The organism is Pseudomonas syringae group sp. 26L6 (assembly GCF_032587815.1).
Classification (GTDB): Bacteria; Pseudomonadota; Gammaproteobacteria; order Pseudomonadales; family Pseudomonadaceae; genus Aquipseudomonas; species Aquipseudomonas amygdali.
This window is the reverse complement of the sequence record NZ_JAWHPJ010000038.1, coordinates 1-57,671: the sequence shown is the minus strand read 5'-3', so window position 1 is coordinate 57,671 and position 57,671 is coordinate 1. Positions and strand designations below refer to the sequence as shown.

50 protein-coding genes and 2 pseudogenes (1 of these 52 running past the window's edge) are annotated in these 57,671 nt (G+C 58.4%); 21 read left to right on the top strand and 31 right to left on the bottom strand.

The genetic code is table 11. The features are described 5' to 3' along the window. Window positions 1-1,889: the 3' portion of a TonB-dependent receptor plug domain-containing protein gene (locus RYA97_RS17540; protein ID WP_016980405.1), read on the top strand. It extends 514 nt beyond the left edge of the window; only the last 1,889 of its 2,403 coding nucleotides appear in the window; its start codon lies beyond the left edge, outside the window; its stop codon occupies window positions 1,887-1,889. A 180-nt stretch (window positions 1,890-2,069) separates the two neighbouring features. Here the strand turns inward: RYA97_RS17540 and RYA97_RS17535 are convergent, their stop codons facing one another. Beyond that, complete coding sequence (locus tag RYA97_RS17535; RefSeq protein WP_316892787.1) at window positions 2,070-3,107, bottom strand: ABC transporter substrate-binding protein; 1,038 nt, start codon at window positions 3,105-3,107, stop codon at window positions 2,070-2,072. Window positions 3,108-3,340: 233 nt separating this feature from the next. Between RYA97_RS17535 and RYA97_RS17530 the strand changes: the two genes are divergently transcribed. The 7 genes from RYA97_RS17530 (at window position 3,341) to RYA97_RS17500 (ending at window position 12,216) form a co-directional block, all read left to right on the top strand. Beyond that, entirely contained in the window at window positions 3,341-4,156 is an 816-nt protein-coding gene (locus RYA97_RS17530) for a class II aldolase/adducin family protein (protein ID WP_002553828.1), read from the top strand. 70 nt (window positions 4,157-4,226) lie between these two features. Continuing rightward, window positions 4,227-5,135 carry a glutaminase B gene (glsB, locus tag RYA97_RS17525; RefSeq protein ID WP_002553827.1) on the top strand — a complete coding sequence of 303 codons (909 nt, stop codon included), beginning with the start codon at window positions 4,227-4,229 and terminating at the stop codon, window positions 5,133-5,135. An 80-nt stretch (window positions 5,136-5,215) separates the two neighbouring features. After that, a complete protein-coding gene (locus tag RYA97_RS17520) occupies window positions 5,216-6,286 on the top strand; it encodes a DUF1615 domain-containing protein (protein ID WP_016980408.1) in 1,071 nt (356 codons plus the stop codon). A gap of 306 nt (window positions 6,287-6,592) precedes the next feature. After that, window positions 6,593-8,404 carry an ABC transporter ATP-binding protein gene (locus RYA97_RS17515; protein WP_004665547.1) on the top strand — a complete coding sequence of 604 codons (1,812 nt, stop codon included), beginning with the start codon at window positions 6,593-6,595 and terminating at the stop codon, window positions 8,402-8,404. An 87-nt stretch (window positions 8,405-8,491) separates the two neighbouring features. Continuing rightward, a complete protein-coding gene (locus RYA97_RS17510; protein ID WP_005783099.1) occupies window positions 8,492-9,529 on the top strand; it encodes an NADP(H)-dependent aldo-keto reductase in 1,038 nt (345 codons plus the stop codon). Between the two features lie 67 nt (window positions 9,530-9,596). Next, window positions 9,597-10,397 carry an SDR family oxidoreductase gene (locus tag RYA97_RS17505; RefSeq protein WP_005733527.1) on the top strand — a complete coding sequence of 267 codons (801 nt, stop codon included), beginning with the start codon at window positions 9,597-9,599 and terminating at the stop codon, window positions 10,395-10,397. Beyond that, window positions 10,390-12,216, top strand: a complete 1,827-nt coding sequence (locus RYA97_RS17500) for a glycoside hydrolase family 15 protein (protein WP_316892786.1) — start codon at window positions 10,390-10,392, stop codon at window positions 12,214-12,216. The genes RYA97_RS17505 and RYA97_RS17500 overlap by 8 nt, the downstream gene beginning before the upstream one ends. 48 nt (window positions 12,217-12,264) lie before the next feature. Here RYA97_RS17500 and RYA97_RS17495 read toward each other — a convergent pair whose 3' ends face one another. The 5 genes from RYA97_RS17495 to RYA97_RS17475 are packed head-to-tail and all read right to left on the bottom strand — an operon-like array spanning window position 12,265 to window position 18,215. Further along, window positions 12,265-13,692, bottom strand: a complete 1,428-nt coding sequence (locus tag RYA97_RS17495) for a DUF2723 domain-containing protein (protein WP_010192038.1) — start codon at window positions 13,690-13,692, stop codon at window positions 12,265-12,267. 53 nt (window positions 13,693-13,745) lie between these two features. Next, entirely contained in the window at window positions 13,746-14,711 is a 966-nt protein-coding gene (locus RYA97_RS17490; protein WP_316892785.1) for a lysylphosphatidylglycerol synthase transmembrane domain-containing protein, read from the bottom strand. Continuing rightward, the gene (locus tag RYA97_RS17485) at window positions 14,708-15,448 is read right to left on the bottom strand and encodes an SDR family oxidoreductase (protein ID WP_005744202.1); all 741 of its coding nucleotides are present in this window, start codon (window positions 15,446-15,448) and stop codon (window positions 14,708-14,710) included. Before RYA97_RS17485 ends, RYA97_RS17490 begins: the two co-directional genes overlap by 4 nt. After that, entirely contained in the window at window positions 15,445-16,761 is a 1,317-nt protein-coding gene (locus tag RYA97_RS17480) for an FAD-binding oxidoreductase (RefSeq protein WP_316892782.1), read from the bottom strand. Before RYA97_RS17480 ends, RYA97_RS17485 begins: the two co-directional genes overlap by 4 nt. After that, window positions 16,758-18,215 (bottom strand): UbiA family prenyltransferase, encoded by a 1,458-nt coding sequence (locus RYA97_RS17475; protein WP_316892780.1) that lies wholly within the window; start codon window positions 18,213-18,215, stop codon window positions 16,758-16,760. The genes RYA97_RS17480 and RYA97_RS17475 overlap by 4 nt, the downstream gene beginning before the upstream one ends. A 371-nt stretch (window positions 18,216-18,586) precedes the next feature. Between RYA97_RS17475 and norR the strand changes: the two genes are divergently transcribed. Both norR and RYA97_RS17465 read left to right on the top strand, forming a co-directional pair. After that, entirely contained in the window at window positions 18,587-20,137 is a 1,551-nt protein-coding gene (norR, locus tag RYA97_RS17470) for a nitric oxide reductase transcriptional regulator NorR (protein ID WP_316892778.1), read from the top strand. A 116-nt stretch (window positions 20,138-20,253) separates the two neighbouring features. Next, window positions 20,254-20,478 (top strand): DUF6555 family protein, encoded by a 225-nt coding sequence (locus RYA97_RS17465; protein ID WP_004658504.1) that lies wholly within the window; start codon window positions 20,254-20,256, stop codon window positions 20,476-20,478. A 22-nt stretch (window positions 20,479-20,500) separates the two neighbouring features. On the opposite strand, the gene RYA97_RS17460 is transcribed toward RYA97_RS17465, so the two are convergent. Continuing rightward, a complete protein-coding gene (locus RYA97_RS17460; RefSeq protein ID WP_316892776.1) occupies window positions 20,501-21,919 on the bottom strand; it encodes an MFS transporter in 1,419 nt (472 codons plus the stop codon). A 316-nt stretch (window positions 21,920-22,235) separates the two neighbouring features. Here RYA97_RS17460 and RYA97_RS17455 point away from each other — a divergent pair, with 316 nt between their 5' ends. Together RYA97_RS17455 and RYA97_RS17450 are read left to right on the top strand one after the other, a co-directional pair. Continuing rightward, window positions 22,236-23,543 carry an Nramp family divalent metal transporter gene (locus RYA97_RS17455; RefSeq protein ID WP_161938286.1) on the top strand — a complete coding sequence of 436 codons (1,308 nt, stop codon included), beginning with the start codon at window positions 22,236-22,238 and terminating at the stop codon, window positions 23,541-23,543. A gap of 61 nt (window positions 23,544-23,604) precedes the next feature. Then, complete coding sequence (locus tag RYA97_RS17450) at window positions 23,605-25,056, top strand: MFS transporter (RefSeq protein ID WP_016980410.1); 1,452 nt, start codon at window positions 23,605-23,607, stop codon at window positions 25,054-25,056. 8 nt (window positions 25,057-25,064) lie between these two features. Here the strand turns inward: RYA97_RS17450 and RYA97_RS17445 are convergent, their stop codons facing one another. From RYA97_RS17445 to RYA97_RS17425, 5 genes are all read right to left on the bottom strand, one after another. Further along, window positions 25,065-25,262: a hypothetical protein gene (locus tag RYA97_RS17445; protein WP_002553811.1), complete on the bottom strand. Its 198-nt coding sequence runs from the start codon at window positions 25,260-25,262 to the stop codon at window positions 25,065-25,067. A 158-nt stretch (window positions 25,263-25,420) separates the two neighbouring features. Beyond that, complete coding sequence (locus RYA97_RS17440; RefSeq protein WP_002553810.1) at window positions 25,421-25,624, bottom strand: hypothetical protein; 204 nt, start codon at window positions 25,622-25,624, stop codon at window positions 25,421-25,423. Window positions 25,625-25,687: 63 nt separating this feature from the next. Then, window positions 25,688-26,176, bottom strand: coding sequence for a DUF3828 domain-containing protein (locus tag RYA97_RS17435; RefSeq protein WP_005733540.1), 489 nt, complete (start codon window positions 26,174-26,176; stop codon window positions 25,688-25,690). 238 nt (window positions 26,177-26,414) lie between these two features. Then, complete coding sequence (locus tag RYA97_RS17430) at window positions 26,415-26,720, bottom strand: RcnB family protein (RefSeq protein ID WP_005744196.1); 306 nt, start codon at window positions 26,718-26,720, stop codon at window positions 26,415-26,417. Between the two features lie 97 nt (window positions 26,721-26,817). Continuing rightward, complete coding sequence (locus RYA97_RS17425; protein WP_005744194.1) at window positions 26,818-27,675, bottom strand: SDR family oxidoreductase; 858 nt, start codon at window positions 27,673-27,675, stop codon at window positions 26,818-26,820. An 88-nt stretch (window positions 27,676-27,763) separates the two neighbouring features. On the opposite strand from RYA97_RS17425, the gene RYA97_RS17420 reads away from it, so the two are divergent. The 7 genes from RYA97_RS17420 (at window position 27,764) to RYA97_RS17390 (ending at window position 36,641) form a co-directional block, all read left to right on the top strand. Next, window positions 27,764-28,192 carry a winged helix-turn-helix transcriptional regulator gene (locus tag RYA97_RS17420; protein WP_005744192.1) on the top strand — a complete coding sequence of 143 codons (429 nt, stop codon included), beginning with the start codon at window positions 27,764-27,766 and terminating at the stop codon, window positions 28,190-28,192. Between the two features lie 138 nt (window positions 28,193-28,330). Further along, complete coding sequence (gene mrdA / locus RYA97_RS17415; RefSeq protein ID WP_002553803.1) at window positions 28,331-30,220, top strand: penicillin-binding protein 2; 1,890 nt, start codon at window positions 28,331-28,333, stop codon at window positions 30,218-30,220. A gap of 151 nt (window positions 30,221-30,371) precedes the next feature. Further along, entirely contained in the window at window positions 30,372-32,090 is a 1,719-nt protein-coding gene (poxB, locus tag RYA97_RS17410; RefSeq protein WP_316892774.1) for a ubiquinone-dependent pyruvate dehydrogenase, read from the top strand. A gap of 372 nt (window positions 32,091-32,462) precedes the next feature. Then, entirely contained in the window at window positions 32,463-34,424 is a 1,962-nt protein-coding gene (locus RYA97_RS17405) for a methyl-accepting chemotaxis protein (protein WP_046832711.1), read from the top strand. A gap of 605 nt (window positions 34,425-35,029) precedes the next feature. Continuing rightward, window positions 35,030-35,347 carry a hypothetical protein gene (locus tag RYA97_RS17400; RefSeq protein WP_005755789.1) on the top strand — a complete coding sequence of 106 codons (318 nt, stop codon included), beginning with the start codon at window positions 35,030-35,032 and terminating at the stop codon, window positions 35,345-35,347. A 224-nt stretch (window positions 35,348-35,571) separates the two neighbouring features. Next, window positions 35,572-36,090, top strand: a complete 519-nt coding sequence (locus RYA97_RS17395; RefSeq protein ID WP_057404686.1) for a chalcone isomerase family protein — start codon at window positions 35,572-35,574, stop codon at window positions 36,088-36,090. A gap of 17 nt (window positions 36,091-36,107) precedes the next feature. Next, window positions 36,108-36,641: a DUF3833 domain-containing protein gene (locus tag RYA97_RS17390; protein WP_005783065.1), complete on the top strand. Its 534-nt coding sequence runs from the start codon at window positions 36,108-36,110 to the stop codon at window positions 36,639-36,641. Between the two features lie 42 nt (window positions 36,642-36,683). Here RYA97_RS17390 and moaA read toward each other — a convergent pair whose 3' ends face one another. The 9 genes from moaA to RYA97_RS17345 all read right to left on the bottom strand — a co-directional run bounded on the left by moaA (window position 36,684) and on the right by RYA97_RS17345 (window position 46,078). Next, the gene (moaA, locus tag RYA97_RS17385) at window positions 36,684-37,682 is read right to left on the bottom strand and encodes a GTP 3',8-cyclase MoaA (RefSeq protein ID WP_005783063.1); all 999 of its coding nucleotides are present in this window, start codon (window positions 37,680-37,682) and stop codon (window positions 36,684-36,686) included. A gap of 278 nt (window positions 37,683-37,960) precedes the next feature. Further along, a complete protein-coding gene (locus tag RYA97_RS17380; protein ID WP_005783061.1) occupies window positions 37,961-39,307 on the bottom strand; it encodes a cation:proton antiporter in 1,347 nt (448 codons plus the stop codon). A 149-nt stretch (window positions 39,308-39,456) separates the two neighbouring features. Beyond that, a complete protein-coding gene (locus RYA97_RS17375) occupies window positions 39,457-40,509 on the bottom strand; it encodes an ABC transporter substrate-binding protein (protein WP_316892772.1) in 1,053 nt (350 codons plus the stop codon). Continuing rightward, window positions 40,506-41,690: an NAD(P)/FAD-dependent oxidoreductase gene (locus RYA97_RS17370; RefSeq protein WP_117139785.1), complete on the bottom strand. Its 1,185-nt coding sequence runs from the start codon at window positions 41,688-41,690 to the stop codon at window positions 40,506-40,508. Before RYA97_RS17370 ends, RYA97_RS17375 begins: the two co-directional genes overlap by 4 nt. Continuing rightward, window positions 41,687-43,078, bottom strand: coding sequence for an FAD/NAD(P)-binding oxidoreductase (locus RYA97_RS17365; RefSeq protein WP_316892770.1), 1,392 nt, complete (start codon window positions 43,076-43,078; stop codon window positions 41,687-41,689). Before RYA97_RS17365 ends, RYA97_RS17370 begins: the two co-directional genes overlap by 4 nt. Further along, complete coding sequence (locus RYA97_RS17360) at window positions 43,075-43,365, bottom strand: (2Fe-2S)-binding protein (protein ID WP_002553787.1); 291 nt, start codon at window positions 43,363-43,365, stop codon at window positions 43,075-43,077. The genes RYA97_RS17365 and RYA97_RS17360 overlap by 4 nt, the downstream gene beginning before the upstream one ends. A gap of 17 nt (window positions 43,366-43,382) precedes the next feature. Continuing rightward, window positions 43,383-44,177, bottom strand: coding sequence for an ABC transporter permease (locus RYA97_RS17355; protein ID WP_005783051.1), 795 nt, complete (start codon window positions 44,175-44,177; stop codon window positions 43,383-43,385). Window positions 44,178-44,180: 3 nt separating this feature from the next. Beyond that, entirely contained in the window at window positions 44,181-45,053 is an 873-nt protein-coding gene (locus RYA97_RS17350; protein ID WP_016980417.1) for an ABC transporter permease, read from the bottom strand. Beyond that, complete coding sequence (locus RYA97_RS17345; protein WP_005783047.1) at window positions 45,050-46,078, bottom strand: ABC transporter ATP-binding protein; 1,029 nt, start codon at window positions 46,076-46,078, stop codon at window positions 45,050-45,052. The genes RYA97_RS17350 and RYA97_RS17345 overlap by 4 nt, the downstream gene beginning before the upstream one ends. A 241-nt stretch (window positions 46,079-46,319) precedes the next feature. Between RYA97_RS17345 and RYA97_RS17340 the strand changes: the two genes are divergently transcribed. Next, window positions 46,320-47,159: an IclR family transcriptional regulator gene (locus RYA97_RS17340; RefSeq protein WP_016980418.1), complete on the top strand. Its 840-nt coding sequence runs from the start codon at window positions 46,320-46,322 to the stop codon at window positions 47,157-47,159. 14 nt (window positions 47,160-47,173) lie between these two features. Here the strand turns inward: RYA97_RS17340 and RYA97_RS26580 are convergent, their stop codons facing one another. The 7 genes and pseudogenes from RYA97_RS26580 to RYA97_RS17310 all read right to left on the bottom strand — a co-directional run bounded on the left by RYA97_RS26580 (window position 47,174) and on the right by RYA97_RS17310 (window position 52,002). Further along, window positions 47,174-47,929: a methyl-accepting chemotaxis protein gene (locus tag RYA97_RS26580; protein ID WP_394342752.1), complete on the bottom strand. Its 756-nt coding sequence runs from the start codon at window positions 47,927-47,929 to the stop codon at window positions 47,174-47,176. A 129-nt stretch (window positions 47,930-48,058) separates the two neighbouring features. After that, a pseudogene (locus RYA97_RS26575) lies at window positions 48,059-48,796 on the bottom strand (MCP four helix bundle domain-containing protein); the annotation flags it as partial. 290 nt (window positions 48,797-49,086) lie between these two features. Beyond that, complete coding sequence (locus RYA97_RS17330) at window positions 49,087-50,049, bottom strand: class I SAM-dependent methyltransferase (protein ID WP_005783041.1); 963 nt, start codon at window positions 50,047-50,049, stop codon at window positions 49,087-49,089. 65 nt (window positions 50,050-50,114) lie between these two features. Further along, the gene (locus RYA97_RS17325; RefSeq protein ID WP_002553779.1) at window positions 50,115-50,819 is read right to left on the bottom strand and encodes a YoaK family protein; all 705 of its coding nucleotides are present in this window, start codon (window positions 50,817-50,819) and stop codon (window positions 50,115-50,117) included. 51 nt (window positions 50,820-50,870) lie between these two features. Then, window positions 50,871-51,098 carry a hypothetical protein gene (locus RYA97_RS17320; RefSeq protein ID WP_002553778.1) on the bottom strand — a complete coding sequence of 76 codons (228 nt, stop codon included), beginning with the start codon at window positions 51,096-51,098 and terminating at the stop codon, window positions 50,871-50,873. 130 nt (window positions 51,099-51,228) lie between these two features. Continuing rightward, entirely contained in the window at window positions 51,229-51,570 is a 342-nt protein-coding gene (locus RYA97_RS17315; RefSeq protein ID WP_002553777.1) for an FKBP-type peptidyl-prolyl cis-trans isomerase, read from the bottom strand. A gap of 150 nt (window positions 51,571-51,720) precedes the next feature. Then, window positions 51,721-52,002, bottom strand: coding sequence for a hypothetical protein (locus RYA97_RS17310; RefSeq protein WP_002553776.1), 282 nt, complete (start codon window positions 52,000-52,002; stop codon window positions 51,721-51,723). Between the two features lie 652 nt (window positions 52,003-52,654). Between RYA97_RS17310 and RYA97_RS17305 the strand changes: the two genes are divergently transcribed. After that, window positions 52,655-54,223 carry a TerC family protein gene (locus tag RYA97_RS17305; protein WP_005744172.1) on the top strand — a complete coding sequence of 523 codons (1,569 nt, stop codon included), beginning with the start codon at window positions 52,655-52,657 and terminating at the stop codon, window positions 54,221-54,223. A gap of 69 nt (window positions 54,224-54,292) precedes the next feature. Here RYA97_RS17305 and RYA97_RS17300 read toward each other — a convergent pair whose 3' ends face one another. The 3 genes and pseudogenes from RYA97_RS17300 to RYA97_RS17290 form a co-directional block, all read right to left on the bottom strand. Then, on the bottom strand, window positions 54,293-54,868 hold the full coding sequence (locus RYA97_RS17300; protein WP_046835084.1) for a GNAT family N-acetyltransferase: 576 nt from the start codon (window positions 54,866-54,868) through the stop codon (window positions 54,293-54,295). Window positions 54,869-54,924: 56 nt separating this feature from the next. Further along, window positions 54,925-55,608, bottom strand: a complete 684-nt coding sequence (locus RYA97_RS17295) for a permease (protein WP_316892767.1) — start codon at window positions 55,606-55,608, stop codon at window positions 54,925-54,927. Then, window positions 55,605-57,671, bottom strand: a pseudogene (locus RYA97_RS17290) (hypothetical protein); the annotation flags it as partial. The pseudogene RYA97_RS17290 and the gene RYA97_RS17295, both read right to left, overlap by 4 nt.

Genomic DNA, 57,671 nt, shown 5'->3' with positions numbered 1-57,671 from the left:
GTTACGGTTCCGATGCGATTGCCGGGGTGATCAACATCATCCTCAAAAGCGCCGATCATGGCGGCTCGATTTCCAGCAAATACGGCCAATACAAGAAGGGCGACGGGATTCAGCGTCAGGTGTCCGGCAACACCGGTTTCGCGCTGGGCGACAACGGCACGTTGAACCTGTCGGGTGAAGGCTCCAACAACGACTACACCAACCGTGCCGGTGATGATTTTCGTACTTCCAGCATAGGTTCCACTACTTACGGTCAGCAGGTGTTCCGTCAGGGTGAGCCGCAAACCCACGAGGGCAAGCTGCAATACAACGCCGAGTACAGTTTCAACGATGCGGCGGAGTTCTACAGCTTCGGTGGCTACAGCAAGCGCCGTGGTGAAACGGCCGCGTTTTATCGGCCGAGCAACGCCTCCAACAACATCGCTGCGATTTACCCCAACGGTTATCTGCCACTGATTAACGGCACGCTGGAAGACACCTCGCTGGTAGCGGGATTACGCGGCGAGCTGGCGGATGACTGGCACTACGACGTGTCTGCCAACTACGGGAAAAATACCTATGAACTGCGCACCAAAACCATCAATACGTCACTTGGCCTGAACACGCCGCGCTCGTTCGATAACGGCACGCTGACCAACGATCAGAAGCAACTTGGCTTCGATCTGTCGCGGGAGTTCAGCGCGGCATGGCTGCCTTACCCGGTGTCGGTCGCGTTCGGCGCCGAATACCTGCACCAGGGTTATCAGATCGAGGCGGGGCAGGCCGAGTCGTATTTTCAGACCGGCAGTTCCGGGCTGGGCGGCTTCCGCGCCGCCGATGCAGGCAGCTACTCGCGACACAACTTCGCCCAGTATCTGGATGTGGAAACCAACCTGACCGAGAAGCTCGGTGTGTCGGCTGCCGTTCGCCACGAGGACTACAGCGATTTTGGCTCCAACGTCAGCGGCTCGCTCTCGGCGCGTTATGACTTCACCCCGCAGGTGGCTTTGCGAGGCAGCGTATCGACAGGCTTCCGCGCCCCTTCACTGGCGCAGCAGAATTTCACCTTTACCTCGTCACAACTGATTGGCAACACTATCCAGGAAGCGGGCACGTTTCCGGCCGGCAGTAACGTTGCGCAACTGTTAGGCGCCGAAGACCTCAAGCCCGAAAAGTCGCGCAACTACAGCCTGGGCCTGGTGCTCCAGCCACTGGACAGCCTGACTGTGACCGCCGACGTCTATCGCATCGATATTCAGGATCGTATCTCGCTGTCCTCTAACCTGGTGCTCAACAACACGGCCATCAACTACCTGCGCAGCAATGGCGTGGGTGATATCAACTACACCAGCGCGCGCTATTTCACCAACGCCACAGACACCAGCACCGATGGTGTCGATCTGGTCGCCAATTACCGCTACCAGTTCGATAACGGCGTCCGTTGGAACAGCACAGTGGGCTACAACTACAACCACACTAAAGTCACCGACGTGAAAGCCAACCCGGCGATTCTCGATCAGTTAGGGGTGAATCTGGTTCGGGTGGATCGCAGGGAGCGCATCGGTCTGCTGGGTGACACCACTCCGCAGCACAAACTGACGCTGGGCAATGATCTGACGTTCGGTAACTGGGCACTGCATTCCAACCTGGTTCGCTACGGCGAGTTCACCAGCTACCAGGCCGACAAGGTCAACGATCAGACCTTCAGCGCTGCGTGGCTGCTGGACCTCGCAGTAGACTACACACTCAAGAACTGGGTCTTCACCCTGGGCGGCGATAACGTCACCGACAAGTACCCCGAAAAGCTCAACGACTTCTCGTCCAGCGGCGGCAACCTGGCTTACAGCACGTTCTCGCCTTACGGGTATAGCGGGGCGTTTTACTACGGCAAGGTGACGTACAACTGGTAATTTGATTTGTCGCTGATTGTCGTCCCAATGCTTCGCGTGATACACAAGTCCGCTCTTGATTCTGGCCGAAGGCCGTGGGAGCGGACCGGGCGACGCTCCCACGCCCTCCGGGCAGAAGCCCGTCATCCGGACTTGTCTATACGCCGAGCGACTGTTGCGTATAAGGATCAGTGCGAGAACTCAACTGCCCTGCAACGGGGTGGCATCCTGAAAAAAGTAATCCTTCCACGACGCTGGCTTGTTCTTGATCGCGCCGACACGGTACAAAAACTCGGCCAGCGGGTAGGTGTTCTTCGGCGTGATGGTGAATTGAAACTCCGGCTGATGAATGATCTTCAACAGTTCGGCACGGTCGATCTTCGCCTTGGTGACGCGCAGGTAGATGTCGGCGGCAGCCCCGATGTCTTTACTGACGAAAGCTTCTGCCTCGGCCAGCGCTTCAATGAAGGCCTTGTAGGTTTTCGGGTTTTCGTTGCGAAATTTCTCGGTGGCGAACAGTACGGTGGGAGAGTTAGGCCCCAGCAGGTCATAAGTGTTGAGCACGACATGCACGTTGGGGTTTTTCAGTTCCTGATCCTGATAGGGCGGGTTGGAAAAGTGCCCGGTCAATTCGGTGCCACCCGCGATCAGGCTGGCGGCGGCGTCCGGGTGCGGCAGGCTCAAGGTGTACTTGTCCAGGCGTGCGTATTCCTTATCACCCCAAAGTTTTGCGGCGGCGAATTGCAGGTAGCGTGACTGCACTGAAACACTGACTGCCGGCACCGCGATGCGGTCCTTTTCGGTGAAGTCGGCGATGGTTTTGACGTTGGGGTTATTGCTCACCAGGTAATAGGGGAAGTTGCCCAGCGATGCGACCGCCTTGACGTTCTGCCTGTCCTTGGTGCGGTCCCAGATGGTCAGCAACGGGCCAACCCCTGCACCGGCAACATCGATGGAGCCCGACAGCAGCGCATCGTTGACCGCCGAACCTCCGGACAGTTGGGTCCAGTCCACCTTGATCTCCAGGCCGTCTTGCTTGCCGTGTTTCTCGATCAATTGTTGATCGCGCACCACGTTGAGCAGCAGGTAGACGATGCCGAATTGCTCGGCGATGCGAATTTCGCCTTCAGCCTGTGCGCTGGCGGGCGCAATCAGCGTTCCGGTCAATAGCGCGGCACCAAGCCCGATGGCCGCTGCCAGACGGCTGAAACGGGGTAGAAAGGGGGCAGGTTTTGACATGCATGGCTCCAAAACGGAAACGGACTTTTCTGGAGCATATCGCTATATAAAAATTTATTTAAATAACCTTAACGAATATGAATAGACCGCCTGATGCGCTTGGGAAGCCTATACACCAGTCATTCTTAATATTCTTATTTTTTATAATTAGCTTAGAAGTAAATGTGATTTTTAATTGATTTGTAATGCGCCTAGTCTGGCTGGCCAGTCAGCAGTCACCAAGGAGCAACATTATGAGCAACGTCAGCGCTTTGCCACTCCAGCCAGGTACTACGCCGTCGGGTGGCGGCAGTGTGCGTGACAGGGTTTCGCCGCAGGAATGGGAAGTCCGGGTCAAGTTGGCGGCGGCCTATCGGCTGGCCGCGCTCAAGCGCTGGACCGACCATATCTATACACACTTCTCGGCGCGGGTACCGGGGCCGGACGAGCACTTTCTGATCAACGCGTTTGGCCTGTTGTTCGATGAAATCACCGCATCCAATCTGGTCAAGGTCGACATCGACGGCACGATTGTCGATGACCCGACAGGGCTGGGTATCAACTACGCCGGTTACGTGATTCACAGTGCCATTCACGCTGCGCGCCATGACCTGCAAGCGGTGCTGCACACCCACACCCGTGACGGTATCGCAGTGTCGGCGCAAAAGGACGGATTGCTGCCGATCTCCCAGCACTCCATTGCCTTCTCCGGGCGCGTGGCCTATCACGGTTACGAAGGCATTGCGCTGGACCTGAGCGAGCGTGAACGACTGGTCGCGGACCTGGGTGACAAGAGCGTGATGATCCTGCGCAATCACGGCTTGCTCACCGGCGGGGTGAGTGTAGAGCACGCATTCCAGCAGCTGCATGCCCTCGAGTACGCCTGCAACATCCAGATTGCAGCGCAGTCTGCCGGCAACGCAGAGCTGGTGTTTCCGCCCCGGGAGGTCATCGCCAAAGTGGAAGAGCAGGCCAAGGCCATCAAGGACGGTAATGGTCCGGGTGTCGCCCGACACTGGAATGCGCTGATCCGCGAGCTGGAGCGTAGCGGCACCGATTACCGGGACTGAGCCTGCAACACAGTGATGCGAGGCGCCTGGGGTTGGTGTAGTGTGCGCAGCCAAAACATGGGGCGCACACATGCAAGACCTGCTGAACGAAATCCTCGATGAAGTAAGACCCTTGCTTGGTCAGGGCAAGGTGGCCGATTACATTCCGGCGCTGGGCGGGGTGCGGCCTGATCAACTGGGCATTGCGGTGTACGGCAACGACGGCCAGGTGTTCAGCGCCGGTGATGCCGAAACGCAGTTTTCGATACAGAGTATTTCCAAGGTGTTCAGCCTGGTGCAGGCCATCGGGCACTCCGGTGAGGACATCTGGCAGCGCCTGGGGCACGAGCCCTCCGGCCAGCCGTTCAACTCGCTGGTGCAGCTGGAATTCGAACGGGGCAGGCCGCGCAACCCCTTCATCAACGCCGGCGCGCTGGTGATCTGCGACATCAATCAGGCACGGTTTGCGGCGCCGTCGCTGTCAATGCGTGACTTCGTTCGACGCCTGTGCGGCAACCGGGCGATCACCTCCGATTCCAAAGTTGCGGAATCCGAATACCAGCACCGTTCGCGCAACGCCGCAGCGGCCTATCTGATGAAGTCCTTCGACAATTTTCATGGCGATGTGGAAGACGTGCTACGCAGCTATTTCCACCATTGCGCGCTGAGCATGAATTGCATTGATCTGGCCAAGGCCTTCGGTTTTCTGGCCAATCAGGGCTTCTGCACTCACAGTGGCGAGCAGATACTCACCGCACGCCAGGCCACTCAGGTCAATTCGATCATGGCCACCAGCGGTCTTTACGACGAAGCCGGTAACTTTGCCTATCGTGTCGGCCTGCCAGGCAAGAGCGGAGTAGGGGGTGGTATCGTTGCGATTGTGCCGGAGCGCGCTTCGGTCTGTGTGTGGTCTCCGGAGTTGAACGCGGCGGGCAATTCCCTTGTCGGTATGGCTGCGCTGGAAAAACTCAGCGCGAGGATCGACTGGTCGGTGTTTTAAAGCCTTCTGAAGTGAACGGTGCGGTAAAGCGCGAACCTGGCAGGAGTCATGGATTGAATCGAAGGCTAAGCAAATCGCTCATGCTGAGCGTCGGGCTGCTGGTGCTGGCAGGTTGTGGCACCCAGCGTGTGCAGGAACCGGAACTGAGCCCGGAACAGGCGCGTGCGCAGATCGTGCGCCTGATGCCTGCCACTGTTACGGATCGGCAGGCTTGGGCAACGGATATCCATGCCGCATTTGCCGCGCAGAAAATTCCGATGACCACCGAAAACCTGTGCTCGGTATTGGCTGTGACCGAACAGGAGTCAACCTTTCAGGTCGATCCTGCGGTGCCGGACATGGGCCGCATTGCCCGTGCCGAAATAAACCGCCGCGCGGCGCGCTTGCATATCCCCAATGCGTTGATAGCCACTGCATTGCGCGTACGTTCACCAGACGGCAAGACCTATGGCAAACGCCTCGATTCAGCCCGCACAGAGAAAGACCTCAGCGCGATCTTTGATGATTTCATCGGCATGGTACCGCTGGGCCAGGCACTGTTCGGCAATTTCAACCCGGTCAAGACCGGCGGCCCGATGCAGGTAAGCATCGCCTTTGCCGAGAAGCATGCGGAAGATTATCCCTACACGGTGGATGGCTCGATCCGACGCGAAGTCTTTACTCGCCGTGGCGGCATGTATTTCGGCATCGCTCATCTACTGGGTTACCCGGTGAACTACACCCAGTCCCTGTACCGCTTTGCCGATTTCAATGCCGGTTGGTACGCCAGTCGCAATGCCGCGTTTCAGAACGCGGTGAGTCGTGCGACCGGCATCGAGCTGGCGCTTGATGGCGATCTGATTCGTTTCGACTCCACCTCGCCAGGCTCCACCGAGCTGGCAGTGCGAACCCTGGCTGACCGGCTGGGCATGAACAAGTCACAGATATGGAACCAGCTCAAGCAGGGCGATACCCTGGAGTTCGAAGAGACCGATCTGTACAGCAAGATGTTTGCACTGGCGGACAAGGCAGCAGGCAAGCCCTTGCCAAGAGCCATCCTGCCCGGCATCACCCTGAAAAGCCCGAAAATCACCCGCAACCTGACCACCGCCTGGTTCGCCGAGCGCGTCGACGACCGCCGCGAACGCTGTGTGCTGCGTGCGCCGAAGTGAGGGTGAGTCCGGAATAAGCGATCACACATCGATTATCGTTAGCACGCTCCGCGTGGTAATGCAGTTCGTGACGCTCCGCGTCACACATTAGAGCCTTGACACCTGATTCAGGCCGTACGAGATGCTGGCCTGAGCTCCGGTTACGCCTGCTGTTTCACCAGACTGAAGATGTGTGACGCAGAGCGTCACGAACTGCATGCCAACGCGGAGCATTGGCACGATAGTCATCTCAAGGCTTTGTGTATAACGATGAGCGCTCCAGTGAACTGCCCCCTATATGTAAGGCTCTTCAGGATTTTTTAACGTATGCCGGTTTTCAAACGCTTCACGTCGTTCATGCAGCAGGCCTTACGGGCCATGCATCTGGTCTGGACCACGTCCCGAGCGCTCTCCGTTGGCTTGATCGTTGCCACGCTGGTGGCAGGCTTGCTGCCCGCGCTGGCCGCCTGGCTGGGGCAGCGGATTGTCGATGCGGTGGTCAGTGCCATGCAACTGCATGCCAGCACTGGCGAGGCTCCTTTATGGCCGGTGTTGCGTTATGTGTTGCTTGAGGCCGGTGTACTGGCCCTGCTGGCCGGTGCGCAACGCGGGCTGTCGGTGCAGCAGGCGCTGTTGCGGGTGTTGCTGGGGCAGAAGGTCAATACGTTGATTCTGGAGAAGGCCCAGACCCTGTCACTGTCGCAGTTCGAAGACTCGGAGTTTTACGACAAGCTCGTGCGCGTCCGGCGTGAAGCCTCGACACGGCCGCTGGCACTGGTGACCAAATCCCTGGGATTGCTGCAAAACCTCATTTCGCTGATCAGCTTTGCCGTACTGCTGGTGCATTTCTCGCCCTGGGCGTTGCTGATTCTGGTGCTCGGCGCATTGCCGGTGTTCTTTGCCGAGGCGCATTTTTCCGGCGACGCGTTCCGCCTGTTTACCCGGCGTGCTCCGGAAACCCGTCGGCAGAACTACATCGAAACACTGCTCTCCCACGAGGGCTACATCAAAGAGGTCAAGCTGTTCGGCTTCGCGCCGCTGCTGCTCAAACGATATCGCGACACCTTTGAACGGTTGTATGCCGAAGACCGCCGCTTGACCGTGCGCCGTGATGGCTGGGGCTTTCTGCTCGGCTTGCTGGGCACTGCTTCGTTCTATCTGGCGTACGCCTGGGTGGTGGTCGATGCGGTGCATGGGCGTATTACCCTGGGGCAGATGACCATGTACCTGGTGCTGTTCAAGCAAGGGCAGGCCGCTGTGAGCAGCAGCCTGAGTGCGATCAGTGGTTTGTACGAGGACGGGCTGTACCTCGCCGACCTGTACATTTACCTCGGTCAGCCGGTCACGCCGTCTGCTGGCAGCCTGACCCAGGGTGCGCTGCCCGGCGATGGCATGCGTTTCGAGAACGTCAGCTTCACTTACCCTGGCACCAGCCGCGCAGCACTGGAAAACATCGATCTGCATCTTGCACCGGGTCGTAGCGTGGCGCTGGTGGGCGAGAACGGCTCGGGGAAGACCACCCTGATCAAGTTGCTGACGCGCCTTTATCAGCCCGACCAAGGCCGCATTCTGCTGGATGGCAGCGATCTGCAGGACTGGGACGAAGACGCCCTGCGGTCGCGCATCGGCGTGATTTTTCAGGACTTCATCCGCTATCAGTTTCTGGTCGGTGAAAACCTCGGGGTCGGCGATACCCATGCCTTTCACGACGAAACCCGCTGGCGCGAAGCCGCTGCGCAAGGCATGGCAGCGCAGTTTATCGAACAACTCGACAAGGGTTACGCCACACAATTGGGGCGTTGGTTCGCAGGCGGTCAGGAGCTGTCCGGCGGGCAGTGGCAGAAAATCGCGCTGTCACGCGCCTATATGCGCCGCGATGCCGATATTCTGATTCTCGATGAGCCCACTGCCGCGTTGGATGCCGGGGCAGAAGCTGCGGTATTCGAGCACTTTCGCGAGTACGCCAAGGGACGCATGACGCTGCTGATTTCCCACCGTTTTTCCAGTGTGCGCAACGCCGAACATATCGTGGTACTGGAGCATGGGCGGGTGCTGGAGCGCGGTGATCACGACAGCCTGATCGCCGCCGCAGGGCGCTACGCCGCGCTGTTCGATCTGCAGGCGCAAGGCTATCGTTAGATAAAAAGTGTTGCAGTGAATGACCAGTCGGCGTTTTATGGGAGCCCTGTTTCAAGCTGTATCTTTTTGAATCAAACGGAGACATCGATGCAATTTCGTAAATTGGGCAAAACCGATCTGTCGGTCAGCGCGATCTGTCTGGGCACCATGACCTGGGGCGAGCAGAACACCCAGGATGAAGCATTCGAACAGATTCGTATGGCCAAGGATGCCAAGGTCAACTTCCTAGACACGGCAGAAATGTACCCGGTGCCGCCGCGTGGCGAGACTTACACCAAGACCGAAAGCATCATCGGCGAGTACTTCAAGAAGTATGGGGACCGCAACGACTGGGTACTGGCCAGCAAGGTCGCCGGTCCAGGTCGCATGGATCATATCCGCGATGGCAATCCGCGGCTTGACCGCAAGAACATCACTGCGGCGCTGGAAGCCAGCCTCAAGCGCCTTAATACCGATTACCTGGACCTGTACCAGTTGCACTGGCCGGATCGCAAGACCAACTTCTTCGGCATGCTGGGTTACACCCACGACCCGGATGATCAGGCTGTCGAAATCGAAGAAACCCTGTCGGTACTGGGCGATCTGGTCAAGGCGGGCAAGATTCGCCACTTCGGCCTCTCCAACGAAACGCCATGGGGCACTCAGCGTTTTCTGCACCTTGCCGAAACCCTCGATCTGCCACGTGCTGTCTCGATCCAGAACCCCTACAACCTGCTTAACCGCACCTTCGAAGTGGGTCTGGCAGAAATCGCTATTCGCGAACAGATCGGCTTGCTGGCCTATTCGCCACTGGCGTTCGGTGTGTTGGCCGGCAAGTACCTGGACGGTGCACGTCCGGCTGATGGCCGCCTGACCCTGTTCGAGCGTTTCCAGCGCTACAACAACCCGCAGGCCGTCACTGCCACAGCCAAGTATGTCGCGCTGGCTCGCGAGCATGGTCTGGATCCATCGCAGATGGCGCTGGCCTATGTCACCAGCCGTCCGTTCGTGACCAGCAACATCATTGGTGCCACGAAACTGGATCAACTGAAGATCAATCTGGAGAGCATCGACGTCACGCTGTCCGACGAGGTCATCGCCGGCATCGAAGCCATTCATACCACTCAGCCCAACCCGGCACCCTAAGCCGAACTGAACTTACTTTCAGCCTCGTCAGTCAGCACTAGTACGCTTACTCCGAGGCTGAAATTCGATGCATATCTCACTCAAGCAACAAGTCGCTATCGTCACCGGAGCCAGTTCCGGTCTCGGCGCGGGTGCCGCGCGAGCGCTGGCGGACGCCGGGGCGGCGGTGGTGATCAATTACAACTCCAAGGCTGAACCTGCCGAGAAGCTGGCTGAAGAGATTCGCGCAGCGGGCGGTCGCGCCCTTGCTGTCGGGGCCGACGTGTCGAAAGAAGCAGACGTCGAGCGCCTGTTTGCGCAGACCATCGAGCACTTTGGCGCATTGGACATCCTGGTCGCCAACTCGGGCCTGCAAAAAGACGCAGCCATCGTCGACATGAGCCTGGAAGACTGGAACACGGTCATCAACGTCAACCTGACCGGGCAATTTCTCTGTGCCCGCGCTGCGTTGCGCCAGTTCATCAAGCAAGGCATGCGCCCTGATGTGTCACGGGCGATGGGCAAGATCATTCACATGAGTTCGGTGCATCAGTTGATCCCATGGGCCGGGCATGTCAATTACGCTGCATCCAAAGGCGGCGTCGACCTGTTAATGCGCAGCATCGCTCAGGAAGTCGGCGAGCTGAAAATTCGCGTCAACAGCGTCGCGCCGGGTGCTATTCGCACGCCGATCAATGCCGACGCGCGCAAGGGCGACGCCGAGAAGGAAATGCTCAAGCTGATCCCTTATGGCCGTATCGGTGAGCCCGAAGACGTCGCCAATGCCGTGCTCTGGCTGGCCTCCGATGCCTCGGATTATGTGCACGGCACGACCCTGTACATCGACGGCGGGATGACCCTTTATCCGGAGTTCCGTGGCAATGGCTGACTTTCCCCAAGAAGCGCAAAACCGTATCGAAGACCACGGCATCATCGGCGATATGCGCAGCGCCGCGTTGATCGCCAACACCGGCAGCATCGATTTCTGCTGCTGGCCGGATTTCGACAGCCCGTCGATTTTCACCGCGCTGCTGGATACGCCCGATGCCGGGATCTTTCAGCTGGCGCCCGATTTGCCTGGCGCCAGGCGGCTGCAGATCTACCTGCCGGACACCAATGTCCTGCAAACCCGCTGGATTTCCGAGGACGCGGTGGTGGAAGTCACCGACCTGATGCCGATCGGTGAAGATCAGGACGATCTGCCGCGCATCGTGCGCAGGGTTCAAGTGCGTTTTGGCGAGGCCACCATTCGCATGCGCTGCCGGGTACGCATGGACTACAGCCGTGCTGAAACCACCGCTCGCGTCGATGGCCAGGACATCTGTTTCGAGGCCGAAGGGCAGCCAGGCATGCGCTTGTCGGCCGCTACGCCGCTACAGCTGCAGCAGCAGGACGCTGTAGCCGAGTTTCACATGCATAAAGGCCAGACCGTCGAGTTCATTCTTGGCGGTATCGACGACCCGAACGTGGCGGCAGGCAAGTGCTCGCGCTATTTCGACGACACACTGAAATTCTGGCGGCGCTGGGCCGGGCAATCGCAATACAAGGGCCGCTGGCGTGAAATGGTCACCCGCTCGGCGCTGGCGCTCAAGCTGCTGACCTCGCGCAAGCATGGCGGCATTGTCGCAGCCGCGACGTTCGGTCTGCCGGAAACCGAGGGCGGCGAGCGCAACTGGGACTACCGTTACACGTGGATACGTGACGCATCATTCACCGTGTATGCGTTCATGCGCCTGGGGTACACCGATGAAGCCAATGCCTTCATGAGCTGGGTGCGCGGGCGACTGGATGACTGCTGTGAACAGACCGAGAAACTCGGCATTCTGTATGCCCTCGATGGCCACGCAGAATTGCCGGAAGACAATCTCGATCATTTGTCCGGCTACGGCGGTGCTCAGCCGGTACGCATCGGCAATGAGGCCTACAAGCAGGTTCAGCTGGATATCTATGGCGAACTGATGGACGCCGTCTACCTGGCCAACAAGTATGGAGACGCTATTTCCCATGATGGCTGGCAGCATGTCGTTCGCCAGGTCGACTACGTGTGCGAACACTGGAGCGACCGCGATGTGGGCATCTGGGAAATGCGCGGTGGCGATCAGCATTTTCTGCATTCGCGGCTGATGTGCTGGGTTGCACTGGACCGGGCACTGCGCCTGGCGTTCAAGCGCTCGCTGTCGGGGCCCTTCGAGCGCTGGACCAGGGTACGTGAAGAGATCCACAACGACATCTGGGAGAGTTTCTGGAACGAAGACCTGGGCCACTTCGTGCAGCACAAGGGCAGCCGCAATCTGGATGCCTCAATGCTGCTGATGCCGCTGGTACGCTTTGTCGGTGCCAATGACCCGAAGTGGCTGGCGACGCTGGACGCCATCGAGGCAGCACTGGTGCGTGACGGGATGGTATTCCGCTATCGCAACGATGATGATCACGATGACGGACTGGCAGGCGAAGAGGGCGCATTCGTTGCCTGTTCGTTCTGGTACGTCGAATGTCTGGCCCGTGCCGGTCGGGTCGAGCAGGCGCATCTGGAGTTCGAACAATTGCTGCGTTACGCCAACCCGCTGGGCTTGTACGCCGAAGAATTCGACGCGCATGCTCATCATCTCGGTAATACACCGCAGGCCCTGAGCCATCTGGCGTTGATCAGCGCGGCCAGTTTTCTGGACCGCAAACTGGGCGGCGGGCAGGCGCTCTGGCAGCCTTGAGAGTATGCGCGAATGTGTCATGAATGTGAGTCAGAGGTTCATTCATGATCAGTTCGCCTGCAATGAATATCCTGCCGGCTGTTCTTCCAGCCGGTAGTTCTGTGTAAGCGTCCCGCAATAGCTCAACCGTGGCAGATAGACGCCGTTGCTGTTCAAGGCCGCTCGAATGGCAACGTTGTCGTCGCACATGGCCAGCCTGCGACCGCCAAGCAGCCCGATGGCTTGCCCGGAGCGCATGGCACCCATCGGTGTCCAGTCGGCGATGATCAACGCACCGTTGGGCACGACCTGTTCATAGGCGCGCACGAACTGCTCGGCAGAGCGGTCGCGCAGGTAAGGCACCATGAAATAACGGATATCGTCGCGATAGGGCAGCTTCTCCTTATGCTCAGGAAAATGTATGACCCCGTTTGCGTAAAGTGAATACGCCAACAGAACCACTGTCGGCGAGGACAATACCGAGAGATTGAGCAAGGTGCTGCGTGTCACATTGTGTGGCAAAACCCGCCGCAGCTGAATCATGCCGATGATGCTCAGCATCGCCACGCCGGGTAGAAAAAAGGTGAAACGGTCGGTCACGTTATAGGAAATGGCAAAAACCAGATTCAACAGCGCCGCACTCCACAACAACCGCAGCCGACTCTCCTTGGGAAACAGCAGCAGCCCCGCCAACTGCGGCCCTATCAGTGACAGCAGCACCAGTATGGCTGCGTTCCTTTCCTCCAGGAGTTCGTCGAAACGCAACAGGCTACCCTCCCACTCCGGCCCCGCAATGGTCGCGGACGCACCGGTCAGGTAACGTCGAGCAATATCCAGCAGGCCCAATCCGGTGTTCAGGTCATTGAACACCGCGACAGCCGCCGCTGCGAAGCCGAGCATGAAGCCGGGCAGGGTGATCAAAACGCGCGCTTTATACAGGTACAGCAGATGCAGGTACAGCGGCAGCAGGACCACGAAGGTCAGTTGATGAGTCGAGGCCGCCATTCCAGTCAGCACGCCAATCATGAACAGCTTTTTCAGCGGCGTCAGACGGTTACTGTCATTGAACTGCAGCGTATAAGCCAGCAGTACGAACAGCGTGTGCAGCAGGTAAACCTCGGCTTTGGTCGACACCCAGAACACTCCGTGCGCCAATACCGTCGCTGCGCCAGCGAGTACGGCCTGACGTTGCCCGGCGCCGAGGCTTTGCGCCAGTCGATAGACAATCCATGCCAACGGCACGAGGAGTAACGAATTCAGCAGGCTGAGCGCGCGTGAGCCGAACAGTGTGAAGAATACCGAGTTGAGCAGTTGATAAAGCGGATGCTCCAGCGGTCCGAGCGACTGACTGAAATAATGGCCTTCGCGGGCGTTGGCCAGAAACATGCCATTGTCCATCCATTGCACCGGCCCGCTGGAGGCCAGAAAACTTGCGGCGATGGCGGCACCCAGCAGAAACAGGGGCATGGCAATCGAGGTGCGCGAATCGGGTGGCATTGAACAGCTCCTCCGTAGGTGAACAAAAGGTGTCGGGTGCCTGCTTTACTGCCTCAAGGCTGACGTCCCGGTGCTGCAGCGTTGAATCGGGAAAGCATCACGGCACCGATCGCCACTGCGAACCACAGGGTCGCCAGACGTATCAGCAGCGTGGCGGCAATCGCGTCGGCCCCAGGCATGCCCTTGAACATCAGCAGCCCGACCATCACTGCTTCGGCACTGCCCAGGCCACCCGGCATGAAGCTCAACGCTCCGGCGAGCATTGCCAGTGCATAGGTGAACACGGCAAACGTCAGTGGGATCTGCGCGCCCATCCAGCCAAGCATCCAGTAAAACGCTAGTGCCTCGGCGCTCCAGGCAAGCAGACTGAGCAGGCTGGCGGTCAGCAACACTCTCCCGTGCAGGCATTGACGGGCGGCGAGCAGGATGTCGAACAGCTGCCGCCGCAGCCTGTGCAGTCGTGTGCTCTTCTCCGTCGGCAGCGCACCTCGCATGCGCTTTAGCAAATGACCCTGAGACAGCACCAGCAGCCCCGCCAGAACCAGCGCCAGGCCGATAAAAATCATGGGTTGCGCCTGCGGGTACCACGACAGACCGAACAGCGTCAGCAGCACGATGGCCAGCAGATCGGACAGGCGTTCGCTGAAAAATGCAGCAAAACTTTGTGGGTACGGTACGCCCAGCGGCCTGAGTAATACGCCACGCAGTGCTTCGCCGGCCTTGCCGGGCGTGGTTGTCAGGGCGAAGCCGGCCAGGTAGATCCGCAGGCTTTGCCGCCAGGCAAGCGGATGCCCCAGCACCTCAAGGTAAAGCTGCCAGCGTCCGAAGCGCAGCGCGTAGTTGATTGCCGACATCAGCAAGACCAAGCCAATGCCCTGCACCCCGACCTTGCCGGTTGCTGCGCTGACTGCCTGCCAACCGCCCCACAGGGAAAATCCCAGATAGCCCAGTGCCGAGACGACGACCGACAGCAGCACTGCCCGATAGCGCCAGCCTGACAGCAGCGGCATGTCGCTCAAAGGTCGAGCCTTTTGAATAATGGCTGTGGAATCGCGCGAATCACCCACATGATCCATGCCCAGAAGCCCGGCGCATAAAGGCTTGTAGACCGGCGTGCGATGCCCTTGACGATGCGCTCGGCAACAGCTGCCGGTTGCGCAACCAGCAAGGCAGGCAACGGCAGGCCGTGGGTCATGGGCGTGTCGACAAAACCCGGCTTGATGGTCACTACGTGTACGCCGAGTTTGAACATCCGCGCCTGCAACCCATCGCAGAACGTCGAGACGGCAGCCTTGGCCGAGCCGTACAGGTAATTGGAAGGGCGTCCTCGATCACCAGCGACGGAGGAAAGCACTGCCAGTGTGCCGCAGCGCTGCACTTCGAAATGCCTGGCCAGCAGGGTCAGCAAGGCAATAACCGATGCACCGTTGGTGATGAATTCCTGTATGGCCAGACCTGCGTATTGCTCGCAGGCCTTCTGGTCGGGCAGGGTGCCGTGAGCCAACAGGACGATATCGATCTGCCCCAATGCAGCCAGACAGTCGGCCAGCATCGCCGGGTGCTCTGAAAAGTGCGTAACGTCCAGTCGGTGTGTGTCGATACGCCCGGCACCGCGCGCCTTGAGATCGGCTGCATTGCTGTCGAGCTTCTCCATGTCGCGCGCCACCAGAAAAAAATCACAGCCCTGCGCGGCCCAGAGTCGGGCACAGGCGTGGGCGATGGCTGATGTCGCGCCGATGATCAGAATTTTTTTCATGGCATCACTCGTTTCCAGAAGCGGGACATCAAGGAAGGGTCACGCAGGGCTTCAAGTTGCTCCCAGGCTGGATAGGCCTGGCGGAAATCGCTCCCGGTCATGTGTGCATCTTTTGCCGGATATAGACGTCCACCCGCTTCACGGACAATGGCATCCAGGCGTGGGAACAGTGTTTCGGCCAGCTCGCGCGTCTGCGAAAAATCCAGTGCCAGCGAAGTACCCGGCATCGGGAAGGACAGCAGCCCCGGCGAAGCGATATCGCCGCAGCGCTTGAGTACCGCAAGGAATGAACCCCGGCCCGATGCAGCAATCGCATCGAGCAGCAGTTGCATGGCCTTGGGCGCGCAATGCTCGGGGATCACGCACTGGTATTGCTGAAACCCTTTGCGACCATAAAGACGATTCCAGTGCTGGATGCGATCCAGCGGGTAGAAGAACGCTTCGCACGCGCTGCGGCGGGCCTTGGCCTGTTGTGGATGGGCGTGCCAGTAGATCGAATTGAATGCACGCAAGGACAGATGGTTGACCAGTGAAAGCGGGGCAATGAACGGTATGCTCAGACGCTTGGGCGCATCGACCGTTAGCGACCCGTAACGAGCGTGGTCGCCGACGATGTACACGCCACGGCCGCTATTACTGCCTCGCGCGAGGCAATCAATCCAGGCCACGCTGTATTCGTGCTGCGCGTCCAGTTCGTGCGACAGGGTAAAAAATTCTGCCAGATTGGCGAAACGCACCACCTTGCTGTTGATCTGACTGGTACGGATCGGCATCAATTGCAGCTCGACCCGACTGATAACGCCGGTCAAGCCCAGGCCGCCGATGCTGGCAGCGAAAAACAAAGGGTTTTCCACGGCCGAACAAACCATCGGCGGCTCGCCATGACGGATCAATTCGAAACGCATGACATGACAGCCGAAGGTGCCGCGTAGATGATGATTCTTGGCATGCACGTCGTTGGCAAGCGCGCCGCCTATCGTCACAAACTGCGTGCCCGGTGTGACCGGTAGAAACCAGCCGCGCGGGATTGCTGCCGCCAGCAGTTGTGACAGGGTCATGCCTGCTTCCAGTTGCACCACGCCGTTCTGCCAGTCTGCGGCGATGAAGCGATCCAGCTTGCGCATGTCCAGTACGTGACCACTGCTTGCCAGACAACTGTCGCCGTAGCTACGGCCGTTGCCGAACGGCAGGCTGGTGTGATGGTGCGCAAGTGTTTCCGAGATGTGCGCCGGCAAGCGATTTACCGCCTCACAGTCATGACCTTGCTGGGCAACCTGCGGGTAGCGCCCCCAGGAGTAGAGAGGCGCGCTCATGCGGCGATCCAGAACACCAGCAGGAACAGAAAACCGATCCCCTGGCTGAGCCGGTCGCGGATTGCGAAAACTACCGGGTCCTCGTTCATCTGGCCGCGATGGGTGAGCATCCAGATCCGGGTGATCCAGAACAACAGCAACGGGCAGGCCAGCCAGATCACATGCGGATGCTGATACAGGGCAACCGTCGCGCCCTCATGGATGTAAAGCGCCAGGACCATTACCGCCAGATTGCCCGACGATGCACCCAGGGAGGCGATCATGTCCAGATCGCCCGGGTAGTAGCCGCGGCCGCGTGTCTTGACGGTCACATCGCACAGCCTCGCGTCGCGCAGTTCGGCATAGCGCTTGACCAGCGCGAGGCTGAGAAACAGAAACATTGAAAATGCCAGAATCCAGAACGTCAGCGGCAACTGAAACGCCGCTGCACCGGCCAGGATGCGCGTGGTGTAGAGCATCGCCAGAACAATGACGTCTACTGCCATGTGGCGCTTGAGGTAAAGCGAGTAGACCAGCGTCAGCAAGTAATAGGCGGCCAGCACCGCCGCAAATTGCCATGGCAACATGATTGCCGCGCCGGCGAAGGCTGCTGCGAGCAACAGCGGGATCACCAGTAAGCCGGATTCGATCGACAACTGACCGCTGGCGAACGGGCGCTCGCGTTTGCTTCGATGGTGGCGGTCATCTGCCAGATCAAGCAGGTCATTGAGCAGGTAAACGCTTGATGCGCAGAGCCCGAAACACAAAAATGCCAGCAATCCGTCGAGCAGCAATTGCGTGCTCTGGACTTGGTGAGCAGCGAGCAGGGGCACAAAAATCAGTGTGTTTTTCAGCCATTGGTGGAGGCGCAACGCCTTGTACCACGCACTGCGTCGGGACGATGTGGATTTGATCACCTGTTCGACGTTTCCTTGTGCCCGCGCCGCGCGCTCCACACCTGCGAGCGGGCTGGCGACGATGGCCTTGCGTGAGACTTTCCAGATGCACAGGTCGTCCCGGGAATTACCGATGTAATCAAAGCCGCCCTCACCATAATGGCTGACCAGCAAATCGCGTTTGCGATGGGCAGAAAGATTGGTTTTACCGTCCGAGGCCCAGACCTGATCAAACATTTGCAGGTGTGCTGCAATCTGGTTGGCAAGGGTTTCGTGAGAGGCCGTTGCCAAAACCACCCTGCGCCCGTGCTGCCGACTGGTCTGGATATAAGCGATGACCGCAGCATCGTAGGGCAGTAACGCAATGTCGATGTCGATGTCGGTGCCCAGAGCCAGCCCTTGCTTGAGGGGCGCCTTGCCTTGTAACAGCCAGGTAAAAAGCTTGAATACCTGTAGTGGTCGGCCGCGGATAAAAGCTACTGCGGTTTCAAACAGCAAATCTGAACGCAGCAGCGTTCCATCGAGGTCGACAACCAGAGGTGTATCAACCTCAAGAACTCCTCCTTGAGTGCCTGGCATGAACAGTTGCTCCTGTAAAAGTGAGCGCACTATGGAACAAGACCGGACAATCGCCACATCAATAAAATTAAACGATATCCATCATTCAGCCGTGCCTGTGGCGTCAGGAAAATTAAGGATCGGGCAACTGTAATTGCATGAACGCTATTGATTCATTGATTGACCAAATAACGGAATCTGGTACGGAAACTGTAAAGTTAATGAGTCATTTCAGAGGGCTGATTAACGGCGGTGGCTCTGATTCGCGCGTTGATACAACGTGTTCGACATACGGTGCCAGAACGGGCGAGCCTGGATAAACATCGCGGTGACCACTTATTCAGCCTGGCGAGTCATAATGACGCCTTTGTTGGCCGTCTGCTGGAGTCGTAATGACCCACCCCCTGTTGCGTGAGCTGATACCGTTGGTGTCCGACCTGTCCAGAGAACTGCCGGACGAAGAGCGTTATCGGCGTCTGCTGTGCTCGCTGCGCCACTGGCTGCCTTGCGACGCTACAGCACTGCTCAGGCTTGAAGGTGATGTGTTGATTCCGCTGGCGGTCGACGGTCTCAGCCCGGACGCGCTCGGTCGTCGCTTCCGGGTCAGCGAGCATCCTCGCTTCGAGGCGTTGCTTGCGAGTGACGGGCCGCTGCGCTTTGCTGCCGATTGCGATTTACCGGACCCTTATGACGGGCTGGTCGACGGTCATGGCGCGTTGGAAGTGCATGATTGCCTGGGCTGCGTGCTGTCTGTTCAGGGGCGGCCCTGGGGGCTTATTACCCTGGATTCGCTGGACCCTTCCAGCTTCGGCAGCGTCGATCTGGATAACCTGCAGGCCTTCGCCAGCCTCGCCGCGGCAACGGTCATGGCGGGCGAGCGCATCAACCAGTTGGCGCGGGGTTTTGAAGATCAGCGCCACTTGGCCGAGGTCTACAAGCGCGCTGCCGGAGGGCGAGCACCTCGCGAGCTGATTGGTCAGAGCGCGGTTCACCAGCGTATGCAGCAGGAGATTGAACTGGTCGGCAACAGCCCGCTGACGGTACTGGTCATGGGTGAAACCGGTGTCGGCAAGGAGTTGGTGGCCGAGTCCATCCATCTGCACTCGCCGCGGGCACACAAGCCGCTGATCAGCCTCAACTGCGCCGCGCTGCCTGAAATGCTGGTCGAAAGCGAATTGTTCGGGCATGTCAAAGGCGCTTTTTCCGGGGCGGTCAATGGGCGTAGCGGCAGGTTCGAGCTGGCGGATGGCGGTACGTTGTTCCTTGACGAGGTGGGTGAGCTGCCATTGTCGGTGCAATCCAAGCTGTTGCGTGTGCTGCAAAGTGGTCAGTTGCAACGGGTCGGTGCTGATCAGGAACACCATGTGGATGTGCGCATCATCGCTGCCACCAATCGTGATCTGGCCGAGGAAGTGCGCTCCGGCCGGTTTCGGGCGGATCTCTATCATCGATTGAGCGTCTACCCGCTGCTCGTGCCAGCACTGCGCGAGCGCGGACGGGATGTGTTGCTGCTGGCTGGCTATTTTCTCGAGGAAAACCGTGTGCGCATGGGGCTACGTGGGCTGCGCCTGAGCGCCGAGGCGCAGCGGCTGCTGCTCGCGCACCCCTGGCCGGGTAACGTTCGTGAGCTGGAGCACCTGATCAGCCGGGCGGTGCTCAAGGCGCTGTCTGCCCATCCGCAAAAGCCGCGCATCCTGACGGTCGAAGGGCCAGCGCTGGGTCTCGACGGCTCGGCGTCTGCCACGCCACTGCCCACGGCTGAAAAAGCCCTTTCAGCGGCTGCGCAGGGGGCAGGGCTTAAGGCGTCGGTGGATGCTTTTCAGCGTTCTTTGATTGTTGATTGTCTTGAACGACATCAAGGCCGTTGGGCAGAAGTGGCGCGCGATTTAGCGGTGGACAGAGCCAATCTCAATCGACTTGCCAAGCGCCTGGGTATTCGCTGATATATCCGAATGGGGATGTTCGTTGGTCGCCGATATTGAAAAAAGAATGAATTTCTTTGCAGTGAATGCAGTCACCTATACTTCAAGCCACTGCTGAAAAAAGGATCAGGCTTTCAATGGCACTTCCAAAGCATTACCGCATTGATTATCTGCTGAACGGTTCGTTCAAGAGTTTTTATATACGCACCGAGAATATGGACAACGCTGAAGCCTGGCACTGTGCAAGTGTCGACGCGGGTCTTGCGCGCATACCGAAATACCGTTTGGAGAAAGTCGCCAAAGTGTCCAAACCTTATGCGGAACACTTTGGTGTCACCAATGTGGAGTGGGCTCAGGCCTGAACCCACTCCTCGGTCAGTTCACTCAACGGTGGGCTATCTGCTCCAGCGCCAGATGGCGTGTACGTGGTCCGAACCGGCCAATGGTAATGATCACGATCAGCATGCTGCCAACGATGAACGCCAGTACGCCCGGTGTGCCGAAGTGGTCGAGGAAAATCCCGATCAGCAGGCTGCTGAACACCGTTGACAGGCGGCTGAACGAGTAGCAAAAGCCCACGGCACGTGCGCGGATGTTGGTCGGAAACAACTCGCCCTGATACGAGTGATAACTGAAGCTCAGCCATGCGTTGCAGAATGTGATCATGATCCCGCAGAAAATAAGGCCTGCCGCGCTGGTCTGGAAGGCAAACAGGCTGCCGAAGATCATCGCTCCCAACGCTGAGCCGACGATTTGCCATTTGTTCTCGAAGCGGTTGGCAAATTTCACGAACAGCAGCGGGCCGAGCGGGTAGGCCAGCGTGATCACGAACGCATACCCCAGGCTGTGTGTGACACTCAGGCCCTGGCCAGAAAGCAGGGCGGGCAGCCAGTTACCGAAGCCGAAGAAGCCAATGGCTTGGAAGACGTGAAATACGATCAGCATCAGTGCACGACGACGGTATGGCGGTTGCCACATATCAGCGAAGCGGCCGTTGCCTGACAGCGCGACTTTCTCCGGTTCAGGTTCATCCAGCGGCTTGCCCTGGTCTTTGATACAACGTGCTTCAATTCCGTCCATGATCAGTTCGGCTTCGTCGAAACGCCCCTGCTGCGCCAGCCAGCGAGGTGATTCTGGGAGTGCTGAACGCAGCCACCAGACAAACAGCGCAAATACCGCGCTGCCAATCACCACCCAGCGCCATCCGGAAAAGCCGAAGGGTGCCTGCGGCACCAGCCACCATGACATTAGCGCCACGCTGGGGACTGACAGGAACTGGATGAAAAATGCGAAGGCGAACGCCGAACTGCGTATGCGTTTGGGTACCAGTTCCGACAGGTAAGTGTCGATGGTCACCAGCTCGACGCCCAGGCCGATACCCACTACAAAGCGCATGCCTATCACGCCCAGAGCGGAGGTCTGCAGACCCATGATCACCGTGGCAATGGTGTACCAGATCAGCGCGAAGGTAAAAATTGCGCGGCGACCGTAACGGTCGGTAATCGGGCTAACCAGACTGGCACCGAAAAACAGACCCAGAAAGGTCGCCGAGGCAAAGGCTGCCTGATCGGAAAAGCCGAACAGGCCCTGGTTTCCCGTGGCAAAGATTCCGTCGCGAATCAGGCCGGGGCTGATATAGGCCGTCTGAAAGAGGTCGTAAAGCTCGAAAAAACCGGCGATAGACAGCAGGGCGACCAGTTTCCAGATAGTGGCAACCGCAGGCAGTCGATCAATTCGCGCCGAGATATACGCTGCCCGCAGCTGTTCGCCCTTGGGTGCACCTGTGCGAGGTGATGAGTTCATCGATGGCCATCCTGAGTTCTTGTAGATGCCTGAATGGTACTCTTTACAATTTGTAATGAATGGTCTTTTAATGCGGTTAATGGCCCCTAAAAGATTAATAATTGTTTAGTTGGTGCGGTTTTTGAGTGTTTATACCGGTTAGCTCAGGCTGTACGCCGTTGAAATAGCTTGAGATTAGCAATGCAGTGCCAGCCTCAAAGACCAGCAAGCGTCAAAACAGCAGGCATGAAGCCGCCAATGATGTATCAACATGTGTCGCAAAACCTTAGGATGAGGGTCTTGATTTTCTGCCTGTCGGGTTCCCGTGACGTACAAACTGCCCACCACTGCAACAGCCCCTTTCTGCCCATCGGCGACCACCGACAGCGTGACCATCCCGCCGAACGCATCCTTGCTACGCAAGATGATGCTGTTCGTGGGGCCAGGCCTGCTGGTTTCCATCGGTTACATGGACCCCGGCAACTGGGCGACGGCTATCGAGGCCGGTTCACGCTTTGGTTATTCATTGTTGTTTGTGGTGGTGCTCGCCAGTCTGTCGGGAATGGTCTTGCAAAACCTTTGTTCCCGACTTGGCATCGCCACCGGGCGTGATCTGGCGCAGCTGTCTGCTGCCCGCTACAGCCGTAATGTCGCCAAAGGCCAGTGGCTGCTGGCAGAGCTGTCGATCATCGCCACCGATCTGGCAGAGGTGCTGGGGGCGGCGTTGGCGTTTCATCTGTTGCTGGGCGTATCGATAACCACCGGTGTAGCGCTGACCGCTTTCGATACCCTGATCGTGCTGGCCTTGCAGGGCGCCAATTTCCGGCGTCTGGAAGCTATCGTGCTGGGGTTGATTGCAACCATTGCCAGTTGTTTTGCCATCGAGCTGTTTCTGATCAAGCCATTCTGGCCGGATGTGGTGGCGGGCCTGAAACCGAGCTGGGATGTACTGAGCAGCCAGGAGCCGCTGTATATCGCCATCGGTATTCTGGGTGCCACGGTCATGCCGCATAACCTTTATCTGCATTCGTCGGTGGTGCAGACCCGGGTCAATGGTGCTGACCTGGCCAGCAAGGCCACTGCCATTCGCTACGCCCGGCTGGACACTATCGGTTCGCTGAGCCTTGCGCTGCTTATCAATGCGGCGATTCTGATCCTCGCGGCTGCGGCGTTTCACAAGACCGGGCATACCGAAGTGGTCGAGATTCAGGACGCTTATCACCTGCTTGATCCATTGGTCGGCGGTGCCATTGCCAGCGTGCTGTTCGGCGTCGCCTTGCTGGCGGCAGGGCAAAGTTCGACGTTCACGGGAACCATCGCCGGGCAGGTGGTGCTCGAAGGCTTTCTGCAGGCCAAAATTCCTTGCTGGCAGCGGCGCTTGATTACTCGCGCACTGGCACTGATTCCGGCGCTGATCGGCGTGATCTGGCTGGGTGACAGTTCGGTCGGCAAGATGCTGGTGCTCAGCCAGGTGGTGCTGAGCCTGCAACTGCCGTTTGCACTCTGGCCGCTGATTCGCTTTACCAGTGATCCGCAGTTGATGGGGCCGTTCGTCAACAGTCGGTTGGTCAAGATTGCCGCCTGGGGTCTGTTCGGTCTGATCTCGGCGGCCAATCTGACGCTGCTGTGGTTCTGGGTGAGCTGAACTTGATCGCCGTAAGTCACTCTCAAACCTGACACCAATGTTCGCTGTCAGGGAGCCGGAAATGACCACAACCGATGAAAAGGGTGCAGTGTTCGAAACCGATTTGCCGGCCCGTCTGGACCGCTTGCCCTGGGGGCGGTTTCACACCTTACTGGTTGTGGCGCTGGGTATCACCTGGTTGCTCGATGGCCTGGAAGTGACCCTTGCAGGCTCGGTGGCTGGCGCCCTGAAAGCCAGTCCGGCGCTCAACCTGACCAACAGTGACGTGGGCCTGGCGGGTGCCGCGTATATCGCCGGTGCCGTACTCGGCGCATTATTTTTTGGCTGGCTGGCGGACCGTCTCGGGCGTCGCAAACTGTTCTTCATCACCTTGCTGCTGTACGTCGGTGCCACGGCCGCCACGGCGTTTTCATTCAGTGTCTGGAGCTTTATGCTGTTCCGTTTTCTGACCGGCATGGGTATCGGTGGCGAGTACACCGCAATCAATTCGACGATCCAGGAATTTACCCCGGCGCGTTACCGGGGCTGGGTCGACCTGACCATCAATGGCACGTTCTGGCTGGGTGCTGCGCTGGGCGCGATTGGCTCGATTGTGTTGCTCGATCCGCAATGGGTAGGTGCCGAACTGGGCTGGCGCCTGTGTTTCGGGATCGGTGCGGTATTGGGCCTGCTGGTGCTGCTGATGCGTCTGTGGCTGCCGGAGAGCCCACGCTGGCTGTTGATTCACGGCCAGGCCGCGCAGGCGAAAAAGATCGTTGAACAGATAGAGGCCGATTTGCAGCGCCAGGGCCATGTGCTGCCTCCCGTGCAGGGCAAACCCTTGCGCCTGCACGTGCGCGACCACACGCCGCTGGGGGAGGTTGCCAGAACCTTGCTGGTGACGTTTCGCCAGCGATCGCTGGTTGGCCTGACGCTGCTGACGGCGCAGGCTTTTTTCTACAATGCGATTTTCTTCACTTATGCGTTGGTATTGACCGACTTCTATGGCGTGCCGTCCGAGCGCGTCGGTTGGTATGTGTTGCCGCTGGCGCTGGGTAATTTCTGCGGTCCGCTGCTGCTGGGCAGGTTGTTTGACGTGGTGGGGCGGCGTGTCATGATCAGCCTGACCTATGGTGTGTCAGGCGTGCTGTTGGCGATCAGTGGCTATATGTTCGAGCAAGGTCTGCTGGACGTAACCCAGCAGGCCATTGCCTGGATGGTGATTTTCTTCTTTGCTTCGGCAGCGGCCAGCTCGGCCTACCTGACAGTGGCCGAAACCTTTCCGCTGGAAATCCGCGCATTGGCGATTGCAGTGTTCTACGCCTTCGGTACGGGGCTGGGCGGGATGATAGGCCCTACGTTGTTTGGTGAGTTGATAGAAACCGGCGAACGCAGCAATGTGCTGATCGGCTATCTGATCGGGGCAGGGTTGATGGTGTTCGCGGCGCTGGTGCAGTCGATATGGGGCGCGGCTGCCGAGCGCAAGTCTCTGGAGGAAGTAGCGAGGCCGCTGTCGCAGGCCGGGGAAAGGTAAATGATCAGTTACCGGAACACGCCACGAAGTCCATCGACTGACGCACGCAAGCCGACGATCCGCTCGCTGACTTCCTGCGCTTCATGCGGGCGAGAAGTACGCTCCAGGTACAAGAGATGTCCGGCAAGATTGGCCGAGACGCGTTCAAGGTCGTCGGCGGTGCGCCTGACGTAGGCCTGGATGTCTTTCAGTTGTTCGACTTGCACGGATGGTTCCCCTATAGGTCGCATCCGAGCGCACTAAATGACTAAATGAATGGGGGCTGTGTGAACCCCCTCAATCGAATTATCGACCGCTACAGTAGCTTTCTTTAGCGTGGCAGGTAAATAAACAGGTAATAAATTTTTGCCCGCTGCCGCCCAGCCTAATCGTCTTCCTGATCGTCATGTTCCGAGTAGGAATCCAGCAACTCGGCCAATGCCAGGGTACGGTCCAGCCCGCTGCGGCTGGACATGATTTCGGCCACTGCCTGCGTGGCGGCAATTCTGGCAGCTTCGCGTTCGGCATCGGTGTTATTGGGCGTGGCGGCCTGCGCAGCCTCAATAATCGATTGCTCAAAGGTATTCATGGTGCTCGCTCGTGAAATTCAAGTGCCTGTGATACCGAGAATGACGGATTGTTTCAAGGCCGATCAATCACCTTCGTAAGGAAATTCCTCCAAGGTCTGCATCAGTGCGACACCCTGCGGCCCTTGAAGATTGTCCAGCACCCAGCAACTGCTGGCATTTTTAGTCAACAACAGACGAGTGGTCTGGCTGGTGACCGGCTGCTGCGGGGCGTCTTTGTAGCCCAGGTTGTAGGTCATCTCGACCACCGCCTGCTTGTCGGAATTGGACACCAGCTTCCAGTCGATGGGCTTCTGCACATCGCCATCCTGCGCGTCGGTCCAGGGGTTGGCGCTGACTGCGCACTGATCACCGTTCTGACAGGCCCAGTCTTTTTTCAGCAAGCCCAGCAAAGGCTTGGACAGGTAATCAGCCGAGCCTTTGCCACTGAGGTAGAAGTCCTGATGCTTTTCGTAGACCCAGCGCGCTGTATCGACCGGGGTCGCGGCGGGGCAGGCGGCCTGGGCCGTTGATGAAAGCAGGCAGGCGAAGGCAATGGCGACGGTTCTGGACATGGAGCAGGCTCGCAGAGAAGGTGGCAGTGATGTTACAGGCTGGCAACACTGCATTTGTAAGGCATGCGGACAAAAAAGCAATGGTTTTGGTTGGTGGAGGGGCTGTTTGCGACGAGCTATGCCCGCAGTGCAGCGTGCCAATGCGTGGCATTGGCACCAGGCTCAGTTGCAATGAGCCTATATATGAAACACTAGCGCCAGGCTTGTGCTCCATAGCGCTGTGCATACTTGTTGAACCTTACTTCTTCACCGGCACGATATCCATGATGTTGCCGTTGACCTTCTGAAAGCGGACGTATTTGTCATTGATCTTCACCCATTCGCTTTCCTTGGCTGGTGCTTCAAGGCCTTTGCTTTTCCAGTCTTTTACTTCCAGATCGCTGCGGCGATATTTTTCCGGCACGCGGGAACCGATTTCCAGTTCGTGCATATTGTCCTTGGATTCGGTGACTTTCGGGTCCGCCGTCTCTGCGTGAGCGGGCAGGGTGACGGCGGAGAAGCAGCCGAGCAAGGTCATGCAGGCGATCAACGATTTGCTATTCATGTAAAGACTCCCAGTCTTTGGTATCAGGCGATGGCTTAATGCCTCGTAACAACTGGGACCCTCACGTTTGCAAATCATTCGATCGGGTTTGCCGCGCTTAGCCTTGCAGGGTCTGGGCGATGGTTGCAGAGAGCCTGGTGGTCGGACGGCCGATCAGTGCGCTCAACTGGTGACTGTCATCGAACAGCGCGCCTTTGGCTGCGGCCGCGTCGGAATCAGCCAGCAACTGCGCAACGAAGTCTGGCAAGCCTGCCTGGATCAGCGCGGCTTTGAATTCGGCTTGCGGCAGGTTGACGTAAGGCAGAGTCTTGCCGGCCTGCTTTGAAAGCTCGGCAGCGAACTCAGCAAGTGTGTAGGAATCGTCACCAGCCAGCTCGTACACGCGACCGCTCTGATCCTCGCTGGAGGTCAGCAGCACCGCCGCAGCTTCAGCGTAATCGAGGCGCGACGCCGAACTGATGCGGCCCTCGTCGGCACAGCCCATGACCGCGCCATGGCCCAGCGCGCCGGGAATGCCTGCTGTGTAGTTTTCGGTGTACCAGCCATTGCGCAGCAGGACATAAGGCAGCCCGCTGGCGCGCAGGTAGTCTTCGGTTTCGCGGTGCTCTCTGGCCAGGCCCAGTGCCGAGGCGTCTGCATGCAGAACACTGGTGTAAGCCAGCAGTTTGACCCCGACGCGTTTCGCCGCATCAACCACGGCCTTGTGCTGCGGCAGGCGCTGGCCCACTTCGCTGGAAGAAATCAGCAGCACTTTGTCGGCACCGGCAAACGCGCTGTCCAGCGTCGACGGCTGCGAATAGTCGGCGTGACGAACTTGAATGCCCTTTGCCGATAGGTCATTGGCCTTTTCCGGGCTGCGGACTGCGGCAATGATCTGCCCGGCAGGTACACGAGTGAGCAGCTGTTCAATGACGATACGGCCAAGCTGGCCAGTGGCACCGGTGACAACGATCATGGAAGGATTCCTTGAATCAGGTTGAAAGGAAGCGCCAGCATAGTCATGATGCTTACCTTTCGTAAGTACGTACAAAAAGGTAAGTGCTATGAGTGAATCTGCCTCGCATCCACAGTCTGAAACGGTCGAGTCCATGCTGGCCTTCGTTCGTCAGGGGCAGGTACTGGCCACTGACTGCCCTTCACGGATTGTGCTCAACCATGTTTGCAGCCGTTGGGGCGTGCTGGTGCTGGTGGTTTTGCGCGGCGGCATGCATCGTTTCAGCGAGGTGCGGCGCAAAATTGGCGGGGTCAGCGAGAAAATGCTCGCGCAAACCCTGCAGCACCTGGAGCAGGACGGCTTCGTCAGCCGCAAGTCACTGCCGGTAGTGCCGCCGCATGTTCAATACCGGCTGACCCCGATGGGCGAAGAAGTCGCCTTGCAGGTTGAAACACTCGCCACCTGGATCGAGACCAATCTGCCGCGCATTATGCAGGCCCGTGAAGTGTCGAATACGCTGCAGATCACGCCCGAATGAGTCTTTTCTGACAGATTTTTCATCCTGCGATTGTCGGCTTGATCGCCTGCAATCAGCCGCTTCTTGGTATGGTGCGCGCCGAAATCTTTATATACACGTTTAGTTGCGCCGTTTGCCCTTCACCGAGAAGCTGTAGAAATGCCCAATCCAATTCCCCTGAAAGACCACGAAAAAGAGACGCGGCTGGTCAATCAGCGCCTGATTGCCTGCGCGGTGCTGGTCGGCCTGCTGGCTGCCTGTCTGGTCGCGCGCATGTATTTCCTGCAAGTCACCGAGTTCGACTATCACTCGACCATTTCCGAAAACAACCGTGTTCACGTGCTGCCGATCCCGCCCGAGCGCGGTTTGATCTTTGACCGCAATGGCGAAGTGCTCGCTGACAATCGCCCCAGTTTCAACCTGACCCTGACCCGTGAACGCGCCGGTGACTGGCACAAGGTGATCGATGAACTGATGACCCTGCTGGAGTTGCCCGACGAAGACCGGATTCTGTTCGACAAGGAACTGAAACAGGTTCGTCACCCGTTCGAGCCCGCAACACTGCTTTATGAGCTGACCGAGGAGCAGATCGCCATACTGGCGGTCAATCAGTACCTGCTACCGGGCGTGGATGTGGCAGCGCAGTTCGTTCGTCACTACCCGTTGGGCGCACACTTTGCTCATTCGATTGGCTATGTCGGGCGTATCAACGAAAAAGAAGCGTCGCATCTCGACAACGAATATCGCGGCACTCAATCCATCGGCAAGACCGGTATCGAGCGCTTCTACGAATCCGAGCTGCACGGCCACGTAGGCTACGAAGAGGTCGAAACCAACGCCCAGGGCCGCGTGCTGCGGGTGCTGAAACATACTGACCCGGTGCCGGGCAAGAACATCACCCTAACGCTGGACGCGCATTTGCAGGCCGCAGCGGAAAACGCTCTGGGTGATCGACGTGGTTCGGTGGTTGCGCTGGACCCGGAAACCGGCGAAGTGCTGGCGATGGTCAGCAAACCAAGCTTCGACCCCAACCTGTTCGTCACCGGCATCAGCTTCAAGCAGTACGCTGCGCTGCGCGATTCCATTGACCGGCCGCTGTTCAACCGGGTGCTGCGTGGCCTTTACGCACCGGGCTCGACGGTCAAGCCGGAGGTGGCGATTGCCGGTCTCGACAGCGGTGTGGTCACAGCCTCGACCAAGGTCTTCGACCCCGGTTATTTCCAGCTGCCGGACTTCGACCACAAATACCGTAACTGGAACCACAGCGGCGATGGCTGGGTGGACATGGACACGGCGATCATGCGTTCCAATGACACCTATTTCTACACGGTGGCGCACAAGCTCGGCATCGACCGTCTGCACGATTACATGACCATGTTCGGTATCGGCCAGAAGGTGTCGCTGGACATGTTCGAGGAGTCTGCAGGACTTATGCCGTCCCGCGAATGGAAGCGGGCCACGCGTCGTCAGGCATGGTTCCCCGGCGAAACGGTGATTCTCGGTATCGGTCAGGGCTATATGCAGGTCACACCGTTGCAACTGGCCCAGGCCACGTCACTGATTGCCAGCAAAGGCGTCTGGCATCGGCCGCACCTGGCGATGGAAGTAGGTCATGACGTGCCGCTTGATGAGCACCCGATGCCAAACATCGTGCTGCGCGATCCCAATGAATGGAATCAGGTTAACACCGGCATGCAGATGGTCATGCACGACCCGCGCGGCATTGCGCGCGATGCCGCCAAGGGCGCGCAGTACCGCATCGCCGGCAAAAGCGGTACGGCGCAGGTGGTGGCGATCAAGCAGGGTGAGCGTTACAACCGTCTGAAGACGCTGGAGCGTAACCGTGACAACGCCTTGTTCGTCGGCTTCGCACCGGCCGACCACCCGAAGATCGTGGTATCTGTGACCATCGAGAACGGCGAGGCGGGCGGTCGAGTCGCGGGCCCTGTGGTCCGGGAAATTCTCGATGCCTGGCTGCTCGACAGCGAGGGCAAGCTCAAACCGCAATACGCAGTCCCTGCCAAGGCGCCGGGTAACCCGCACGCCTGAATTGTTTGCCAATGCAAACTGTCTGACCGAGCCCTGAACAGGGCTCAGGTTTTCTGAACTGTCGAGAATTCATCGGGTCGACCACAACAGGCGTAGCAGAGCGCTGCGCGCGTTTTACCGAATTCATTATTGCCTCGACAAGGAACCCCTAATGTCCAAGACCATCGCCGACCATCTTGCGCAAACCCTCGCAGCGGCAGGTGTTTCCCACATCTGGGGGGTGTCCGGTGACAGCCTCAACGGCCTGACCGACAGCCTGGAACGCACCGATTCGATTCGCTGGATGCACACCCGTCATGAAGAAGTCGCAGCCTTCGCCGCCGGTGCCCAAGCGGCATCCAGCGGCAAGCTGGCGGTCTGTGCAGGCAGCTGCGGACCGGGCAACCTGCACCTGATCAATGGCCTGTACGACTGCCATCGCAACCGCGTGCCGGTGCTGGCAATTGCTGCGCACATTCCTTCCTCGGAAATCGGCCTGGATTACTTTCAGGAAACCCACCCGCAGGAGCTGTTCAAGGAGTGCAGCCACTTCGTCGAACTGGTCAGCAACCCCGAGCAATTCCCCCGTGTGCTGGAACGTGCCATGCGCGCGGCGATCAGCCAGAAAGGTGTTGCCGTTATCGTCTTGCCCGGCGATGTAGCGCTCAGCGAATCCCCTGATGTAGCTGCGAAATGGATTGAGCCCACGCCGCCAGCTGTCGTCCCGGCAGACAACGACTTGCAGTCGATGGCCGACATGCTCAACGACTCGAAAGCCGTGACCTTGCTGTGCGGTGCAGGCTGTGCAGGTGCTCACGAGCAGATTCTTGCACTGGCCGACACGCTGGGCGCCCCCATTGTTCATGCCTTGCGTGGCAAGCAGCACGTTGAATACGACAACCCGTTCGACGTCGGCATGACCGGCCTGATCGGCTTCAGCTCCGGCTACCACGCCATGCTGTCCTGCGATACGTTGGTGATTCTCGGCAGCAGCTTCCCCTATCGGAATTTCTATCCCGAAAAAGCCGACATCATCCAGATTGACCTCGATCCGACCCAGCTAGGGCGTCGCACGCCGGTGGCGCTGGGTCTGGTGGGCGGGGTGCGGGAAACCCTGGAGGCGCTTCAGCCAAAGCTCAGGCCGCACACCGATCGCCGTTTCCTCGACAAGGCCCTGAAGCACTACGCCAAGGCCCGTGAAGAACTGGACGAGCTGGCCACGCCTACGCCAGACGGTACACCTATTCACCCGCAATACCTCACCCGTCTGGTCGATGAACAGGCCGACGCCGATGCAATCTTTACCGTCGATGTCGGCACGCCAACGCTGTGGGCCGCACGCTACCTGCACATGAACGGCAAGCGCAGTCTGCTCGGCTCGTTCAACCACGGCTCGATGGCCAACGCTTTGCCACAAGCTCTGGGGGCCAAGGCCGAACATCCGGATCGTCAGGTCGTAGCCTTGTGTGGCGACGGTGGTCTGTCCATGTTGTTGGGAGATCTGCTGAGCATCCGCCAACTGAACCTGCCGATCAAAATGGTGGTGTTCAATAACAGCTCGCTGGGCTTTGTCGACATGGAAATGAAAGCCAGTGGCTACGTGCCGCACGGCACCGACCTGCATGAAACCAACTTCGCCGGCATCGCCTTGGGCGCAGGCATTCTCGGCCTGCGTGTCGAGAATGCCGAAGAGCTACCTGCAGCGTTGCGCAAGGCGTTCGATCATCCCGGTCCGGTGCTGATCGACGTGGTCACTGCCAAGCAGGAGCTGGGCATCCCGCCGAAAATCAAGCTGGCCCAGGCCAAGGGCTTCAGCCTGTACATGATGCGCGCGATCATGAGCGGGCGGGGCAGTGAGGTGCTGGAGCTGGCGAAAACCAACCTGCGTTAATCAATTATAAAAACGTATGGGTTTAATAGAAAAAAGTTGCAACTTCTCTCTATCGAGATTGTCGTCGCTGTTACAGGTGACACTCTCGGTGTTTTATATTTATCTTCTCATCATGACCGCTCCAGGCGGTCATTTCTTTGCGGATCCAAACTTCTCACGCCCTCTGCTTTATCAAGTTCGCTATTTGAATTAACAAATTCAAATAGTGGGTAAAGCTTCCCGGAAGGCGGCCGAGACAGTGATACGGAAGCAAGACCGGCTACGGCAGGCTGATAAACCAATTGTCCCTGGCGACAAAAAAACGTCGACGAATACAGAACGTTACGCCCTGGATAGCCTTTATAGAAAAGTCTGCACGTCATGAGGTCTGCAATGCTTAGAAATGCTCCTTTGAGTATGAAACTGCTGCTTATTTTAATATTCCCCCTATTGGGCTTCCTGGCCTTTGCAGGTTTGTTCGTCGCTGACAAAAGCGAAAACCTCGGTGACATGAGGCGAGCAGTAACAGCCACCGCAGTTGCACAGAAACTGAGCAACGTGGTCACTACCATCCAGCGCGAGCGCGGTGCCAGCGGCGTGTTTCTGGGCAGCGGCGGCAAGTCCATGCAGGACAAATTGAAGACCTTCCGTCAGGAAACCGACAAGGCGATAAGCGAGATGCGTGCCCAGTCGACCGACGGTATTCCCGGTCCGGACAAAGTCTACCGTGCACTGGATGACCTGACTGCGTTGCGCCTCAAGATCGATACGCTGGGGATCAACAACACCGAGTCCTCTACGCGCTTCACCGACGTTATCAAAACACTTGTCGGGTTCTCCTATTCACTGGAGGCGAGTATCGAAGATCCGCAAATACTGCGTGGCCTGAGTTCGCTCAACCAGTTCATCGACATGAAGGAACGTGCCGGTCGCGAGCGCGTGCTGCTCGGCCAGGCATTCAACCAGAACCGCTTTGACGCGCCCCTGTTGTCACGCTTCAGTCGTAACCTCGGAGAGTTCTCCGGTTACCTCGAAGCGTTTCAACGCTGGTCCCCTGAAGTATTCAAGACCAAACTCAATGACGTCATGCAGCAGCCGGGCTCGCTGGAAGTGGCGCGCTTGCAACGCCTGGGTTTCGATACCCCGATGGGTGATCCGCTCAACGTCAAGCCGGAAGACTGGTTCAACCTTGCCACCGTGCGTATCGACATGATGGCTCAGGTAGAAGCAGAGCTTGGCCAGAACGTGGTCGGCCTGGCAACGGATGCGCGCAGCTCTGCTCAAAGCAGCCTGTATGTGGCGGTTGCTACTGTCGTCCTGATGCTGATCGTAGTGCTGTGGCTGGCGTCGGTCATCATCCGCAACATCAAGGTCGCAGTTGTCGATGTGAACCGCACATTGATGGCACTTTCCACCCGCGACCTGACCGCGCGGACCCGCTATATCGGCAAGGATGAGTTTGGCGAGATCTCACGCAATCTTGACAACATGGCGCATCAGATCAGTGAGGTTATCAGCGAAATCGGCAGCGCCACGGCGCAGGTTGCCACCGCTGCCGAGCAGTCCTCCGCAGTGGCGTTGCAAACCAATCAGAACGTGGCGCAACAACGCCAGGGTACCGATCAGGTCGCTACTGCCATCAGCGAGATGAGCGCCACGGTAAAGGATGTAGCGCGCAGCACCACCGACGCGGCCGAGATGTCGCAACGCGTCAACAACAGCACCGTGCAGGGCAAGACCGAAATCGACAACACCATCGGCCTGATTCAGGAACTCTCGGTGCAGGCTGAAGAGACTTCGCGGATCATCGACGAGCTCAAGGGCGAGAGCAACTCGATCTCCTCGGTGCTCGATGTCATTCGTGGCGTCGCCGACCAGACCAACCTGCTGGCGCTCAACGCAGCCATCGAGGCTGCACGTGCCGGCGAGCAGGGGCGTGGTTTTGCGGTGGTTGCCGACGAAGTACGCAATCTGGCCAAGAAGACTCAGGACTCTACCGTCAGCATCCAGAAAATGATCGCCAACCTGCAGTCCGGCTCGGAACGCGCAGCAGCGTCGATGCAGGAAACCCTGGGCAAGGCGCAGGAGGGGGCCAGCAACGTCGTACGCGCTGGCGAACTGCTGGAAGAGATCGCCGAAGGCATCGCGACCATCAGCGACCGCAACATCCAGGTCGCTTCGGCCGCTGAAGAGCAAAGCCTGGTGGCCGAAGAGATCCACCGCAACGTCGACGACATCAACTCGCTGGTCATCCAGGTGAGTGCAGGTGCCGAGCAGACAGCGGTCACGAGTCGTGAACTGGCCAGGCTTGCTGAGCAGCAGCAGGGGCTGGTGGGACGGTTTAAAGTGAGCTGACAGTAAGCTGTTTGTGTGTTTTGAAAAGGCCTGGAAGCGAACACTTTCAGGCCTTTTTGCTGGTCTTCAGATGCTGTCGTGCCGATGTCCCTGAGCCTGCCCAGCATGACCATTCAGTCACCTTTTAACGTAACCCCACGTCCCTCATATAATTATGTAGTGCTATAAAATAATCACTACATAATCGTTGACGTACCCGTTTTCCTTTTGCATTATGCAGCTGTCTCCCCGATCGGGAGCGCTGCAAAGTGTACTGAACAGGCTCGGCAAGCCGTCGAGATGTTCCCGGATGTAGGCTGCCCACAAGGCAGATTGATGGAGCTGAACTGGCATTTGTCGTCGATATGGGCGAGAAGCTGGCGAAACGTCCTCATGATGCTTGTAATGGATCGATTGCCGATCCTGGGTCAGGTCTTTGGGTTTCGTGACTTCTTCTCTCTGCGCTGATGCCGCTGTGTAGCGGCTCTTCATCAAGGCTACCTGCATGTCCTTGAGGGGCTGGAGCGACATTCGACCAACACTTACGTGTGTCGCATTGATGACGCTCTGGCGCATGAACTTGATGTATCAATTATTGAACGGTCTACGAGCGAAGGAGCATCAACATGAATATCAACAAGCAACCGACTATTGATGAACTGGCTCGTCTGTTTGCAGTATGCAAAGACACGCTGGACAACCACATCGTATGGATTGCCGATTCGGGTGAAGTCCATGTCGACGCCATGTCGCCATTCACCCAGGAAGACGAATTCCGTGACGCTCATCCACAGATGCGCACTGCGCTGAAGATGTTTCGCCGCGGTCAGGGTTATGTCGGCAAAAAAGCGGCGGCCGACCGCACGTATGTGGAAAATACGCTGCAGGCGCTGAAAGGCGAATGGCAAAAGAGCCGTCTGCAGGCACACTCTCAGGTCGCCTGAATTCAAGGTGCGATAAGTATTGAGCCCTGAAGCCTGTTCCCGAACCTGATCGGGAACAGGCTTTTTTATTTTCAGCGCCCGAAAGGGTAATTGCCTTATTGGTTGTACAAAGTGTTTTTGCTGGTATAGATTCCGGCCATGAGTCAGTTATCTGGCTTCTCTCATTCCCGGCCTGCCGATGCTTTCATGGCAGCGCCAGCACCTGACCTACACAGAGGTTGCCGATGCGTGCGCCACGATGGCTATGGTTGGTGATGTTGCTCAGCGCTGGCGCTTCGGCGGATTGGCGGGAGGCATTGCCCAATGCCCAGGTTGTCGGTGGCGGTGATCTCAGCCTGTTCGGCTTTCGTGTCTACACGGCCAGGTTGCTTAGTCCCGCCAAGCCCTTTGTAGCGAATGCGCCGCTGGCTCTCGAGCTGACTTACCATCGCGATATTGACCGCGAAGATCTGGTCGATGCCAGCATCGATGAGATCAAGCGTATTTCCGGGTCGAAGGTGAACGAACAGCAACTGGCGCAATGGCGTCAGCAAATGAACCAGTCATTTGTCGATGTTAAGCCGGGCATGAAGATTACCGGGGTTTACCTGCCCGGCCGCGAAGCGCGTTTCTATGTCGGCGACAAACTCCAGCATGTCGTGCCCGACAGTGAGTTCGCCAAGGCTTTCTTTTCCATCTGGCTTGACCCGAAAACCCGTAACCCCGAGCTGCGTGAGCAGTTGCTCGGCAGTACCGGCTCATGACCCATCAAGGAGGGCGCATGCTGAGAAAGTGGATGTTGATGTTGTTTGCGGGGCTTGTACTGAGCGGCTGCGGCGGTGTGCCGGTAACCCGTTACAGTCAGGAAGAGCCCAAGCTCGATCTGCGCCAGTACTTCACCGGGCGTGTCGAGGCCTGGGGAATGTTTCAAAAGCGCTCCGGTGAAGTCACCAAGCGCTTTACCGTGGTGATCGACGGGCACAGTGAAGGCGAAGTGCTGGTCATGCACGAGGCCTTCAGCTACAGCGATGGCACCAAGCAGGTCCGGGAGTGGCGCTTGCGTCCCGATGGTCCGGGGCGCTGGAAGGGCACGGCAGGTGACGTGGTTGGCGAGGCCTATGGCGAGGTGTCAGGCAACAGCTTCCACTGGAACTATGTGCTCAGGTTGCCGGTGGACGGCACCGAGTATGACGTGAGCCTGGATGACTGGATGTACCTGATCGACAAGCAGACCATGGCCAATCGTTCGTCGATGACCAAACTGGGCGTGGAAGTCGGGCAGATCACTTTGTTCTTTCGCAAGTCGGGCAAATAAACCGCGCCTCATGAGCTGAGGCGTTATCCACCAGTGCGGCTGTCAGCCGCCCGTCATATTCATGAAGCGCACCACCTGCACGCCATCGTCGTGGGTGAAGTTGTGGCTCCACGGCTTGATTTGCATCGCATCGATGATGGCTTTTTCGAGTTTCTCAGGCTGACCGGGATTGGCGCGCAGTACCGCTTTCAAGTCCACGGAGTGCTCGTTGCCCAGGCACAGCAGCAAGCGGCCTTCGACCGTCAGGCGCACGCGATTGCAGGTGCCGCAGAAGTTATGGCTGTGCGGTGAGATAAAGCCAATGCGAATGCCTGGTGCTTCGGCCAGACGCCAGTAGCGCGACGGCCCCTGGGTCGAGTCAGTGGAAGGCACTAGCGTGTAACGTTCGGCAATGCGCTCGCGAACCTGATCGCTGGAGTAGAAGGACTCGGCACGGCTGTGCTCGCTGATGATGCCCAGCGGCATCTCTTCGATGAACGAGACATCCAGATTGCGATCGATGGCGAACGCCAGCAGGTCGTTGATCTCGTGATCATTGCGACCATGCATTACCACGCAGTTGAGCTTGGTGTGCACAAAACCTGCGGCATTGGCGGCGTCGATACCGGCAATGACCTTGTGCAGATCACCCGTGCGGGTCAGCTCGCGAAAACGTTGCGGGTCGAGGCTGTCCAGGCTGATGTTCAAACGGGTGACGCCCGCCTTGAACAGCGGTACGGCCAGTTTGTCCAGTTGTGAACCGTTGGTGGTCATGCACAGTTCGCGCAGGCCGGGCAGGGCGGCGATCTTTTCGCACAGACCCACGACGCCCGAGCGTACCAGTGGCTCACCGCCGGTAAGACGAATTTTACGCGTACCCAGCGCCACGAAGCGCTCGGCTACCTGAAGGATTTCCTCCAGCGACAGAATCTGTTGCCGAGGCAAAAACGTCATCTCTTCGGCCATGCAGTACACGCAGCGGAAATCGCACCGGTCGGTGACCGACATGCGCAGATAATCGACTTTACGTGCAAAGCGGTCCATCAGGACGGGTTCTGACATTTCACCTTCTAAATGATCGAGAGAGCTGTATTCCAGGTTTGGAGGCCAGCGTGCTACAGGGGTTCAGCTCTTTTGCAAGGTGCAGCATTCAGGCCTTTGCGCAGGCTGGCAAAGTGCCCAAGCCTGCTCACATATTAGCTGCACGCCTCAAGCTTTGCACTGGCGACTATGCACCTGCTACATGGCCGCCACGCTACCGAGTCGAAATGCCGCAGTCCAATTGCTTCTTCCAATACCCTCATCGACCTCATCTATGGCCCTTTGCCGTAGCAGGCCTGTTAATCAGGGTTGGCGGCGGCGCTGCGCTCGTAGCGTTCCAGTAAAGGCTGGATGCTGATGCCGTGTACCAGAATGCTCAGCGCTACGACCGAAAGTGTCATGCCGATCACAACGTGGCCGACATCGTGTGCCAGACCGTGTGACAACGCAAAACACAGGTAATAAAGACTGCCGATCCCACGAATACCGAACCATCCAACCAGTGCTTTTTGTCGGACGTTGAGCAGGCGACGACTCACCAGCAACCAAACGCTGGCAGGACGAATCACGCAGAACAGCGCGATACCCAGACCAATCGCGCGCCAGTCCCAGTACATCGCCAGCGCAGCGCCCAGCAGGGTGATCAGCAACACTTCCATCGCGCGTTCCACCAGGCTGCCGAACGCGAGCATATCCCCCATCATTACCCCGGCAGCCAGTTGCGAGTCGCTCATGTCTTCGCCCTGCGCTACTGTGCCCTGTTCGAGGGACGCAGTCATATGCCCCAGGACCGGTTGCGCGACATGCTCCGATGGCAGCTCTGAGCGCGTGACACGTACTTCAGCCTGACGCAGCCCGAATCCGGCGGCAAAGACCGAAAGAAAACCGAAGGCTCCCACACCTTGCGCGACCACGTAGGCCAGGGCGATCAATGCCAGCGCCAGAAAGTCATTGGGTGATGTGGTGCTGTCGGCGTTCTTGATGCGGAGAAAGATCATCAGATGGCCAACGCCGCGGCCCATGCCGTAACCAATCAACAAACCGGCCGGAACCGCCCAGATCAGGTCCTTGATCAGCCATCCCTGGACCCAGTCGCTCATTGCGCCCCCGGAACTCAGGTACAGCAAGGCAAAGATCACGAACGGAAACGCCGTCCCGTCGTTGAGGCCCGCTTCGCCGGACAGACCAAACCGCAGGCGATCCTGGTCCTGGGCGTTGTTCACCTGGACCATCCCGGCCAGTACAGGGTCGGTCGGCGACAGCATGGCACCGAGCAACAACGACACGCCCCAGTCCAGGCCGATGATGTTGTGCCCCGCGACCGTCACGCCAGCAATGGTCGCCAGCATCACTGGCCCGGCCAGCCAGTAGGCAGAGTGCCAGGCCTTGCCGCGCAGCGGCAGGCGCAACTTGATGCCCGTACCGAACAGGGAAAACAGTACCGCCACCTCGGTCAGGCGCTCCAGCCATTCGTAGGATTTTTCGAAATCCAGATTGACGATATCCAGGCCCATCGGCCCGATGCCAAAGCCGAATCCCAGGCATACCGCTGACGTGGTCACCGGCATCCAGCGCAGGTACGAGGACGTGAGCGCCAATAGCATCAAGAGCACGCCAAGCACGCTCATGCAGACAATAAAACTCATAAAGAAAGAACCACCGTTAAATGCGCCTCAAGAAGAGGGCGTAACGGTGGGACTCTCTTGTGCGGTAATAAGTTGAAATAATTTGCCGGGCGGTGATCAGCCGGTGTTTGCCTGTAAACGGCACGGCCTTTTGACCTTGCCGCTTGCGACTAGCGCTCGATACTGCGGCTCCAGCGTGCGTTCCACTCGGGGCGGATCTGGTTGACTTGATCCCAGTCGATGGTTACCGCTGTTTCCAGGTACTTTTCCATGGCCTCGACTTGCGCGCGCGTCTTCTCGGAGGTCGGTGTTTTCGGATTTGACGGGATCTGATCGCCTAATTCCAACGCAGGTGCCTGTGCTTCCGGTGTCAGCAGGTAGGCCGCCAGCTTCTGGGCCAGCTCTGGCTGGTTGTTATTGGCGATTGCACATTCAGCCACGTTCAACACCACGCCGCCTTCCTTGGGCGAGGCGTATTCCACCGGCACGCCCTTGATCTTCAAGGCGGTCACTTGCGTCGGCGTCAGCGGGAACAGCGCGGCTTCGTCGGTCTGTACCATTTCCGAGATCTTCGCCGAACTGGCGATGTATTCCAGCACGTTCGGTCCAATGGTCTTCGGCCAGGCCTTGAAGCCTGGCTCGACGTCTTTCTCGCTGCCGCCCTGGATACGGTTGAACATCAGAAAGCCATGCAGGCCGAAGGTCGAGGAGGCCAGTGACTGGAACACCACCTTGTCCTTGAAACGTTTGTCGGCCAGGTCCATCCATGAGGTGGGCGCGCTCCAGCCCTTTTCCTTGAACATCCGCGTGTTGTAGGCCAGGCCGGTCACACCCAGGCTGACGGCCGCTGCCTGTTCCTTGATTTTTGCCTTGGCAGGCAGGTCAGCCAGGCTGGCGCTGGGCTGCAGGGTGTCGCACAGGCCCATGGAAATGGCTCGGTACATGATGCCGTCATCGAGGAAGATGACATGCATCTGCGGGTTGTCTTTACTCGCCTGCACCTTGGCGAGGATGTCGGCCGAGGTGCCGGGCACGATCACCACCTTGACGTTGTTGGCCTTCTCGAAAGCGGGCAGCACCTGATCGGCATACAGGCGCTCCATGGTTCCGCCGTTCATGCCCAGGTACAGCGTGGTTTCGGCCTGGGCAGGCAACGACACGAGTGCGGCAGCCAAGGGCAGGCATGACAGGCTGGTGAGGGCGAGACGTTTGGTGCTTTTCATAGGGACGACCTTCCTCTGTGCAATGGGATGACGTTCGTAGCGGGTTCTATCTCTGTGGGTTGGCTAGCTGGCTGGCGGAAGCGGCCGATGGAAAAGGCCTCGAGCGAGATCGTTGAGGCACCGCCGCAGACCCATTCGGCCAGCGCTTCGCCCGCGGCCGGGCCGATCTGAAAGCCTGCCCCGGCAAAGCCGAAGCCGTGCAGCAGGCCTGGTCTTGTCAGGCTCGGGCCCAGCACCGGTTCGCGATCAGGCAGGTAGCCTTCAGTGCCGCTCCAGGTGCGAATGGCCTGGGCACCGGCCAGTGGCGGGTAGAGTTCGACGGCGTTGCGCAGGATGTCGAGCACTGCCGCCTGTCCTGGTCTGGCGTGTGCCGGGCCGAGGGCAAAGCCTTGTCCGCCGCCCAGCACGCAATTGCCGCGTGCCACCTGCCGGGCATAGATGCCGCCGCCTTCGACACCGGTGCTGACGTCCATGAACATCGGCAGTGGTTCTGTCACCAGCATCGCCGGATGCCCCGAATACATCGGCACCGGTTCGTTGAATTGTGCCGCCAGCGCTCCTGCCCAGGCGCCAGCGCAATTCAGTAGCCAGGGGGCTCGCAGTGTCAGGCCGCTGGCGGTCGTGACGATGAAGGCGTTGCCGTCGTGACTGACTTCGCTGACCGGCGCCTGCTCGAATACCTGAGCGCCCGCCCGGCGAGCTGCGCGGGCAAAGGCGGGCGATACCAGACGCGGATTGGCGTGCCCGTCGTCGGCGCATAGCGATGCACCGACGGCGACATCGCCCGCCCAAGGGTAACGGGCGCGCAGTTGCTCTCGATCCAGCAGTTGCAAATCCAGCCCGAACCCCTGGCTGGCTTCGGCGTAGCTGCGTAGCGCATCCATGTCCTGCTCGCTGCGCGCCAGTTTGAGGTGGCCGGAGCGCTGGTATTCGCCGTCGATACCGATCAGATCGCACAGGCCGCTCCAGATCTGATGCGCCCGTTGCGACAAGGGCAGTTGCGACAAGGGCCTGCCCTGACGGCGTACGCCGCCATAATTGACGCCGCTGGAGTGCGAGCCGCAAAAGTCGCGCTCCAGCAAGGCGACACGCTTGCCCTTCAGTGCAAGCGCCAAGGCTGCCGACGAGCCGACGATGCCGCCGCCGATAACAATCGCATCGCTTTCAATCAGCGTGCTCATGGTTGTGTCTCCGCTGATTGTTTGTCCACGGGCAGCATCTCCAGGCCGAACGGCAGTGGCTTGATCGGTGCCTGGCCGCGTAGACGGCCGACCTGCTCAACTGGCCGGCCGCTCTCGCGGGCGATGATCTCGGCGGCTGCCAGGCCGCACATCCGGCCCTGACAGCGGCCCATACCCACCCGACACATGGCCTTGACCCGGTTGATCTCCCAATGGCCGTCCTGCACGGTGGTACGAATATCGCCCGCAGAGACCTCTTCACAGCGGCACACAAGCGTGTCATCCGCTACATTGGCAGCCCAGTCTTCGGGGAACGGAAACGCGGTTTCCAGCCCGTGGCGGAAGCTTTCGATGCGTTGCAGTGCGGTTTGCAGGTCACTGATACGCACGGCGTCGACGGTGACACCGCTGTCTTGCAGCAGCCCGAGCGCGGCCAGTTCTCCGGCCATTTCCGCCGCGTCTGCGCCCATGATTCCAGCACCGTCGCCTGCCAGATACACTTCTGGCACGCTGCTGCGCCCACAGTCATCGCGAATGGGCAGCCACGCTCGGTTAAGCGGGCTCCAACCGAATTCACAGCCGAGCAGGTCGGCCAGTTGTGTCTCGCTGCGCAGCGCATGGGCAAAGGCTACTGCGTCGCAGGCCAGGTGGCCTGATTGGCCGTTGCGTTGCCAGTGAATGCCGTCTACGCGTTTGTCACCGTTGATGCGTGTGAGGTATGCGCCCTGGTGCACGGGAATGCCATGCGCACTCAGCCACGCGCGGTAATACAGGCCCTTGGCAAGGGTTGCCGGTTGGCCGAGCAGCGCAGGCAGCGCCTTGCATTGGGCTGAAAACGGCGCGCTGTCGAGCACCGCCAGCACGTTCGCGCCAGCCTTGGCATATTGATAGGCGACCAGATACAGCAAGGGGCCGCTGCCGCAAAACACCACGCGTTCGCCAATCGCACAACCCTGATATTTAAGTGCGATCTGCGCTGCACCCAGGCTATACACGCCGGGCAGTGTCCAGCCGGGCACTGGCAGAATGCGGTCGGTGGCACCTGTGGCGACAATCAGTCGGGTGAAATCCAGGGTTGCGACTGTTCCGTTGTGCAGGGTATCGAGTTGATTGCCTTCGACGTTCCACACCAGCGTCTGCGGTCGGTAGTCGATCTGTGTTGTCAGTGCATCGAGCGCCTGATGCAGCGCAACGGCCCTGCCGCTTTCAAAGCCGTAAAGCGCCTTGGCCGAACGCTGGAAATTCTCTGGCTGGCGACGATAGATCTGCCCGCCGCCGCGCAGACCTTCGTCGATCAGGCAGGCTTTGACACCGTGCTCCAGCAGCGTCTGGGCAGCGCGAATCCCGGCTGGGCCGGCGCCGATAATGGCAACGCGGTCTTTGCTCATGGCCGCCGCCCCGGTTCACGAATAATCGCCTGGCCAGCTTCCAGCAGCGTCGAACAGGCACGCACTCGCTGGCCGTTGCCGAGTCTTACCCAGCAGTCCTGGCAGGCGCCCATCATGCAGAACCCGGCGCGCGGCTCGGCACTGAAGTCACTGCCGCGCAGGTGCTCACTGGCGGTCAATACCGCAGTCAGCACGGTGTCGCCCAACAGACCATTGGCCGGTTGCCCATCGAGGGTGAAGGGCAGAACGGGGCGATCATGTTCAGCCAGTCGTTTCAGCAATGCCATAACGTGAAAGCTCCGGATCAGTGTTTGCCGACCAGCACCCGATCCAGCCCATAGACCCGGTCGAGCAGGATCATGGTGGCGGCGGTGAGGGCGATGACCAGTGCCGATACGGCAGCCATCATCGGGTCAATGGATTCGGTGGCGTAAACGTACATGCGCACCGGCAGCGTCTGGGTAGCAGGCGAGGTGACGAAGATCGACAGCGTGACTTCATCGAAACTGTTGATGAACGCCAGCAGCCAGCCGCCTGCCACGCCGGGCAGGATCATCGGCAGGGTGATCTGCCGAAACAGGGTCAAACGGTTGGCCCCCAATGACTCGGCGGCGTGTTCGGCGCTGCGGTCGATACCGATCGCCGCCGCCAGCACCAGACGCAGTACGTAAGGCGTGATGACCAGCACGTGGGCGAAGATCAGCCAGGTGAAGCTGCCGTTTACGCCCATCAGCGCAAACAGGCGCAGCATCGCCACCCCCAGCACCAGGTGCGGAATGATGATCGGCGAAAGAAACAGCGCATTGAAAAAGTTGCGGCCCGGAAATGTATGCCGGGTGATCGCCAGCGCAGCAGGCACCGCGATCAACGTCGCCAGCGTTGCGGACACAAACGCCAGAATCAGGCTGTTGTAGAACGAGTCGATAAAGTCGGCGCGTTCGAACACCGCCTTGAACCAGCGCAGCGAGAAGTCGGTAGTGGGCAGGCTAAGGGTGTTTTCCGGGGTAAACGCCACCAGGCACACCACCACCAGCGGGGCCATCATGAAGATCACTACCAGCGCATGAAACGACAGGGCCAAAGGACCGTTCTTGGACATGGATCATTCCCCCAGAGTTTTTTTGTAACGGCCTTCGATCAGGCGGTTCCAGGACAGCATGACCAGCAGGTTGACCAGCAGCAGCGCCACCGCCAGGGTCGCGCCCATCGGCCAGTTGAGCTCCGAGAGGTACTGGTCGTAGATCACCGTGGCGACCATCTTCAAACGTCGACCACCGAGCAGGCCGGGAATGGCAAACGAACTGGCGGCCAGGCCAAAGACAATCAGTGAGCCGGACAGCACGCCCGGCATGACCTGTGGCAGGACGATCAGGCGCATGACTTTCGCCTGACTGGCACCCAGCGACAGCGCGGCCTGTTCGGCGGTGGGGTCGAGCTTTTGCAACGAGGTCCAGACCGGAATGATCATGAACGGCAACATGACGTGGACCAGCGCGATGATCACGGCAAACGGGGTGTACAGCAGTTTCACCGGGCGACCGCCCATGAACTGGATAGCCTGGTTGATCAGACCGTCCGCCCCCAACAGAAGGCTCCAGCCGAAGGCCCGGACCACCACCGAGATCAGCAGCGGCGTGAGGATCAGAATCAGGAAGATAGAGCGCCACGGTGTGCCCATGCGGCTCAGAATGTAGGCCTCCGGCACACCGATCAGCACGCAGAGCAACGTCACCAGCGCGCTGATCCAGAAGGTGCGCAGGAAGATTTCATAGAAATACGAATCGGTGACCACGGCCGTGTAATTGGCCAGCGTATAGCTGTCGCTTTTCACCCCGACCTGATAGTCGAACACGTTGAATGACAGCAGCAGCGTCAGGCCCAGCGGCAGCACCAGCAAGCCGATATACAACGCCAGTGCCGGAGCTGACAGCCAATAACCGCGGCCACCCTGACGCATTTCGCTCATCAGGCTCATGCGCGCACCTCGTCGGCGTCCAGTACGCGCAGCAATTCGGCTGGCCAATCGATGCCGACCGCAGCACCTTGTTCCAGCGGTGCCTGGCCGTCGTTGCGACGCACTACGGTTATTTCGCCGATGCCGGTCTGAATGCGATACAGCCACTGGCTGCCGAGAAAGTAACGCGTGACGATACGCCCCGACAGCCGTCCGCAGCCGGGGTCCACCAGATCAATTTTCTCTGGACGCAGGCTGAGTGTCAGCGTGCCATCGCCGGGTAGCAGACGGATCTGCGGGTTGCCGCTGCTGTCCGGGTCGCCCTGCAACATATTGGCTTTGCCGACAAACCCCGAGATAAAGCGCGTGCGCGGGTGTTCGTAGAGCGTGTAGGGCTCGTCGATCTGCGTGATCCGTCCGGCCTGCATCACCACCACCCGATCACTGATCGACAGGGCTTCAGCCTGATCGTGGGTAACCATCAGTGTGGTGATGCCCACTTCATTCTGAATACGGCGAATTTCGAACTGCATCTCTTCGCGCAGGTTGGCGTCCAGGTTGGACAGCGGTTCATCCAGAAGCAGCACCGGCGGCTCGATCACCAGTGCTCTGGCCAGCGCGACCCGCTGCCGTTGCCCGCCAGACAACTCGCGCGGGTAGCGCTCGGCATGCTGGCCGAGACGAACCAGTTCCAGCACCCGTGTGACACGCTGTTGCAACTCGGCAGCAGGCACCTTGCGCATGCGCAGGCCAAACGCAACGTTGTTGGCCACGGTCATGTGCGGAAACAATGCATAGCTCTGAAATACAACGCCCAGACCCCGACTGCTGGGCTTGGCGTGGGTAATGTCGCGGCCGTCGAGCACGATGCGCCCGTCACTGACTTCAACGAAGCCGGCGATCATTTGCAGAGTGGTGGTTTTGCCGCAGCCGGAAGGGCCGAGCAGTGAAACGAATTCGCCCTTGTCGACGGCCAGGTTCGTGGCGACCACAGCGTCTATGGAACCGTAGCGTTTGGAGAGACCTTCGAGCTGCAGAAATGCCATGCCTGCTTCCACCTGTGTGCATGCGCGCCGAGGCACGCGTTTGTCATGGGCAGATGCGAAATGAAGTCATGCAGTTCTGTGGACGTTGGTGCTCGCTCTGAGTCGGCTACCGATGATTGTTCAAATCGCCCCTGTGGACTGAGAGTAGGGCGAAGGCTAGGATGGGCTCAACAAGCAATTTCACTGAATAACATCTTTCTTCGAATTAATTCTTTTAGTGGAAAAATAGCGAGCTATATTCATGAATAATTCCACTGATCGGAATACTGATTCTGCGCAAGTGGGCGTCGGCGCGGTGTCGCGTCTGTTCGCCGTATTGCGTTGCCTGGGCGATTGCGACGAGGGCGGCGAGCGGGTCACACAACTCGCCCAGCGTGTCGGGCTCTCGCAACCCACCACGCACCGCTTGCTGCGCAGTCTGATGGATGAGGGCATGGTCGAGCAGGACCTGCTCAGCAAGCGCTATCGGTTGAGCATCGAATTCTTTGCGCTGGCCGCCAAGGCGGGCAACACCGGCAATCTGCGCGACGTGGTACGCCCCAGTCTGTTACGCCTGTCTGCATCGCTGGGCGACTCGCTGTTTCTGCTGGCACGCAGTGGCTTTGACGCGATCTGTCTGGACCGCAGTGAGGGCCCGTACCCGATTCGCACGTTCACCGGCGACATTGGTGGCCGTGTTGCGTTGGGCGTGGGGCAGGGCAGCTTGGCGATTCTCGCGTTTCTCCCCGAGGACGAGCGGGAAACGGTGATTGCCTACAACCTGCCACGGCTCAAGGATTTTCACCTGTACGACGAGGTGTTTCTGCGTTCAGAGGTCGAAAACGTGCGCCGCCTCGGCTACGCCGGGCGCAACACCGGCGCGCTACCGGGCATGGCCGGGCTGGCCGTGCCGATCCTGGACCGCAGCGGCCGGGCAGTGGCAGCGCTCAGCGTGGCAACTATCTCCGACCGCTTGGGGCCTGATCGCCTGATGACCGTGGTAGAACTGCTCAAGCGTGAAGCCACGGCCATCAGTGCCAGAATCAATCCCTTCGATCCTTCGCTGCGACGGCCCAGCCAGGTATTTGGGCAGGCGGAGTAAAGGAGAGGTCCGTCTCAGATTGAAAACTTCGACACCATACGGTTGAGATCCACAGCCAGGCGAGACAGCTCCTGGCTGGCAGTGGAGGTCTGGCTGGAAGCCGAAGAGCTCTGCGCCGACAGATCGCGAATGCTCACCAGGTTCTCGTCGACCGACCGCGCAACATGCGCTTGCTGTTCAGAGGCTGTCGCAATCATCAGGTTGCGTTCATTGATATGACTGATCGACGCGGTGATGTCCTTGATCGCAATCCCGGCCTGCTGGGCGATCAGCAAGGTGGCGTCGGTTTCCGCATTGCTCTGCTTCATCGACTGGACGGCTTCATTGGAGTTCTTCTGAATACCCTGGATCATCTGTTCTATTTCCTGGGTAGACGTCTGCGTGCGATGTGCCAACGCCCTGACCTCATCGGCAACCACCGCAAACCCACGGCCCTGTTCGCCAGCCCGCGCCGCTTCGATGGCGGCGTTGAGCGCCAGCAGGTTGGTCTGTTCGGCGATGGCGCGAATCACGTCCACAACCTTGGCGATGCTTTGAGCCTGATTGGCGAGGCCTTCTACTTCTGTGCCGGTTCTGTCCACGGTGTGACTGAGCTTTTCCAGCGCAGTGATGGTCTGGCCGACGCAATCCTGGCCAGTCTGCGCGGATTTTTCACAGGCCTGGGTAGAGGAAGAGGCCGCAACAGCGTTGCGTGCGACCTCTTCGATGGCGGCTGTCATCTGGTTGACCGCCGTGGCCGCCTGCTCGGTTTCCTGGGTCTGACGCTGCATGCCCTGTGTGGAATCCTGTGTGATCGAGCTCATTTCTTCGGCGGCCGAGGCGAGCAGGCCTGAGGCATCGGAAATATGCTGAATGGTGCCCTTGAGGTTAGAGAGCATCGCTGCGCTGGCTTTTTGCAGTTCGGTCAGCTCGTCTGCCCCGTTGATTTCGACAGTCGTGCGCAGATCACCTTCGGCGATCCGTCGTGTGGAGTCGAGTAGCGCCTTGACCGGCTTTGCAATGCTGCGCGTAAATAAGGTGGCAACAATCAACGTAATGATGATGGCGAGAATAATCAGCGTCATGGTCACGGTCAGCCCGCTCTGATAATTCCTGTTAGCCACCAACCCCGATTGTTCGGCTCCTTTGATATTGACTTCGATCAGTTTTTCTATCGATGCTTGTAACGCCTTGGCTTGCGGGCTCGTCACATCGCGAATGAATGCGAATAATTCGCTATCGGACTTGTTCTTGCTAAGTTCAACCAGTTCATCGATTTTGGCGATGTAAGCCGACGCATCAGCCTTCACTTTTCGATAGGCTTCCTCTTCTTCCGGGCTTGATACCAGAGGGCCGTAAGTGTCAGCTTCTTGCAGTAACGAATTTTTCAATCCAGTCAGCTTGTTCATGGACTCGGAAGACCGTCTGTCGTCATCCATCACGAAGCGTCGAGCATCAAGGCGATACAGCAGGCCTGCGGTATTAATGCGGCCTGCCTGCCTCACGCTGGGCAGCCAGTCATTCTGTAACCGCTCGGCGGACTGGTGGAGCCCTTCCATTTTGAACAGTGCGTTGATGCCCAGGCCAGCGAGCAGCAAGCAAATAAAGCCAAAGCTGACAAACGCCCTGAGGTTCAATCCGATATTTCTTATTGGCATTATGGATCCCCTTTGTGTCACCACTTCATGGCGGGGGCCATCATTACAAATGATGGTGACTTGATATCACTCTAGTGCTGTGGCCTGGAAAAAACTACTGTCTGACACAAAAAGTTTATTGGTCATTCAGGAAGTGTTAAACAAACAAAAAGTTGGAAAATAGTCAGACTTTTAATGGCGAGGACTGTTTTTGAATGTGAAAAGTTTGTAAACGCATTTCCCGTAACGTTACTTGTTCCATTGACGGTAGCCAGCGATACTCGCGCGTCGCTGGCTAAATTCTTTAGGGTTTACGCCCACCCTGTCCGACTCAAGCCTTCAGCCTTGAACACCAAAGCCTTCAGGCCGCCATCGACCCGCGCATCCGGGAATTCCGGCGGGTTCTCCAGGCGTTGTTCGAAGCGCAGGCACGGTGCCTCGATTGCCGTGTGCTGGATCAGAAAGTCCGGCCCCAGCGCCGGATCGTTCATGCATGCCAGCACCGAACCGTCTTCATCCAGCAACTCTGGCAGACGGCGCAGGACTCGCTGGTAGTCCTTGTCGAGCATGAAGCTGCCTTTCTGGAAAGACGGCGGGTCAATGATGATCAGGTCGTAAGGGCCGGAGCGGGTGACTTTGGCCCATGACTTGAACAGGTCATGCCCGAGAAAGGTGACCCGGCCCAGGTCCTGATCATTGAGCCGGTGATTCTCACGACCGCGATTCAATGCCGCGCGGGCCATGTCCAGGTTCACTACATGGTCTGCACCACCGGCAAGGGCGGCGACCGAGAAGCCGCAGGTGTAGGCGAACAGATTCAGGATGCGCTTGCCCTTTGCCTGGGCCTGCACCCATTCGCGGCCATAGCGCATGTCCAGAAACAGACCGCTGTTCTGCTTCTTGCCGAAATCGACTTTATAACGCAGGCCATTTTCGGTGATCACCCATTCATCGACCACCTCGCCGGTCAGCCATTGCGTAGTGCTTTGCGGCAGATAGCGGTGTTGCAACAACAGGGTATGGGCCTGACTTTGTTGCCACTGCGGCGTTTCGATCAACTCGTTCAACAGCTGCGTCAGAGCTGCCAGTTCGGGCTCAAGAGGCTCTTTGAACAGCGAGACCAGCACCACGCCCTGCATCCAGTCGACGGTAATGTGCTCCAGCCCCGGCCATACGCGACCACGGCCATGAAACAGGCGGCGGGTTTCAGTCGGAACGTTGTTCAGGGCGGCGAGTAGATGCTGTTGCAGGATGGCGAGTGCTTCAGGGGTCATGACGAAGGTCGGTTATGAAAGGCGGCGTATGGTAAACGTATTTCAGCAGATGGGAATCGCAGGGTTTAGCGAGGCATGTATTGACGTTGCCAGCGATGCGGGATTTTCAATGAAACCAGCCCCAGCAATGCCGACAGGCTGCCGCTGATCAACAGGGCATTGAGCCCCAGGCGTTGTTCAAGCAGTGCGCCGATGACCGCCCCGATGAACATGCCAACCCACGGCACCAGTTGCACGCGCCAGCCATCCCGGCGCTCGCCCAGTATCCAGCGGCCCAGGCCACGCCCGAAACGCGACAGCGCGCCGGTTACATAGGTCAGGCCGACCGGCAGCCCGTTGACCTGTTCCACGGCGGCGTTGAGCATGCCCATTGCCAGAATGGCCCAGATCAGTGCGAGCATATTGCTTTCCAGCGGCCATGCGGCTGCGGCGCACAGCAGCGTGGCGATCCCCAGCAGCAGGGGCAGGGCGCGCCGGCCGCCAAGCCGTGCAACGACGACGCCCAGCGCATTGCCGGCAATAAAGGCGAAGATGGCGAGTGCCAGGCGAAGGGTCACGCTCAGGTCGCCGGCACTGATCGCGACGGCAAGCCGGGTGGTGTTGCCACTCATGAACGAAACGAAGTCGCCGGTCGCCATGAAACCGATGGCATCGGTCATGCCCGCCAGAACCGAAAGGCTCGCCACCAGGCACATGCCGACCCGGCCACGCCATTTCTGCATGTTCAGGTGCCTGGGGCTGGCGCTGATTCTGGCGGGCTGTGGCAGCATCGAAGGCCCTCTGGACCGATGGAGGCGCGTCTGAACGTTGGTTTCAGCGGTTCATAGTGGCTTGGCGCGTACGATTCGCTTGGCCCTGACCTCATCGGCATAGGCCTTGAGCTGATCGGCATCGCTGTAAAGGCGGTTGACCATCTGCAGTACTGCCGTCACGTCGACATCTTTCATTTGCGAGGCGAGTTTGAGAATTTCTTCCGCCGTGTTTTCCAGATTGGTTGCTGTCCCTTTCAGGTGCCGCTTCAGCTCCTGAGTCGACTTATTGAGCGCCATACGTGTTCCTGTGCCAAGACCTTGAATTCCATACCCGGAGCATGGCTTTTTCCGCGATAACAAGCAATCAGGCTTATGCCTGTCAGCCAAGGTCATCGGCCGATTCAAGGCGATCTGCAAGGCAGCCCGCTCAATCGTCGCGGGTCAGCACTTCCAGCAGCTCTATTTCAAACGTCAGGTCGGCACCCGGCTTGATGTGCGCGCCCATCGTTCTGTCGCCATAGGCCAGATGGGCAGGGACGAACAGTTTGCGTTTGCCGCCCACCTTCATGCCCATAAGGCCCTGATCCCAGCCCTTGATAACGCGTCCGGTGCCGATCACGCACTGAAACGGCTTGCCACGCTGGTGAGAGGAATCAAAGACAGTGCCGTCTTCGAGGGTTCCGGTGTAATGCGTGGTGATCAGCGCACCTTTGACCGCTTCCTTGCCTTCGCCGGGATGCAGGTCGGTAATCTGTAATTCTTTGCTCATTACAAGGCTTCCGTTTTTAGCGCGCTCAATGAATGCCGAGAGCGTGCATTTTCGCAGCGCTTTCTCGCAGAAAAGCATGCCTGTGACAAGCGGGCGAAACGAAAACGGGGAAGCTTTCGCTTCCCCGTCGTATTCCGATTGTGTCGTTCGTCAGAGATTCTGCGAACTGACCACCATCGCCTGGGCGATATTCTCTTTCTGCTCCTGGGTGAAACCGTCCCAGATATTGGTCTTGGCGTAGTAACCCAGGCCAGCCAGGCAGTAAAGGCTGAGGGTCAGAACGATGACGATTGAAACAAAGGTCCAGCGGCCTTCGTCATCGTTTTCCCGAGTGAAGCTGCGGGAATAGTTGTCCTCGGCGCTGCGGAAGAACAGCGCGGACGATAGGCGCTTGAGCCATTGGAACAAATGAACGACAACGATACGCAGCATGGGAAATCACCTCAAAGGTTAAAAGAAACGGGTCGTCCGCGATGCCGGTCACCGGCGTCGGGGTGCAAAAGCTGAAAACGAAAAAAGCCCGTCTATGACGGGCTTTCTTTTTATGATTCTGGTCAGAGGGCAGGGGATCGTGCATTCACACAAGTCGCGTTGGACACTGCGCAGGCCTGACGTTATTGCAACATTTTAAAACAAATGATTTGTGTGATCTACCCGGACACTGCCGTTGTCAGACAACTGGTCGTACCTGGGGGTGCGGCAAAACGTCGCTCCGGGTTGAGCGAGGCTTAGGAATACGCCGTGCTTTTGGTCAAGTCTTGTAATACTTATACAAAATACGAAACAGTTGTGTGTATTGTACGATCAACGCCCGTATTGATTTTCAGGACCGTATGAATACCCTCCAGGAGCCTCCGAGTTGCCTTCCCTTCACCGCTGATGGCTGGCCAGTGATATCCCATTCACCAGGCAGGCCGTTTGATTCGAACGCCGGTTTACCCTCTCTCTCGTGTTGCAATGGCCCCGACATGCCTGTGCATGGTCGCAAGGCACCTTTGCGCATGGCAATTCATTGCAGTGCGTGGCCAGCTGTGGCCAACGATGAGTTTTCCCGCCATTTTTCTCGTGAGGCTGCATAACTACCATGGAATGGATCGCTGACCCCACGGCATGGCTTGGCCTGCTGACCCTCATCGTGCTGGAACTGGTGCTGGGTATCGATAATCTGGTGTTTATTGCCATTCTGGCGGACAAACTGCCCCCCGAGCAACGCGACAAGGCGCGCGTCATCGGCCTGTCGCTGGCACTGATCATGCGCCTGGGCCTGCTGGCGAGCATCTCCTGGATGGTGACGCTGACCGAGCCGTTGTTCGAGATCTTCGACAAGACGTTCTCCGGTCGTGACCTGATCATGCTGTTTGGTGGTGTGTTCCTGTTGTTCAAGGCCACCATGGAACTGCACGAACGGCTGGAAGGCCATGTTGCTCAGCGCGCTGGTAACGCAGGTTATGCGTTGTTCTGGCCCATCGTCGCGCAGATCGTGGTACTCGACGCGGTGTTCTCGCTGGACGCCGTAATCACGGCCGTCGGCATGGTCGAACACCTGTCGGTGATGATGATCGCTGTGATCTTTTCCATCGGCCTGATGATGATTGCCAGCAAGCCGCTGACCAAATTCGTCAACAGCCGCCCGACAGTGATCATGCTGTGTCTGGGCTTCCTGATGATGATTGGTTTCAGCCTGACCGCCGAGGGCCTGGGTTTCCATATTCCCAAGGGCTATCTGTACGCGGCCATCGGTTTCTCGATCCTCATCGAGGTGTTCAACCAGATCGCTCGCAAGCGCAGCAAGAAGTCTGCTCATGGCCACCTGCCGCGTCGCGAGCGGGCTGCCCATGCGGTGATGCGTCTGCTGGGCGGTCGCAAGCTGGAGTCTGGCGATGTCGATGAGGAAATCACCGACATGCTGGAAGGCGAAAGCAGCGAGCCGGTGTTTGACCGTCGTGAGCGGGTGATGATCAGCGGTGTACTGCAACTGGCAGAGCGGCCGATTCGCACTGTGATGACGCCGAGGGCCGAAATCGACTATATCGACTTGAAAGACGATGCTGAGAAAATCCGTCTGAAACTGATGCACTCGTCCTACTCGCGTCTGCCGTTAATTGGCGAGCGAGGCATCGATGAGCCGCTGGGCTTCGTGCACAAGAAAGAGCTGTTCAAGGAATTGTTGTCCGGCAACGAGCCCGACCTGAAGCTAATGTCGCGCAAGGCAATCAACCTGCTGGAAAGCTTCACCATCCTCAATGCCCTGGAGCAGATGCGCAAGGAGTCGACGCACATCGCTTTTGTGGTCAACGAGTTCGGTGATTTCATCGGCGTGTTGAGCATGACCGATATTCTGGAGTCCATCGCCGGCCAGCTGCCGGACGCCAGCGAAGTGGAAGGCCCGGACATCGTCAAGCAAGGCGAGGACTTCGTGGTATCGGGTGCCTTGAACCTGAGTCTGATTCGCGAACGCACCGGCTTCCAGGCCAAGGCCACCGAGGATTATCAGACCCTCGCCGGGCTGGTCATGAGCCTGCTGGATCGCCTGCCTTCTACCGGCGATAGCCTGGACTGGCAGGGCTGGAAACTTCAGGTTGTCGGCGTGGAAGAGCGCCGGGTGACTCGGGTGTTGTTGCAGAAACAGCCCGATATGGGTTCTGGCAAATAAGCACGGAGCTGTAATACAAAACGGGGCCTTCTCATGTGAGCAGGCCCCGTTTTCATGTGTGCGCCGCGCTTATTTTCGACGCGGACGCGACACCACAGATTCGATATTCTTGCGGCCGATCAGCTTGGGCTGCGCAGGTTCTTTGGCCATCGGCGCATCAGCCAGCCACTTGAACATCACCAGACAATCCACCAGCCCCAATCGGGCGTGACGATAAGCCTTGGGCAAACGCCCGACTGTCTCAAAACCCAGCTTGGCCCACAGCGCGACAGCTACTTCATTGCTGGCCACCACCGAATTGAATTGCATCGCCAGGAACCCGCTGTCGCGCGCCAGTTGCTGCGAGTGCTCGCACATCAACCGCGCCACACCACGACCCCGCGCCGCATCCGTCACCATATAGCCGCAATTGCAGACATGATTCCCCGGACCTGCCGCATTGGCCTTCAAGTAATAGCTGCCCAACAGCTGGCCGTCTTCCTCGGCAATCAGCGTGTGCAGCGGCAGCTCCATCCACAGACTGCGGGCCTGCTCCTGAGTGACGGCAGGGTCGTAGGCGTAGGTTTCCTGAGCGATGACGACAGCCTGAAAGGTGGGCCAGAAGCGCTCGAAGTCTTCCGTGGTCATGGGGCGGATCTGGATCATGGTGAGGCCTTGGTGGGTAGGGCTTGAATTCCGGCGTGTACGTTAGCTTGGGTGTGCTACCACTTCCAGGCTTTTTCGGCGAACTCGGCGGTGGAGGGGAGCACGGTGTGGAGAAAATTCAGGTATTTGTTGAACAGTACTTCGTGCTGGAAACGGGCCTCAAAGCCTAGCGTGACGTCAGTGCGGTGCGTGATGATCATGAGGCGTTTACGGTCGACGGTTACAAAGTTGTACTCATCCCAGGGCAGGCTTTGTTCATGATGAATGGGGTTTTCCCAGTTTAGTAGCTTGAGGGCTGCGATACAGGCCATGGCTGCCGGGCCGATCAGGAAGAGCAGTGAGCCGGTGAGGGCGGCTATGAAGACGAATATCAGGATGACGGCTATGGCAATGCCCTTGAAGAAGGACGAGGCGAAGTCGGGGTAATGGAGGTAGTACTCCAGGTGGGCGCAGTTGGTTTTTATGGTGTAGTTGTAGATGGTTTTTTGACGGATGAGCAGGCATATGAAATACGCAAGAATTCCAGCAAGCGCGAGTATGGTGCCCACTAATGAGTAAAGACTGTCTGAGAACATTATCCAGCCTCCCCACATGTAAAGTGTGCTTCCTATCACGTAGACGGCAATGAATATGGACTGAGTTATCATCATTTCTCTAGGCGATCTCGCAAGTGTTTTGATCTTCCAGTTCAGAACGTCTTTGTTTTTTGGCAGGTACAAGGCTTTTTCTTGCTGGTTCATACAGGTGTACCCTCTGCTACTTCTAGGGTCAGCGTGCCGACACTGCTTGATGTCTTTACTTCAAGCTCCACAGCAGCCAAACCATCGATAGCTGTATCGCCTCTTGTGCCAAGCTCCATCTGAAACAGATAGCCTTGATCTTCCTCGCCAGGATGTATCAGATTGCTGGGGTACCAGATTTGCAGCTCAAGATAGGTTGCGTCCTTGTCGAGCGGCACCCAGGTTTCCCAGATGAGGTCTTCGTTTTCGGGCGGCATCAACGGGTAGGTGAAGTCTTCACTCGCCTTGCCAGCAGGCTTGTTGGTTAGCGTTCCGAACTGTTCGGCCTTCCTGAATTGCCCGTGGGCCAGAAAAGCTTCATGCAGAGGGTCGTCTATTTTTTGTACCGGTAGCACTCCCCATGGGCGCTTGCTGCTAATGACATTGAAGTGCACGGACTGCCCGCGCACTAGGTTGGGCAAGCGCACTTGTACTCCAACGCCATTTTGTACCGCTACGCTGTAGTGATCGCCTTTGCCAAGATAACGGCTTTCATAATGCACAGTGCTTTTTACATAAACCTGCGGAGATAATTGAATTTCCATCAATGCGCGAACCTCTTCGCTCTCACCTTTGACAGTCTCGGGGTAACGATAGTCTAGGGTTCTCGACCAACAGCACTTACGTAGCCACCAGCCGACGCTGTCTTGCTTGAAATAACTTAAAGCCATTGTAGTAAAAAGATATATAGATCCTATTACGAGCAGCGCCACGCTGAACCATGGACTCATCGCAACAATTGTGAATGTGCTTGCGGGGGACAACCCTGCTATAAATTGAAAAGTGGAGCCTACTCCCATTGCGAATATAGAAATACCTTTAACAATAATCGTGTTCTTTTCCTCAGGTGTTTTAGCTGCGTAAAAATCATCTGTGATATCAAATAGTTCAAGCGTAACTGCTGCTACTCCAAACCCACCCATCGCCACCATCGAAACCCTGAACCCACGTATTGCATCACTCCACGTCGCATTTCCCTTGGCTTTCCAATACGCACTGGACCTGTCCAGAACCCCTACATTCTTGCCATCGATCAGTACCGGCGTCGCATCCCTTATTACGCTCCACGGCGCTTCAACAAACACCACCATCAACAGATTGAAGCTGTAACCCAGTCCATACGTAACCTTGCCAATATCCTTGGCACTGAAGTCTCCATCTCGGGTGAGATCACGATAAGTGAGTGCGGTATTGATGAAGTTGAGCATGATCACACCCCAAGTGATCGAGCCCGCAGTGCCGCCGAGTCGGTCGGTCCAGCGTTTGGCTTGGGCCAGCCAGTCCTTGGCCAAGGTTTTGCCGGACTGGAAGTACTGGCGAATCTCGTCCTGCAGTAATTTGGCGTATTCGTTGTTCTGGAAGTCGAGCAGAGAGGGGATGCTCAGTTCGTGGACGCGCAGTTTCTGTTTATGGGCGTGCAGGTTGCGAGCGGTGCTTTGGCGTGTGTTGTAGGCATTCGGATATAGCCACCGGCGACGGGTATCGCTGATCTGCTTGTTGAGGACTTGCCACTCGCGTATCCACTGTTTGAGCTTGGTGAATACCTGTTGATCGACTGCGATGCGCGCCTTCGAATCGAGCAAAATCTGGCCGATCAACAGGGTGCGAAGCAATGCGACGATGTTCTGCTGTTTGCCCAGGGCCATGCGGCTGTCGATGGGTACCCAGGCTAACAGGATACTCTCGAGCGTTGCCTTGCCTGCGCCGCTGGCCAGTTCGCCGAGGGCTTTGAAGGTGCCCTGAACGGGTTGCTTCAGCGCTTTCATCCACGGCTTGTCGGCAAAGCCCTGGTGATTGAGGGCACCATTGAGTTCGCCAATGCGTGTGGCCAGGTTGGTGACGTCGCCAAGGCCGTTCAATAGCGCGTCAGCTTCTTGGTGCAACGCCTGTTTGAGCGCGGGTGAGAAGCCGTAACGCACTGTGCCAAACAGCGTGCTGGCGTTGGCTTCCTGCTCGGCCAGCCAGGTGGTGGTTGCGCTGTCCTGGGCGTAAATGATCTGCAGGTTGAGCATGATCGTTTGCAG

Coding starts and splice junctions, on each gene's coding strand:
- RYA97_RS17365 (WP_316892770.1), bottom strand. CDS start 43,078: ATGAGCAAAGACCGCGTTGCCATTATCGGCGCCGGCCCAGCCGGGATT.
- RYA97_RS26580 (WP_394342752.1), bottom strand. CDS start 47,929: ATGCAGCGTCAGACCCAGGAAACCGAGCAGGCGGCCACGGCGGTCAAC.
- RYA97_RS17395 (WP_057404686.1), top strand. CDS start 35,572: ATGCGTGCGCCACGATGGCTATGGTTGGTGATGTTGCTCAGCGCTGGC.
- RYA97_RS17345 (WP_005783047.1), bottom strand. CDS start 46,078: ATGGCATTTCTGCAGCTCGAAGGTCTCTCCAAACGCTACGGTTCCATA.
- RYA97_RS17440 (WP_002553810.1), bottom strand. CDS start 25,624: ATGAATACCTTTGAGCAATCGATTATTGAGGCTGCGCAGGCCGCCACG.
- RYA97_RS17400 (WP_005755789.1), top strand. CDS start 35,030: ATGAATATCAACAAGCAACCGACTATTGATGAACTGGCTCGTCTGTTT.
- RYA97_RS17380 (WP_005783061.1), bottom strand. CDS start 39,307: ATGAGTTTTATTGTCTGCATGAGCGTGCTTGGCGTGCTCTTGATGCTA.
- moaA (WP_005783063.1), bottom strand. CDS start 37,682: ATGTCAGAACCCGTCCTGATGGACCGCTTTGCACGTAAAGTCGATTAT.
- RYA97_RS17325 (WP_002553779.1), bottom strand. CDS start 50,819: ATGCTGCCACAGCCCGCCAGAATCAGCGCCAGCCCCAGGCACCTGAAC.
- RYA97_RS17330 (WP_005783041.1), bottom strand. CDS start 50,049: ATGACCCCTGAAGCACTCGCCATCCTGCAACAGCATCTACTCGCCGCC.
- RYA97_RS17505 (WP_005733527.1), top strand. CDS start 9,597: ATGCATATCTCACTCAAGCAACAAGTCGCTATCGTCACCGGAGCCAGT.
- RYA97_RS17320 (WP_002553778.1), bottom strand. CDS start 51,098: ATGGCGCTCAATAAGTCGACTCAGGAGCTGAAGCGGCACCTGAAAGGG.
- RYA97_RS17295 (WP_316892767.1), bottom strand. CDS start 55,608: ATGAACCAGCAAGAAAAAGCCTTGTACCTGCCAAAAAACAAAGACGTT.
- norR (WP_316892778.1), top strand. CDS start 18,587: ATGACCCACCCCCTGTTGCGTGAGCTGATACCGTTGGTGTCCGACCTG.
- RYA97_RS17520 (WP_016980408.1), top strand. CDS start 5,216: ATGCTGAGCGTCGGGCTGCTGGTGCTGGCAGGTTGTGGCACCCAGCGT.
- RYA97_RS17500 (WP_316892786.1), top strand. CDS start 10,390: ATGGCTGACTTTCCCCAAGAAGCGCAAAACCGTATCGAAGACCACGGC.
- RYA97_RS17465 (WP_004658504.1), top strand. CDS start 20,254: ATGGCACTTCCAAAGCATTACCGCATTGATTATCTGCTGAACGGTTCG.
- RYA97_RS17405 (WP_046832711.1), top strand. CDS start 32,463: ATGCTTAGAAATGCTCCTTTGAGTATGAAACTGCTGCTTATTTTAATA.
- RYA97_RS17450 (WP_016980410.1), top strand. CDS start 23,605: ATGACCACAACCGATGAAAAGGGTGCAGTGTTCGAAACCGATTTGCCG.
- RYA97_RS17350 (WP_016980417.1), bottom strand. CDS start 45,053: ATGAGCCTGATGAGCGAAATGCGTCAGGGTGGCCGCGGTTATTGGCTG.
- RYA97_RS17360 (WP_002553787.1), bottom strand. CDS start 43,365: ATGGCATTGCTGAAACGACTGGCTGAACATGATCGCCCCGTTCTGCCC.
- RYA97_RS17370 (WP_117139785.1), bottom strand. CDS start 41,690: ATGAGCACGCTGATTGAAAGCGATGCGATTGTTATCGGCGGCGGCATC.
- RYA97_RS17300 (WP_046835084.1), bottom strand. CDS start 54,868: ATGATCCAGATCCGCCCCATGACCACGGAAGACTTCGAGCGCTTCTGG.
- glsB (WP_002553827.1), top strand. CDS start 4,227: ATGCAAGACCTGCTGAACGAAATCCTCGATGAAGTAAGACCCTTGCTT.
- RYA97_RS17535 (WP_316892787.1), bottom strand. CDS start 3,107: ATGTCAAAACCTGCCCCCTTTCTACCCCGTTTCAGCCGTCTGGCAGCG.
- RYA97_RS17305 (WP_005744172.1), top strand. CDS start 52,655: ATGGAATGGATCGCTGACCCCACGGCATGGCTTGGCCTGCTGACCCTC.
- RYA97_RS17480 (WP_316892782.1), bottom strand. CDS start 16,761: ATGAGCGCGCCTCTCTACTCCTGGGGGCGCTACCCGCAGGTTGCCCAG.
- RYA97_RS17515 (WP_004665547.1), top strand. CDS start 6,593: ATGCCGGTTTTCAAACGCTTCACGTCGTTCATGCAGCAGGCCTTACGG.
- RYA97_RS17495 (WP_010192038.1), bottom strand. CDS start 13,692: ATGCCACCCGATTCGCGCACCTCGATTGCCATGCCCCTGTTTCTGCTG.
- poxB (WP_316892774.1), top strand. CDS start 30,372: ATGTCCAAGACCATCGCCGACCATCTTGCGCAAACCCTCGCAGCGGCA.
- RYA97_RS17485 (WP_005744202.1), bottom strand. CDS start 15,448: ATGAAAAAAATTCTGATCATCGGCGCGACATCAGCCATCGCCCACGCC.
- RYA97_RS17340 (WP_016980418.1), top strand. CDS start 46,320: ATGAATAATTCCACTGATCGGAATACTGATTCTGCGCAAGTGGGCGTC.
- RYA97_RS17315 (WP_002553777.1), bottom strand. CDS start 51,570: ATGAGCAAAGAATTACAGATTACCGACCTGCATCCCGGCGAAGGCAAG.
- RYA97_RS17435 (WP_005733540.1), bottom strand. CDS start 26,176: ATGTCCAGAACCGTCGCCATTGCCTTCGCCTGCCTGCTTTCATCAACG.
- RYA97_RS17430 (WP_005744196.1), bottom strand. CDS start 26,720: ATGAATAGCAAATCGTTGATCGCCTGCATGACCTTGCTCGGCTGCTTC.
- mrdA (WP_002553803.1), top strand. CDS start 28,331: ATGCCCAATCCAATTCCCCTGAAAGACCACGAAAAAGAGACGCGGCTG.
- RYA97_RS17355 (WP_005783051.1), bottom strand. CDS start 44,177: ATGTCCAAGAACGGTCCTTTGGCCCTGTCGTTTCATGCGCTGGTAGTG.
- RYA97_RS17530 (WP_002553828.1), top strand. CDS start 3,341: ATGAGCAACGTCAGCGCTTTGCCACTCCAGCCAGGTACTACGCCGTCG.
- RYA97_RS17375 (WP_316892772.1), bottom strand. CDS start 40,509: ATGAAAAGCACCAAACGTCTCGCCCTCACCAGCCTGTCATGCCTGCCC.
- RYA97_RS17390 (WP_005783065.1), top strand. CDS start 36,108: ATGCTGAGAAAGTGGATGTTGATGTTGTTTGCGGGGCTTGTACTGAGC.
- RYA97_RS17510 (WP_005783099.1), top strand. CDS start 8,492: ATGCAATTTCGTAAATTGGGCAAAACCGATCTGTCGGTCAGCGCGATC.
- RYA97_RS17420 (WP_005744192.1), top strand. CDS start 27,764: ATGAGTGAATCTGCCTCGCATCCACAGTCTGAAACGGTCGAGTCCATG.
- RYA97_RS17475 (WP_316892780.1), bottom strand. CDS start 18,215: ATGCCAGGCACTCAAGGAGGAGTTCTTGAGGTTGATACACCTCTGGTT.
- RYA97_RS17460 (WP_316892776.1), bottom strand. CDS start 21,919: ATGAACTCATCACCTCGCACAGGTGCACCCAAGGGCGAACAGCTGCGG.
- RYA97_RS17425 (WP_005744194.1), bottom strand. CDS start 27,675: ATGATCGTTGTCACCGGTGCCACTGGCCAGCTTGGCCGTATCGTCATT.
- RYA97_RS17310 (WP_002553776.1), bottom strand. CDS start 52,002: ATGCTGCGTATCGTTGTCGTTCATTTGTTCCAATGGCTCAAGCGCCTA.